General features: G+C 35.5%; 53 protein-coding genes and 1 pseudogene (1 of these 54 cut by a window edge). 34 read left to right on the top strand and 20 right to left on the bottom strand.

Going from position 1 to position 57,671, the window contains the following annotated elements; genetic code table 11:
* Positions 1 to 65: 65 nt before the first annotated feature.
* From AAC601_RS05515 to AAC601_RS05485, 7 genes are read left to right on the top strand one after another with little or no spacing between them, the layout of a single operon-like run.
* Positions 66 to 500 (top strand): Rrf2 family transcriptional regulator, encoded by a 435-nt coding sequence (locus tag AAC601_RS05515; protein WP_303270932.1) that lies wholly within the window; start codon positions 66 to 68, stop codon positions 498 to 500.
* A 52-nt stretch (positions 501 to 552) separates the two neighbouring features.
* Positions 553 to 2,331 (top strand): cbb3-type cytochrome c oxidase subunit I, encoded by a 1,779-nt coding sequence (locus AAC601_RS05510; RefSeq protein ID WP_340152708.1) that lies wholly within the window; start codon positions 553 to 555, stop codon positions 2,329 to 2,331.
* Between the two features lie 12 nt (positions 2,332 to 2,343).
* Positions 2,344 to 3,372, top strand: a complete 1,029-nt coding sequence (locus AAC601_RS05505; RefSeq protein ID WP_303270930.1) for a cbb3-type cytochrome c oxidase subunit II — start codon at positions 2,344 to 2,346, stop codon at positions 3,370 to 3,372.
* Positions 3,369 to 3,650 carry a hypothetical protein gene (locus tag AAC601_RS05500; RefSeq protein WP_303270929.1) on the top strand — a complete coding sequence of 94 codons (282 nt, stop codon included), beginning with the start codon at positions 3,369 to 3,371 and terminating at the stop codon, positions 3,648 to 3,650. The genes AAC601_RS05505 and AAC601_RS05500 overlap by 4 nt, the downstream gene beginning before the upstream one ends.
* 5 nt (positions 3,651 to 3,655) lie before the next feature.
* Entirely contained in the window at positions 3,656 to 4,078 is a 423-nt protein-coding gene (locus AAC601_RS05495) for a cytochrome C (RefSeq protein WP_303270928.1), read from the top strand.
* The gene (locus AAC601_RS05490) at positions 4,078 to 4,473 is read left to right on the top strand and encodes a group III truncated hemoglobin (RefSeq protein WP_340152707.1); all 396 of its coding nucleotides are present in this window, start codon (positions 4,078 to 4,080) and stop codon (positions 4,471 to 4,473) included. The genes AAC601_RS05495 and AAC601_RS05490 overlap by 1 nt, the downstream gene beginning before the upstream one ends.
* 1 nt (position 4,474) lies before the next feature.
* Entirely contained in the window at positions 4,475 to 4,939 is a 465-nt protein-coding gene (locus AAC601_RS05485) for a hemerythrin domain-containing protein (RefSeq protein WP_303270926.1), read from the top strand.
* Positions 4,940 to 5,286: 347 nt separating this feature from the next.
* On the opposite strand, the gene AAC601_RS05480 is transcribed toward AAC601_RS05485, so the two are convergent.
* Positions 5,287 to 5,721, bottom strand: a complete 435-nt coding sequence (locus tag AAC601_RS05480) for an Rrf2 family transcriptional regulator (RefSeq protein ID WP_303270925.1) — start codon at positions 5,719 to 5,721, stop codon at positions 5,287 to 5,289.
* Positions 5,722 to 5,759: 38 nt separating this feature from the next.
* A complete protein-coding gene (queD, locus tag AAC601_RS05475; protein ID WP_303270924.1) occupies positions 5,760 to 6,170 on the bottom strand; it encodes a 6-carboxytetrahydropterin synthase QueD in 411 nt (136 codons plus the stop codon).
* Positions 6,171 to 6,542: 372 nt separating this feature from the next.
* Between queD and AAC601_RS05470 the strand changes: the two are divergent.
* The 6 genes and pseudogenes from AAC601_RS05470 (at position 6,543) to ccsA (ending at position 16,279) form a co-directional block, all read left to right on the top strand.
* A pseudogene (locus tag AAC601_RS05470) lies at positions 6,543 to 8,846 on the top strand (ribonucleoside triphosphate reductase).
* On the top strand, positions 8,839 to 9,528 hold the full coding sequence (locus AAC601_RS05465; RefSeq protein WP_303270923.1) for an anaerobic ribonucleoside-triphosphate reductase activating protein: 690 nt from the start codon (positions 8,839 to 8,841) through the stop codon (positions 9,526 to 9,528). Before AAC601_RS05470 ends, AAC601_RS05465 begins: the two are co-directional and overlap by 8 nt.
* Before the next feature lie 104 nt (positions 9,529 to 9,632).
* Complete coding sequence (gene nrfH / locus AAC601_RS05460) at positions 9,633 to 10,280, top strand: cytochrome c nitrite reductase small subunit (RefSeq protein ID WP_340152706.1); 648 nt, start codon at positions 9,633 to 9,635, stop codon at positions 10,278 to 10,280.
* Positions 10,281 to 10,285: 5 nt separating this feature from the next.
* Positions 10,286 to 11,779, top strand: coding sequence for an ammonia-forming cytochrome c nitrite reductase (gene nrfA / locus AAC601_RS05455; protein WP_303270921.1), 1,494 nt, complete (start codon positions 10,286 to 10,288; stop codon positions 11,777 to 11,779).
* 22 nt (positions 11,780 to 11,801) lie between these two features.
* Positions 11,802 to 13,136 (top strand): alginate export family protein, encoded by a 1,335-nt coding sequence (locus AAC601_RS05450; protein ID WP_303270920.1) that lies wholly within the window; start codon positions 11,802 to 11,804, stop codon positions 13,134 to 13,136.
* Complete coding sequence (gene ccsA / locus AAC601_RS05445) at positions 13,136 to 16,279, top strand: cytochrome c biogenesis protein CcsA (protein ID WP_340152705.1); 3,144 nt, start codon at positions 13,136 to 13,138, stop codon at positions 16,277 to 16,279. Before AAC601_RS05450 ends, ccsA begins: the two co-directional genes overlap by 1 nt.
* Positions 16,280 to 16,764: 485 nt before the next feature.
* On the opposite strand, the gene AAC601_RS05440 is transcribed toward ccsA, so the two are convergent.
* The 7 genes from AAC601_RS05440 to AAC601_RS05410 form a co-directional block, all read right to left on the bottom strand.
* The gene (locus AAC601_RS05440; protein WP_303270918.1) at positions 16,765 to 17,019 is read right to left on the bottom strand and encodes a cytochrome C oxidase subunit IV family protein; all 255 of its coding nucleotides are present in this window, start codon (positions 17,017 to 17,019) and stop codon (positions 16,765 to 16,767) included.
* A gap of 24 nt (positions 17,020 to 17,043) precedes the next feature.
* Positions 17,044 to 17,643 (bottom strand): cytochrome c oxidase subunit 3, encoded by a 600-nt coding sequence (locus AAC601_RS05435; RefSeq protein ID WP_340152704.1) that lies wholly within the window; start codon positions 17,641 to 17,643, stop codon positions 17,044 to 17,046.
* Positions 17,634 to 18,593 carry a PAS domain-containing protein gene (locus AAC601_RS05430; protein WP_340152703.1) on the bottom strand — a complete coding sequence of 320 codons (960 nt, stop codon included), beginning with the start codon at positions 18,591 to 18,593 and terminating at the stop codon, positions 17,634 to 17,636. Before AAC601_RS05430 ends, AAC601_RS05435 begins: the two co-directional genes overlap by 10 nt.
* A gap of 2 nt (positions 18,594 to 18,595) precedes the next feature.
* Positions 18,596 to 20,359 carry a VWA domain-containing protein gene (locus tag AAC601_RS05425; protein ID WP_340152702.1) on the bottom strand — a complete coding sequence of 588 codons (1,764 nt, stop codon included), beginning with the start codon at positions 20,357 to 20,359 and terminating at the stop codon, positions 18,596 to 18,598.
* Between the two features lie 78 nt (positions 20,360 to 20,437).
* Positions 20,438 to 21,214, bottom strand: coding sequence for a CbbQ/NirQ/NorQ/GpvN family protein (locus AAC601_RS05420; protein WP_303270914.1), 777 nt, complete (start codon positions 21,212 to 21,214; stop codon positions 20,438 to 20,440).
* A gap of 106 nt (positions 21,215 to 21,320) precedes the next feature.
* Positions 21,321 to 22,718, bottom strand: a complete 1,398-nt coding sequence (locus AAC601_RS05415; protein WP_340152701.1) for a cbb3-type cytochrome c oxidase subunit I — start codon at positions 22,716 to 22,718, stop codon at positions 21,321 to 21,323.
* A gap of 31 nt (positions 22,719 to 22,749) precedes the next feature.
* Positions 22,750 to 23,202, bottom strand: coding sequence for a c-type cytochrome (locus AAC601_RS05410; RefSeq protein WP_303270912.1), 453 nt, complete (start codon positions 23,200 to 23,202; stop codon positions 22,750 to 22,752).
* 459 nt (positions 23,203 to 23,661) lie between these two features.
* On the opposite strand from AAC601_RS05410, the gene AAC601_RS05405 reads away from it, so the two are divergent.
* The 3 genes from AAC601_RS05405 (at position 23,662) to AAC601_RS05395 (ending at position 28,178) form a co-directional block, all read left to right on the top strand.
* Positions 23,662 to 25,470 (top strand): hypothetical protein, encoded by a 1,809-nt coding sequence (locus AAC601_RS05405; RefSeq protein WP_340152700.1) that lies wholly within the window; start codon positions 23,662 to 23,664, stop codon positions 25,468 to 25,470.
* A gap of 94 nt (positions 25,471 to 25,564) precedes the next feature.
* Entirely contained in the window at positions 25,565 to 26,014 is a 450-nt protein-coding gene (locus AAC601_RS05400; RefSeq protein ID WP_303270910.1) for an OsmC family protein, read from the top strand.
* A 115-nt stretch (positions 26,015 to 26,129) separates the two neighbouring features.
* Entirely contained in the window at positions 26,130 to 28,178 is a 2,049-nt protein-coding gene (locus tag AAC601_RS05395; RefSeq protein ID WP_340152699.1) for an acetate--CoA ligase family protein, read from the top strand.
* A 76-nt stretch (positions 28,179 to 28,254) separates the two neighbouring features.
* Here the strand turns inward: AAC601_RS05395 and AAC601_RS05390 are convergent, their stop codons facing one another.
* The 4 genes from AAC601_RS05390 to AAC601_RS05375 form a co-directional block, all read right to left on the bottom strand.
* The gene (locus AAC601_RS05390) at positions 28,255 to 28,959 is read right to left on the bottom strand and encodes a membrane or secreted protein (RefSeq protein ID WP_340152698.1); all 705 of its coding nucleotides are present in this window, start codon (positions 28,957 to 28,959) and stop codon (positions 28,255 to 28,257) included.
* A gap of 22 nt (positions 28,960 to 28,981) precedes the next feature.
* On the bottom strand, positions 28,982 to 29,413 hold the full coding sequence (locus AAC601_RS05385) for a VOC family protein (RefSeq protein WP_340152697.1): 432 nt from the start codon (positions 29,411 to 29,413) through the stop codon (positions 28,982 to 28,984).
* Positions 29,414 to 29,654: 241 nt separating this feature from the next.
* Positions 29,655 to 30,458: an N-acetylmuramic acid 6-phosphate etherase gene (murQ, locus tag AAC601_RS05380; RefSeq protein WP_340152696.1), complete on the bottom strand. Its 804-nt coding sequence runs from the start codon at positions 30,456 to 30,458 to the stop codon at positions 29,655 to 29,657.
* Entirely contained in the window at positions 30,458 to 31,303 is an 846-nt protein-coding gene (locus tag AAC601_RS05375; RefSeq protein WP_340152695.1) for an N-acetylglucosamine kinase, read from the bottom strand. Before AAC601_RS05375 ends, murQ begins: the two co-directional genes overlap by 1 nt.
* An 82-nt stretch (positions 31,304 to 31,385) precedes the next feature.
* Here AAC601_RS05375 and AAC601_RS05370 point away from each other — a divergent pair, with 82 nt between their 5' ends.
* The 3 genes from AAC601_RS05370 to AAC601_RS05360 are packed head-to-tail and all read left to right on the top strand — an operon-like array spanning position 31,386 to position 32,914.
* On the top strand, positions 31,386 to 31,745 hold the full coding sequence (locus AAC601_RS05370; RefSeq protein ID WP_340152694.1) for a phage holin family protein: 360 nt from the start codon (positions 31,386 to 31,388) through the stop codon (positions 31,743 to 31,745).
* A 25-nt stretch (positions 31,746 to 31,770) separates the two neighbouring features.
* Positions 31,771 to 32,166, top strand: a complete 396-nt coding sequence (locus tag AAC601_RS05365; RefSeq protein ID WP_340152693.1) for a hypothetical protein — start codon at positions 31,771 to 31,773, stop codon at positions 32,164 to 32,166.
* Positions 32,144 to 32,914, top strand: a complete 771-nt coding sequence (locus AAC601_RS05360; RefSeq protein ID WP_303270902.1) for a geranylgeranylglyceryl/heptaprenylglyceryl phosphate synthase — start codon at positions 32,144 to 32,146, stop codon at positions 32,912 to 32,914. Before AAC601_RS05365 ends, AAC601_RS05360 begins: the two co-directional genes overlap by 23 nt.
* Positions 32,915 to 32,948: 34 nt before the next feature.
* Here the strand turns inward: AAC601_RS05360 and AAC601_RS05355 are convergent, their stop codons facing one another.
* The 7 genes from AAC601_RS05355 to panC all read right to left on the bottom strand — a co-directional run bounded on the left by AAC601_RS05355 (position 32,949) and on the right by panC (position 38,814).
* A complete protein-coding gene (locus AAC601_RS05355; RefSeq protein WP_340152692.1) occupies positions 32,949 to 33,872 on the bottom strand; it encodes an AraC family transcriptional regulator in 924 nt (307 codons plus the stop codon).
* Positions 33,873 to 34,083: 211 nt separating this feature from the next.
* On the bottom strand, positions 34,084 to 35,223 hold the full coding sequence (locus AAC601_RS05350; RefSeq protein WP_085516232.1) for an acyl-CoA dehydrogenase: 1,140 nt from the start codon (positions 35,221 to 35,223) through the stop codon (positions 34,084 to 34,086).
* A gap of 79 nt (positions 35,224 to 35,302) precedes the next feature.
* A complete protein-coding gene (locus AAC601_RS05345; RefSeq protein ID WP_340152691.1) occupies positions 35,303 to 35,995 on the bottom strand; it encodes a zinc metallopeptidase in 693 nt (230 codons plus the stop codon).
* A gap of 4 nt (positions 35,996 to 35,999) precedes the next feature.
* The gene (gene rfaE2 / locus AAC601_RS05340) at positions 36,000 to 36,470 is read right to left on the bottom strand and encodes a D-glycero-beta-D-manno-heptose 1-phosphate adenylyltransferase (RefSeq protein WP_303270900.1); all 471 of its coding nucleotides are present in this window, start codon (positions 36,468 to 36,470) and stop codon (positions 36,000 to 36,002) included.
* Positions 36,457 to 37,479, bottom strand: coding sequence for a lysylphosphatidylglycerol synthase transmembrane domain-containing protein (locus tag AAC601_RS05335; protein ID WP_340152690.1), 1,023 nt, complete (start codon positions 37,477 to 37,479; stop codon positions 36,457 to 36,459). Before AAC601_RS05335 ends, rfaE2 begins: the two co-directional genes overlap by 14 nt.
* Before the next feature lie 3 nt (positions 37,480 to 37,482).
* Positions 37,483 to 37,830 (bottom strand): aspartate 1-decarboxylase, encoded by a 348-nt coding sequence (panD, locus tag AAC601_RS05330; RefSeq protein WP_303270898.1) that lies wholly within the window; start codon positions 37,828 to 37,830, stop codon positions 37,483 to 37,485.
* A 135-nt stretch (positions 37,831 to 37,965) separates the two neighbouring features.
* On the bottom strand, positions 37,966 to 38,814 hold the full coding sequence (panC, locus tag AAC601_RS05325) for a pantoate--beta-alanine ligase (protein WP_340152689.1): 849 nt from the start codon (positions 38,812 to 38,814) through the stop codon (positions 37,966 to 37,968).
* A 126-nt stretch (positions 38,815 to 38,940) separates the two neighbouring features.
* On the opposite strand from panC, the gene AAC601_RS05320 reads away from it, so the two are divergent.
* From AAC601_RS05320 to AAC601_RS05250, 15 genes are all read left to right on the top strand, one after another.
* Positions 38,941 to 39,753: a glycogen/starch synthase gene (locus AAC601_RS05320; RefSeq protein WP_303270896.1), complete on the top strand. Its 813-nt coding sequence runs from the start codon at positions 38,941 to 38,943 to the stop codon at positions 39,751 to 39,753.
* Entirely contained in the window at positions 39,710 to 41,143 is a 1,434-nt protein-coding gene (locus tag AAC601_RS05315) for a hypothetical protein (RefSeq protein WP_340152688.1), read from the top strand. Before AAC601_RS05320 ends, AAC601_RS05315 begins: the two co-directional genes overlap by 44 nt.
* A gap of 8 nt (positions 41,144 to 41,151) precedes the next feature.
* On the top strand, positions 41,152 to 42,987 hold the full coding sequence (gene glmS / locus AAC601_RS05310) for a glutamine--fructose-6-phosphate transaminase (isomerizing) (RefSeq protein WP_340152687.1): 1,836 nt from the start codon (positions 41,152 to 41,154) through the stop codon (positions 42,985 to 42,987).
* Positions 42,988 to 43,266: 279 nt separating this feature from the next.
* On the top strand, positions 43,267 to 44,127 hold the full coding sequence (locus tag AAC601_RS05305) for a TnsA endonuclease N-terminal domain-containing protein (RefSeq protein WP_085516239.1): 861 nt from the start codon (positions 43,267 to 43,269) through the stop codon (positions 44,125 to 44,127).
* Entirely contained in the window at positions 44,093 to 46,192 is a 2,100-nt protein-coding gene (locus tag AAC601_RS05300; protein WP_340152686.1) for a hypothetical protein, read from the top strand. The genes AAC601_RS05305 and AAC601_RS05300 overlap by 35 nt, the downstream gene beginning before the upstream one ends.
* Positions 46,185 to 47,708: an AAA family ATPase gene (locus AAC601_RS05295; protein ID WP_340152685.1), complete on the top strand. Its 1,524-nt coding sequence runs from the start codon at positions 46,185 to 46,187 to the stop codon at positions 47,706 to 47,708. The genes AAC601_RS05300 and AAC601_RS05295 overlap by 8 nt, the downstream gene beginning before the upstream one ends.
* Positions 47,709 to 47,711: 3 nt before the next feature.
* Entirely contained in the window at positions 47,712 to 49,544 is a 1,833-nt protein-coding gene (locus AAC601_RS05290) for a TnsD family Tn7-like transposition protein (RefSeq protein WP_340152684.1), read from the top strand.
* 2 nt (positions 49,545 to 49,546) lie between these two features.
* Positions 49,547 to 51,109, top strand: a complete 1,563-nt coding sequence (locus AAC601_RS05285) for a Tn7-like element transposition protein TnsE (protein WP_340152683.1) — start codon at positions 49,547 to 49,549, stop codon at positions 51,107 to 51,109.
* Positions 51,110 to 51,267: 158 nt separating this feature from the next.
* Positions 51,268 to 51,504, top strand: a complete 237-nt coding sequence (locus AAC601_RS05280; RefSeq protein ID WP_340152682.1) for a hypothetical protein — start codon at positions 51,268 to 51,270, stop codon at positions 51,502 to 51,504.
* A gap of 406 nt (positions 51,505 to 51,910) precedes the next feature.
* Positions 51,911 to 52,972, top strand: coding sequence for an MBL fold metallo-hydrolase (locus tag AAC601_RS05275; protein ID WP_340152681.1), 1,062 nt, complete (start codon positions 51,911 to 51,913; stop codon positions 52,970 to 52,972).
* 131 nt (positions 52,973 to 53,103) lie between these two features.
* The gene (locus tag AAC601_RS05270; RefSeq protein WP_340152680.1) at positions 53,104 to 53,295 is read left to right on the top strand and encodes a hypothetical protein; all 192 of its coding nucleotides are present in this window, start codon (positions 53,104 to 53,106) and stop codon (positions 53,293 to 53,295) included.
* A 261-nt stretch (positions 53,296 to 53,556) separates the two neighbouring features.
* Positions 53,557 to 55,872 (top strand): ATP-binding protein, encoded by a 2,316-nt coding sequence (locus AAC601_RS05265; protein WP_340152679.1) that lies wholly within the window; start codon positions 53,557 to 53,559, stop codon positions 55,870 to 55,872.
* Positions 55,862 to 56,932 carry a hypothetical protein gene (locus tag AAC601_RS05260; protein WP_340152678.1) on the top strand — a complete coding sequence of 357 codons (1,071 nt, stop codon included), beginning with the start codon at positions 55,862 to 55,864 and terminating at the stop codon, positions 56,930 to 56,932. The genes AAC601_RS05265 and AAC601_RS05260 overlap by 11 nt, the downstream gene beginning before the upstream one ends.
* Positions 56,898 to 57,638, top strand: coding sequence for a hypothetical protein (locus tag AAC601_RS05255; RefSeq protein WP_340152677.1), 741 nt, complete (start codon positions 56,898 to 56,900; stop codon positions 57,636 to 57,638). Before AAC601_RS05260 ends, AAC601_RS05255 begins: the two co-directional genes overlap by 35 nt.
* Position 57,639: 1 nt before the next feature.
* Positions 57,640 to 57,671 carry the 5' portion of an N-6 DNA methylase gene (locus AAC601_RS05250; protein ID WP_340152676.1) on the top strand. The gene runs 1,855 nt beyond the window's last position, so the window shows 32 of its 1,887 coding nt (coding positions 1–32); the start codon lies at positions 57,640 to 57,642; its stop codon lies off the right edge, out of view.

The following is a 57,671-nucleotide window of genomic DNA, read 5'->3' as shown; positions in this document are numbered from 1 at the left end:
TATTTACGATAAAATTGTCCTAAAATGAAAATATGCTTTACCTTTGCCTCAAATGCAAGAAGGAAATGTTTTCAAAATCATGTGAATACGGCATCAGGGCAGTAATTTTCATAGCAGCGCAATCTAAAAAAACTGATCGTGTGAAGATCAATGATATTGCTGAAAAGATTGATTCGCCAGTGGCCTTTACAGCCAAAATTTTAGGCTCGCTAGTTAGAAATAAGATCGTATCCTCTATTACTGGTCCCAAAGGAGGCTTCTATATCGAGCAAAGTAGATTAGATAAAATATTCTTGAAAGATATTGTTCAAGTAATAGATGGTGACAAGATTTATAGAGGTTGTGGGTTAGGTCTAAACGAATGTTCCGCTAGTCAGCCATGCCCAGTTCACCATAAGTTTGCTAAAGTTCGAGCAGAAATTGATTTCATGTTATCTACTACGACATTGAAAGAATTAACCGAAGGACTACACGAAAAACTAACATTTTTGATGAGGTAAAAAAATTTGAACCTATTTACGATAAAAATATCTGAAATATAAAATTAATATAATGAAGAAAAGTATTTTGCTCTTTTTAAGTTTGATTTTCTCTCCCTTGCTAGCACTGGCTCAACAAGAATCAGTCAGTACGGAGGACTGGTATTTTAGCCCAGGTATTATTGGGACAATATTTTTGATTATAGTAGTGTTGATATTAGCCATTATTATCCTCATTGGTAGGGTTAATGGTTTTGTAAATCGATTTAATAAGAAAGATAAGGCTATCGAGCGAAAGCGGATTCTAAATGAGTTGAAAAATTTAGAGGAGCCTGAAATTGATAAAATTCTTCTTGAACGAAAATCAGCAATGAAAAACATGCTAAAGGGGGATGAATTGGGTTCTGAAATGAGCGTTTCTGACAAACGGGCTCTAATCAAAAGAATTTATGATGATCCTGAAAATTTATTTTTTGAAGAAAAGAAAAAGACTAGTCTCAGCATAGAAACGCCTAAAAGTTTAAAAACAGTAGTGCTCTATTATTTGGGAGCGGGGACATTCTGGTTGATTTTTGGTACACTGATCGGGCAATACCTGGGAATGAAATTCATTTGGCCTGATATGGAATCAGTAGCATGGCTTTCCTTTGGCAGACTACGTCCAGTTCATACCAATACCGTATTTTGGGGTTGGTCTTCTCTTACTATGATAGGGCTGGCCTATTTTGTTATTGCCAGAACATCAAACACAAAAATTCATAGTGTTAAATTGGCATATATAGCTTTCATCCTCATCAATCTATGTGTAATTATTGGCAATATCTTATTGATGGCCGGTATTAACAATGGCGGTGGAGAGTACAGAGAATATGTATGGCCGGTTATGTCGTTATTTGCAATTGGCTTGATTATTACATTTTTCAATTTTTATAAAACAGTTGCCAGTAGGAAAATATCAGAGATTTATATTTCAAACTGGTTTATTTTAGCGGCATTGATTTGGACAACTGTTTTAGCCATTATTGGATATTTACCTTTTTATCAGGATGGTCTAGGCGAAACTATTACCCAAGGCTACTACATGCATCAGGGCGTAGGCATGTGGTTCATGACTTTTACATTGGGGTTGGTTTATTATTATCTACCGGCTGCATTAAATAAACCAATTTATTCCTATTCTTTAGGGGTTCTTGCTTTTTGGACTCAAATGTTGTTCTATACCTTAATCGGGACTCATCATTTTGTATTCAGTCCTTTGCCTTGGTGGTTACAAACAGTTGCGATCGTTTTTAGTGCCGGAATGTTTATTCCTGTCTTGGCAGGTACCACTAACTTTCTATTGACAATGAAAGGTTCCTGGGCACAGATTTCAAAAAGTTATGTACTCCCATTTTTCTTAGTGGGCGTTGTCTTCTATTTTGTAGGCTCAACTCAGGGCAGCTTTCAGGCATTTAGATTCACCAATTTTGTCTGGCATTTTACTGATTTTAATGTGGCTCACTCTCACATGACTATGTATGGGATCATTGCTTTTTTCCTTTGGGCATCAATTTACGCCATAGTGCCTAAAGTAACAGGCAACGAACCTCCTCAAATATTAGTGGGAGCGCATTTTTGGTTTGCGTTCATCGGTTTATTTGCCTACATGATTTCACTAATGGTTGGAGGTACATTAAAAGGCCTAAGTTGGATTGAAGGCGAATCGTTTATTGAGTCTGTCATTCTAATGAAACCATACTGGGTATGGCGAGCAATTGGGGGAACGCTAATGTTTCTTTCTCATATCATATTTGCTTACAACTTTTATATAATGGCTAGAAGTAACAATAGCAGTATAAAATTAAAAGGATAAACTAGACTAAACATGTTTAATTTTCATAAAGATCATAGGAAATTAGTATTGACTGCACTCCTAGTGTTTGTCTTTCTGAGTACTATCATTGCAATAGTACCTTCCTACCAAATGCAAGATGTTGAACCACTGCCTCAACAAGAGCAATTGAGTGAAGAGGCGATCAAAGGACTTCAAATATATATATCGGAAGGTTGTGTAGCTTGTCATACGCAGCAGGTGCGAAACATCGAAATGGATCAAGTTTGGGGCTCGCGCCCATCCATGCCTTCAGATTACTACTACAGCAAGCAAAGAATGAATGCTTGGCAACAATCTCCTTCCCTTTTGGGAAGTGAACGTACTGGGCCAGATTTAACTAGTATCGGGAATAGACAGCCAGGAGCTAGTTGGCATCTTTTGCACTTCTATAATCCTCGTATCGTAGTAAAAGAATCCGTTATGCCTTCTTATTCCTATTTATTTAGCCATAAAGAGGAAGATGAGATGCGTGATGGGGATGAAGCTGTAGATATACCATCGGAATTTTTGAAAGAGAAAGGAAAGGTGGTAGTTGCCACCGAAGAAGTGAATAATCTTATTGCTTATATGCAATCCTTAAAACAAACTGAACTACCATCTGCAAAAGATTTTATTCCAGCTAAAAAACAAGCTTCTAAGTCCTCTACTACCTCAGATGTTGGAGGAAATGAAAATGATACAGGAATAGATGGCAAGCAGTTGTATAGTCAGACATGTTCTGCATGTCACCAACAGAATGGAGAAGGTCTCAAAGGGGCATTTCCTCCTTTAAAAGGGAGTTCTGTAGTGACAAACGAAGATCCAGAATTATTAATAAAAATTATATTACAAGGATACGATGCCAGAAGTGATTATGGGCAAATGCCTGGTTTTGCAACTCAACTTTCGGATGCGGAGATTGCGGCAATAGCTAGTCACGAACGAAGTGCTTGGGGCAATGATGCCCCTAAAGTATCCGAAGAAGAAGTGAAGAAGATTAGAGATATGGTCATGGAAGAAGCAAAAAGTAAAGAGTTATGAAAACGAAAACAAGACTGACCAAATTGCTGGTATTAGTTTTCATTTTTTTTATGAATACTGGTACTGCCTTGGCATGCGATGTTTGCGCTGAAAATCAGCCTGCAGGACTAGAGAATGTAACGCATGGAGAAGGACCTACAGCCGTTTGGGATTACGTTATTAGCTGGGGCGCTGTAATAATTGTTGGGTTTACACTGATCTACAGCTTGAAATATCTGATCAAACCCAAAGAAAACTCAAAATCACACATTAAGAATATTGTCATTGATAACCTATAATTAGGATGGAAGATAAAAGAATAGTGAAAGTTTATTTGGATGATGAAAATGAGCCTTTTGGGTCTTTTAAACCTCCAGTGAAATTTGATTTGGATACAACAAAAATAGCCGATGGTAAGCACAAGCTTAAGATTGTTGCTAAATCATCTAGTGGTGTTGAAGGAATAAAGGAGATTCCATTTGAAGTTAAAAATGGGCCTGAAATATCGGTAATTGGCCTAAAGAATCACGAAATCGTGGATAGTACAACTTCCATTACTATTAATGCTTATGGAAGCGAAACCAATGATGAGTTTGTAATTAAAGGCTCTGAAACACCCAAGGCTATTCCCGCATGGGTTTGGGCTATAGTGATAGCATTTATTGGTTTTGCATTGTTTTATCTCATAATGTACTGGGATTCGGATTTATATAACTCATTTTTCTAATGGACACTTCAGCAAAGATTCAAGATTTAGAAGACATCAAATTGTTGGTCGATACTTTTTATGGAAAAGTCAGACAAGATGAAATGCTTAAAGATATCTTTCACGAAAGAATTAAAGACCAATGGCCTGAACATCTGCAGAAAATGTATCGATTTTGGCAAACAGTTTTACTAGAGGAGCATACTTACCATGGAAGTCCATTTGCACCTCATGCTAATATGCCGGTGGAAACAGCTCATTTTAAACGTTGGATAACACTTTTTACTGCTACTGTAGATGAATTGTTCAGTGGAGATGTTGCAGAAGAAGCAAAATGGAGAGCCGGAAAAATGGCAGAAATGTTTAATTTGAAAATTCAGTATTATAAAGATTCCAACGAAAAACCAATACAGTAAAATGGAGAAAAGAAAGCCACTTAGAAGAAAAGAAGAAATGAAACCAGTGAGCCGAGACCATCACCACTCACTGTTACTTTGCTGGAAAATTAGGACAGCTTTTAAGAATAAGGTCTCAGCCGAAAGGGTGAAAAAGTATGCTGATTGGTTTTATCAGGAACATGTATTACCTCATTTTGAATTGGAGGAGAAGTATATATTTCCTGTGTTGGGTAATGAAGATGAACTCGTGAAACAAGCCTTATCAGAACATAGAAGACTCAAAAGACTTTTTGAAAATGAAGAAGAACCCCTAAAATCATTAAGTCTGCTAGAAGAAGAACTGGAAAAACATATCCGCTTTGAGGAGAGAGTCCTCTTTGAGAAAGTACAAGAAATAGCCACTGCCGGTGAACTCAAAGCCATTGAACTCCACCATGCTTCAGGCGAATTTGAAGAAAATACCGATGATGTTTTTTGGGTTTAAAAGGGTGCACCTATAATTGGGATAAACTGATGAATGAAGTCTATTAAGGCTTTGACACCCCCCTTCGCCCCGCCAGCTGGCGCGGGATACGCACGAATTACATTTTCACAATATTTTGAATTCACATCATTTCTTCAAATATTTTGATTGAAAATTTACAAAATAGTGATAAAACTTATTATTTCCTGCTGATATAAATCTGTGCGACTGTCCCCTTGAGGGGACCACAGGGGTGTTGCTCGAGTGGATTAAAGTGATTTGATCTAGTTATAAAGCAGCAGAAAGAAAGCAAGAAATAAACATAATAGACACGCTATTTATCTCTTTTAGTATTTGAGTACCAAAATTTACAACCTTAAAAAAGTCTCTCCTCTCTCCAATTTTTCAAGCAAAGCCACCATATTGGTGTTTTCCAACATTCGCTTGAGTCTTGTTCTCACTTCTTTAAACTGATAATGAATTGGACATGGTTTTTCTTCTGAGCATTGACTTAAACCTAATCCACAACCGTCATAAGTATGTGATCCGTCAATACAACGGACTACGTCTATTAGATATACCTCCTTTTGCTGCTTTTGGCTGAGGCTAAATCCACCGTTTGGCCCTTTGATAGAAGATACCAAATCATCTTTTACCAATTTTTGTAAAATTTTGGCAGTAAATGCTTCCGGTGAATCAATATTTTTTGATATATCTTTCAAACCAACATTGGTGCCTTCTTTACTTCTATTGGCAATGTAGATAGTTGCCCTTATTGCGTATTCACATGTTTTTGAAAACATTTTTTCTTCCTTAGATTAAATAAGTAATAAAAGTAAATTCATTTTTCCCATTCTCCAAAAGAGCTTGCTGTTTCATGTAACTTCAACTTCTTCAAGAACACCGGTGTGGGTAATGCATCCTGAACTTGTTTTCTTATATAATCTAGCAATCGTTCTACGGTAGGCTCATTTTCCATCCAAAAGATTGTACTCTTGATTTCCCTGGATATTCTGGCATTTTCATCATTCTTCTTTAAGACCAAAGCATGATCGAACGTTTTAAGCACCTTCTCATCGACAATTTGCTTCAATTCTTTAAAATCAATAATCATGTCATCCTCCTGTATTTCTTGAGCTGAAACTGTTACAAACAATCGATAGGAGTGACCATGTATATGCTTGCAAGCTGCCGGGTGATTGCTAAGGCGGTGAGCCGCTTCAAAACTGAATTCTTTAGTGATACTTATCATAAAAATCGAAAATATCAGCAAAGGTATTAATATGATTTAATAAAAGATATGTTTGTCCGAAATATTTGGCTTTCGGATAAAACCGAAGGCTAATAATATTGCGAAATCTGATCATAAACTATTTTTAGACAATGTGGATAACCCCCTGCTTCTCTTCTTTGCTTGCTTATTGTGTTTAATGAAGCAGGTGAAGCAAGCATTTGTAAATAACTGAATAAGAGTGTGTAAAGAGTATTTCATTTCGAAAATTGCTTGCTTTCTTGTGCTTTTTGTGGATAAATAAAGACCAATACATCCTTTGAATTATGCGATTAATGCACTTATATTCGGATATATTTATCCTTAAATAAAACAGCAAAGACGCGAATCAATATGGAAAATTATGTCATCAAAAGAAACGGAGAGTACCAGCCTCTACAGCACTTTAAAATTGAAGATGCGATCAGAAGAGGTTTCAAAAGTATAGGTGCCGAATATGATACTGATATTCTGAAAGCTGTATTAAAGAAGCTAGAAGAAAAGACCACATGGGCAGTAGAAGAAATTCAAGACATTATTGAACTACAACTCTTCGAATTCGGATATTTTGAGGTAATGCGTTCGTTTATGCTATATAGGCATACAAGGAAACTTCAAAGAAACAAAAAAGAGGGAGTAAGCTGTGATACTACATGGGTAGACAGTACTCAAACTATAGATGAATATATTGGCAAAGCTGATTGGAGAATCAATGCCAATGCTAATACCTCCTATTCCAATGCAGGTTTGGTTAACAATGTGGCAGGTAAAGTAATTGCTAATTATTGGTTGGATAAAGTTTATAATAAAGAAGAAGGCTACGCCCATCGAAATGGTGATATCCATATCCATGATCTGGATTGTTTGACCGGCTATTGTGCAGGTTGGAGTTTAAGAGTACTATTAAATGAAGGCTTCAATGGCGTAAGAGCTAGAGTAGAAAGCAAACCACCCAATCATTTTCGGGAAGCGCTTGGTCAAATGGCAAACTTTTTAGGTATTCTCCAAAGTGAATGGGCAGGAGCTCAGGCCTTCAGTTCTTTTGACACTTACCTTGCTCCGTATGTTTTCAAAGATCAGTTGACCTATGAAGAGGTCTTGAAAGGAATTAGAAGTTTCGTTTATAATTTGAACGTTCCTGCTCGCTGGGGACAATCTCCTTTTACCAATATAACACTTGATTGGGTGGTACCTGAAGATTTACGTCAACAAATACCTACTAAACAAGACCAACATCTTTTCTTAAATGTTCAGGATGAAATCTTGAAACAGAAAGCCCAAGCTAGAGGGGCAAAATCAATGGAAGAATTGACCTATCAACATTTCAAAGAAGAAATGGATATGATTAATAAGGCTTATTATACCGTGATGACGGAAGGTGATGCCAATGGGCAGCCTTTTACTTTCCCGATTCCTACGGTGAATATTACTGAGGATTTTGATTGGAATGGTAAAAACACAGATGTCCTTTTTGAAAATACAGCTAAAATTGGCTCTTCTTATTTTCAGAATTTTATTGGTAGTCAGTACACTCATGATGAAGACGGGAACAGAATTGAAAATCCACTAGCCTACAAACCCAATGCAGTAAGAAGCATGTGCTGTCGGTTGCAATTGGATTTGAGAGAGTTATTAAAAAGGGGTAATGGACTCTTTGGCAGTGCGGAAATGACCGGAAGCATTGGAGTAGTAACCATCAATATGGCGAGACTGGGTTATTTGTATAAAGGGAATGAAGCTGCTTTGTATGAGCGGCTTGACTTTCTCTTGAACATCGCTCAATCGACCTTGGAGAAAAAAAGAAGATTTATCCAGGAAATGTATGACCGAGGGCTCTATCCCTATACAAAACGCTATCTAACTCATTTCAGAAATCATTTTTCTACCATTGGGGTCAATGGTATGAATGAAATGATCAGGAATTTCACTGATGATCAGCACGATATCACTTCTCATCAAGGGATGAAAATGTCTGCCGAAATGCTCGATTTTATCAGGGGAAGAATGAAGCAGTATCAAGAAGAAACAGGCAATTTATATAATCTGGAGGCTACACCTGCTGAGGGGACCACTTACCGATTTGCCAAAGAGGATAAGAAGCGTTTCCCTGAGATATTACAAGCTGGTATAGAAGATAATATTTACTATACGAACAGCTCGCAAATACCTGCCAGTCATACAGATGATCCTTTCGAAGCCTTAATGCTACAGGATGATTTGCAATGCATGTATACAGGAGGAACGGTTTTACACTTATATATGCGCGAAAAAATTAGCTCTGCGGAAGTTTGTCGTAATTTGGTTAAGAAAGTGATGACCAATTTCAAACTCCCTTACATTACAGTAACTCCGGTTTTTAGTATTTGTCCAACCCACGGATATTTAACCGGAGAGCATGAATATTGTCCGAAATGCGATGATATTTTAAAAGAGCAATTAGAAACAGAAGAGGCCGAACTTTAATTAGTAATTTTTAAACTTTAAAAGAATAAGAAAATGGAAGCACAAGTAAAAACAGCAGCAAAGTCAGAGATAAGTGATGAATTAAGGACGAAATGTTTAGTCTACACACGGGTAATGGGCTATCATCGCCCGGTAGAGAGCTTTAACATTGGCAAAAAAGGAGAGCACAAGGAACGAAAGCATTTCAATGAGTAAGGCAACACCCATATATGACATCACCCCTTTTACACTTCTGGATTATCCAGATAAAACAGCCTGCATCATTTGGTTTGCAGGCTGTAATATGCGGTGTGGCTATTGCTATAATCCAGATATCGTTTTAGGAAAGGGGGAGATTTTCATAGCAGAAGCACTTCAATTTTTAAGGAATCGAAAAGGACTTTTGGATGGGGTAGTCATGAGTGGAGGAGAATGTACGCTTCATCCATCGCTGATTGATTTGGCTTTGGAGGTAAAAGCTTTGGGGATGAAAGTGAAGATCGACACCAATGGAAGCAGACCTGAAGTATTAAAAAAACTTTATAAAAATGATACGCTTGATTATGTAGCCCTAGATTTTAAGGCTACAGCTGAAAAATTTCAATCGATCACAAAATCAAATTTATTCACGCCATTTGAGCAAAGCTTGTCTTTTCTAGTAGAACATAAAGTGCCTTTTGAAGTGAGAACTACCGTTCATTCTGCCCAACTAAAAGCTGAAGACATTTTAAGTATGAGAAATTACTTGGTACAAAGGGCTTATCGTGGTAATTACTATCTACAGCATTTCACCAATAACAGTGAGATTTTGGAAGTAATGTCAGATTCTAACATAACAGAATTTGACAAAGAATTCTCCAGCCCCGAAGTAAAAGTACAAATGAGAAAAACTATCTGATATCTAAAAATTTGATTTTTTGTATATAAACAGTTAATTTAATGACATATGTCACAATCTCATTTAGATATATTTGATACTTTTGCTTTAGAAGGCAATTAAACATGGATATTCTACAACCAATAAAAAAATTACTCACCAGAATTGGCCTGGAACCTGACCCTAAATGGAAAAAAGTGGCGATAGTTTCTTTTGCTGTTTTGGTTGGCTTAGGTGTTTACTTATTTAAAATAAGTAATGCTGTGTCTTATCTTTCCGATGACCCACAGGCATGTGTTAACTGCCACATTATGACGCCCCAATACATCACATGGAATCATAGCTCTCACCGCGAGGTGGCCCACTGTAATGATTGTCATGTACCACACGATAATATCTTCAATAAATATTTCTTTAAAGCAAAAGATGGACTATATCATGCTTCTGTATTTACTATGAGAGCTGAGCCGGAAGTAATAACAGCTCTAGAGCCTTCTCGTGCCGTTATCCAAAGTAATTGTATCAGATGCCATGAACCTCAAGTGACCGATGCGAAAATGACTGGTTTTGTGGAGAATCATCATTCAAATAGAACAGACAGAACTTGTTGGGAATGTCACAGGGAAGTTCCTCACGGGAGAGTGAAGAGCTTATCTTCTGTAGGACATCAAATCGAGCCTATTAAACTACATACACCAGAAGAGTGGGAAATTATTCCAAGCTGGCTTAAAGAGTCATTGAAAGAACAAAAATCAAAGCAATCTAAACCTTAAATACCATGAAGAACTGGATACTTTTTGGGATCACTGCAATTGCAGTTTTTCTAATCGCAATGTTGGCATATACTGTAATAGACAGAAAAGCGGAAGCTCGTTTTGCCTATCAGCCAAAGGTAGAAATTGAAGGCATTGAGCCTAGAGACTCTGTATGGGGTCTGAATTACCCAAGACAATATCAGTCCTACATGGAGACGGCCGATACCACCTTCAAAAGCATGTATAACACCAGTGGATTTGCAGATATCCTTGATAAGCAATCGGAATTGGTGGTATTATGGGCAGGATACGGATTTGGCAAAGACTACAATCAGCCACGAGGTCATGTTTATGCCGTAACCGACATTTTGAAAACCCTCAGAACTGGAGCACCGATGAAGGAGGGGGACGGGCCAATGCCAAGTACTTGCTGGACTTGTAAAAGTCCTGATGTTCCTCGTTTAATGAGCGAAATTGGTGTTACTGAGTTTTACAGTAAGCAATTCTCTGATTTAGGAAGCCAGGTGATAAATCCGATTGGTTGCGCAGATTGCCACGATCCTAAAACAATGAATTTAACGATCACTCGTCCTGCTTTAATTGAAGCATACGAGGCTATGGGGAAAAATATCAATGATGCTTCACATCAAGAAATGCGCTCGCTAGTTTGTGCACAGTGCCATGTAGAATATTATTTTGATAAGGACAAGCCAGGTAAAGAAAAAGCCAAATATCTAACCTTTCCTTGGAAGGATGGAATGGATGTAGAATCAGCAGAAGCTTATTATGATAAAACAGATTTTGCCGACTGGGTGCATCCGATTAGTAAAACCCGCATGCTTAAAGCGCAACACCCGGACTATGAATTATTTAAACAAGGGGTGCATGCCAAGCGTGGTGTGAGTTGTGCCGATTGCCATATGCCTTACAAATCAGAAGGTGGACAGAAATTCACTGATCACCACATAGGATCTCCTTTGGAAAATGTAGAGAATTCATGCTTTGTCTGCCACAGAGAAAAAGTTTCTGATCTGGTTGATGATGTTTACGAACGTCAAAGAAAAATAAAGGAGGGGACTTCTGAATTGCAGACCTTAATAGCCAAAGCACATATAGAAGCAGGAAAAGCTTGGGAGTTAGGAGCTACTGAAGAGCAAATGAAGGAAATTCAAAAAGGTATTCGACATGCACAATGGAGATGGGATTATTCGGTAGCCTCTCATGGTGCTGCTTTTCATGCCCCTCTGGAAACAAGTAGAATTGTAACTTCAGCCACAAGAATCATCATGGAGTCTAGAATAGAATTAATGCAGTTGCTCAATTCTTTAGGTCATTCTGGAGATGTTGAAATGCCTGATTTTAACAGTAAAGAAGCGCTCCAAAAATATACAGGAATAGATATAGAAAAAGAACGATATAATAAAGAAAAATTTCTAGAGGAGATTGTACCAAAATGGATGAAAGAAGGGAAGGAAAGAGAAGCAAAAATGAATGTAACTGAAGTGGGCTCAAAATAGCCGATCCAAAAAACCATTGATTATGAAAAATATATTAAAATTCGGATTAAGTCTGATTCTGGCTTTTTCCGCACAGCTTTCCTACGCTCAATTTTCAGTTGATGGGCAAATAGTTCAACGAGCAGAGTATCGAAATGGAGAAGGTAGATTAATTGGGGTAGGCCAAGATCCAGCGACTTTTATAGCGCATCGGATGCGATTGCAGACTCGATATGAGATGGATGGGTTTACTTTTTATGCGAGCATACAGGATGTTCGGACCTGGGGCAATACTCCTCAAACCAAAGCCACTGACCCTTTTTTATCCTTGCATGAAGCTTGGGCAGAAACTTCTTTAGGTGATTATTGGAAAATAAAATTAGGAAGGCAAGAACTAAATTATGATAATGCGCGCTTTCTGGGAAATTTAGATTGGGCTTTGCAAGCCCGTGCTCATGATTTTGCTCTCATCAAGTACGAAAAGGAAAAGTTGAAAATCCACTTTGGTGGAGGATTTAACCAAGATGGGCAATCTCTTTCTGGAAATCTGTTCTTTAATCCCAACCAATATAAAGTAGCTCAAATGCTACGATATGAAAACCAGTGGGGTGACTTTAAGCTTTCGGCTCTTTTTTGGAATGATGGACGACAGTTTATTGAATCAGATGCTGCAGGGAACGTGATTAATGATCAGGTCAATTACAGCCAAACCATTGGCTTACCTACCATTAAGTATCAATTGGGTAATACTTTGCTTTCAGGTTTTTACTACCATCAGACGGGAAAGGATGTTTCCGACAGAGATGTTAATGCTTTTGATGTAAGCGCACAAATCACTCAAACTTTGAATTCAAATACTGAAAAAGGCAGCAGCTTCAAAGCAACATTGGGTATTGAAATTATCAGCGGAACCGATAATATTTCTACAGAGCAGAATAATTCCTTTAATCCACTTTACGGAACTAATCATGCGCATAATGGATATATGGATTTGTTTTTTGTGGGCGGAAGATTTGCAAATAGCGTAGGCTTGCAGGATTATTATTTAAAAGGAAGGTATCAGTTCAATCCTAAATTTTTCACGCAGTTGGACGGGCATGTTTTTTATAGCGAGGCGGAGCCTGTACCTATGAATCCAGTGCTTCCAGTTGGAATTCAGCGGTTAAGTAAATATTTAGGCACAGAGATAGATTTATCTTTCGGCTATATCTTAAACCGAGCAGTTTCTATTCAAGGAGGGTATAGCCAAATCTTCGCATCTGATACTTTTGAATTTCTGCAAGGACAAACAGCGTATAAAAATACACAAAACTGGGCTTATGTGATGTTCATATTTAGGCCCACAATGAAAAATAGATTTATAGGAGTTTTATTCTAATGAACAAAATTTTAAAAATAGTATTATCGACTAAAGTCACTTTAGTATTGTTATTGGCTTTTGCCAGTTCAATGGGCGTGGCTACTTTTATTGAAAATGATCATGGAACTGAAACTGCCAGGGCTTTAGTGTACGAAGCCTGGTGGTTTGAGCTTATTATCGTTTGGATGGCTGTTAACTTTCTGGCACACATCAACAAATATAAATTATTCAGCAAAGGAAAGTGGCCGGTGGGTTTATTTCATGTGGCCTTTGTAATTATCGTTCTGGGTGCAGGCATCACGCGCTATTTCGGTAAAGAAGGTATGATTCACATTCGTGAAAAACAGGAAGAAAGTACTTTCTATAGTAATGAAAGATATTTGCAACTGGAAGCGCTCAATCATGAAAAATCGCACTATTTTAATGAACAAGTGGCCTTCACGCCTAAAACGTTTAGCCCTTTTGAAACTAACGTTGAACTGGCGGGCCAAGAATTAAAAGTAAAAATTGCTGATTACATTGCTGCTGGAAAGGAAAGCTTTATTGAAGGAGATAACACCTATATTTCGCTGGCTGTAACCAAGGGCGAAGGCAGAGAGGATTTTTTGCTGAAAGAAGGTCAGAAGATTAAACTTGAGGATTTGGCAATCGCAACCAAAAAAGGAACTCAATCTGATGTAAAGATATTTAAAGAAGAGGGAGAGTGGATGATTGAATCTGCGAAACACTTGACAATTATGGAAATGTCCACTCAAAAAATGGGCACTTTGCATAAAAATGAAAAACGACCTCTAAAGTATATGAGCTTGTACCAGTGGGATGGTGGAGCATTTTTGGTGAAATCTATTAATGAAAACTCAGCCTTGACTTATGAACCTGAAGAGGACGAAAAGAAGGCTGAAAATATGGTGGATGTAGCGCACTTAATTGTGGAGGATAAGCAAGGAAATAAGCTGACCGATGCATTCGTCCATGTTGTTAGTATTGAACCTGACTGGACGAAGTTCGAGTATGAGGGCCAGAATTATGCCATTACTTATGGTCCTAAAGCCTTGAAACTTCCATTTAGTGTTTACCTTTCTGATTTCCAGTTAGAGCGTTATCCGGGTAGCCGAAGTCCTGCCAGCTATGCTAGTGAAGTAGAGGTGAGGGATGGTGAAACAAGTTTCCCTTTCCGAATTTATATGAACAATGTGCTCGACTATGCTGGATATCGATTTTACCAAGCTTCTTATGATACAGATGAGATGGGAACCGTACTTTCCATTAATCGAGATAGGCCGGGTACATATATCACATATTTAGGCTATACATTATTGACTTTAGGAATGCTCTTAACCCTGTTTGCGAAGAGAAGTCGCTTTGCTTTACTCAATAAAAAGCTTAACAAAATGAAAGATACTGGAACGAAAAAAGCAAGTCTGCTTATAGCATTTTTCTGCTTAAGTCTTTTTAGCCTTCATGCGCAAGACCAATCCGCTATTGAACACTCTATAGTGCCGAAAGAAAAGGCTGATGAATATGGGGAATTGATTGTTCAAGATATGGATGGGCGAATGAAACCGCTCAATACGTTGGCTCATGAAATTGTTCGTAAACTGAGCGGAAAAACTTATATGCCAGTACCATTAGAAGATGGAACTATAGAATTGACTCCAGAGCAATTTTTGCTAGCTGTTCAACTTGATCCTGTCACCTATGGAAATTTACCATTGATTAAAATCGATCGAGAGAAATCATTAGAAGCTTTTAACGCCTTGGGAGTGGAGCCAACTGATCGCTTAAGTTTTAGACAGTTTTTAGCAGAAGATGGATCCTACAAACTAAATCATCTGGTAGAAAAAGCCAATAAACTAAAGCCTCCCGAACGAAATGAAGGTCATAAAGAACTCCTAAAAACAGATGAACGATTCAATATCTTTTATGCTTTATTGTCTGGTGATTTCCTAAGACTTTTTCCGCTAGAAAATGATGAAAATAACACCTGGTTTACTAAAAATCAGTTTAATCAGGGGTTTGGAGAAGAGGATGGGCGATTTGTCAAGAATATCATTCCCCTGTATTTACAAAACCTAGATAAAGGCATCAGAGAGCAAGATTGGGAGGGAGCAGATGAGGCACTCAACTACATCAGTCTTTACCAGCAAAAGATTGGTAAAGAGGTTTACCCTTCTGATTTGGAAATTAAAGGGGAGCTCCTTTACACTAAATTAAACTTAGGAAGCCAATTGTTTGGTCCATTCTGGCTCATGGGAATTGTGATGCTCGTATTAGCAATAGTATTACTCTTTCAGGATAATAAAGCGGTTCGAATTAGCTGGAAAATAGGAACAGTTTTAAGCTGGATCGGCTTGTTGGTATTTACTTTTCATTTGGGCTTGCGTTGGTATATCGCCAAGCATCCACCGTGGAGTGATGGTTTTGAAATGCTTATTTTTGTAGCGTGGGGGGTATTATTCTTTGGATTACTATTTTCAAGAAAATCTCGATTTACATTGCCGCTGGGTCTTTTATTTTCCGGAACATTATTGTTTGTAGGCTTCTTAGACTGGCTTAATCCCGAAATTACCAATCTAATGCCTGTTTTGAATTCTTATTGGCTGAAAATTCATGTGGCGATAATCGTAAGTGGTTACGCACCGCTAGCTTTATCGGCTATAATTGGACTGTTAAGTCTCATTCTATTGATTTTTAAACCCAAAGACCCGCAAGCAAAATGGTGGAAAAGCATGGAAGAACTCACCATTGTTAACGAAATGTCGATCACGATTGGCTTATTTCTATTGGCAGTTGGTACTTTCTTAGGAGGTGTTTGGGCTAATGAAAGTTGGGGGAGGTACTGGGCTTGGGATCCAAAGGAAACATGGGCACTGATTTCTGTGATTGTTTATGCCATAGTGCTGCATATCAGACTAATTCCCAATTTAAGAGACTATCTGATTTTCAATTTAGCTACTGTTTGGGCCTTTTCCTCTATCATAATGACATCCTTCGGGGTGAATTACTACTTGTCAGGATTACATTCCTATGCCAAGGGTGACCCAGTTCCTGTACCTAACTGGGTGTATTGGTGTGTTGGTATTCTACTGATAATATCTGTGGGGGCTGTTATCCGACACAGGCAAATGAAATCTCAGGAGAAGTTGAATGTGACTACTTAGATACTCGTAAAAATGAAGTCTATTTTGAAATTCAGAAGAAAGCACGAACTGGAAAGTTCGTGCTTAATGCCATTAAGCAAAGGATTCTATAAATATTCTGTAATAAAATGAATTTGAATTAACTTAATAATCTTTCCCTCGCTTATGGTTGTCCCTAGATATGAGAAGAAAAAATTTAAATTTCCTGCACTTTGACAGCAACTATTCTCAGTATTACATTCCGTGCGTCACCACTTTGAAGAAAGAGATCTATTCTATTGAAACTTCGTTTCAATAATCTACATTCTGACAATTTCTTTAAATAGATTTAATTTCAATACATTAAAACGCATTCTTAATATTTTAACCCTTGGTTAAAATGAATAGATTCCTGCCTGCGCAGGGATGACGTTATTATCTATTTTAGTAGTATACAAAATAATGCAAGGAGAAGAAACAAACTCCCTTGCTAATCCGAACTTTCTAGCCCCTACCATTTTTCTAATCTAAAGCTGAACCCCTCCAAAAATCCCCACTATCATTGCAGAAATTACAGCTAAAAATATTACACCGAATTTCCAGATACCATGTGCTTGACGCATTTCCATATATTCCAAAACCACTAAAATGAATTTAAATACGGCCAACAGCATGACAAGGACTGCAGGAATCCACATTTGGCTTATTTCCATACCGGAAAGGTAGGTGCTTAGGATTGTTAAAATTATCAATGCGATATATACAAAAGTTAATCTTTTCATTTTATACGAGATTTAAAATTTTAATTATTGAAAAACGAGGTAGAGCGCAGGAAACAGTAAAAGCCAGATTAGGTCGCACATATGCCAAAAAGCTGCACCTGCCTTGGTATCTTCTATTATAATATGTCCTTTATTGTTTATCCTCAAGAGTATGAGCACTAAAATGACCAAACCAACTACGACATGGATTAAGTGAAAACCAGTAAGTAACCAATAGAAAGTGAAGAACAAATTTTCTTCTAAGCCTAAACCCATTTCTATCTTTTCGCTGTACTCATACCACTTAACAACTATAAAGGCACAACCAGTTATAATTGTAGCCAACATAAAATTGACTCCGGTCTTAGTATTTTGCTTCTTAAAATAGTGTACACTCGCAGCCATAAAAAAGCCACTTGTTAATAATATAATGGTGTTTGTTCCCCCCAGAACGGTATTAAGGGCCGCTGTGGATTGAGCAAACAGCACTGGGTCTTCCGTACGATAGTAGACCAGGCCAGCCAGAGCCAAACCGAACGTAAATACCTCTAGCAAGATCAAAATCCAAAGAAGTAAGCCTCCAGGCGGTGAGGATATATTTTTATAGTGTACTGTATTTTGCTGAGTTCCGGTTGTTAATTCCATTCCAATAATCTTTTTTCTCCCTTAATATCTTTTATTTCTGTAATGTCTTGAGACATCTCAACCACTCCTTTATAGTTTTTATGCTGATCACGAACTGCAAAATATCTGATGTAGATAGTTTGTCCTTTGAAATTAATCCAAAATGAAGCTTCGTTCTTGCTGCCTTTCCTGAATTCTTCTAGTATTTTAAGGACTGTACCTACACTTTTGGGAGGATGGCAAAATTTAACCTCCCGTCCTATTATGCCAGCACTTCTTGCAAATACCCTATCCTCGCCACGGTTGTAAAAAATCACTTTATCATTCTCATCCACGTATGTGAGGTCGATAGGAATCGTACGAAAGAGAAGGTTTACTTGCTCCACCGTCATATATCCTTCGTCAAAATGATAACTTTCTTTAGGAGCAAAAGATAAGTCTCTTGCAGTGTTGTCTTGCGAAGGGTGTATATACTTCACTGATTTTTCCGGTCCACAATTGGGCATCCAGCCAATTTCTTCTTCACCTGTTTGCATTTCTTTCCAGTCTTGCTCTTCTAATGTGTTTAATGCGTTGGGGAAAAGAACTGTTTGTTCAACCGCCATTAGATTGTTGATTCCATTTAATAGGTAGTGAATATTCTCATCTAGCTTTGCAAATTCTCTCGCTTCATAGTACTTTCTCAAAAGGCGAAATTGGTCACGTAAATTGTCATGGAATGACCACATATTCCGTGACGGGCCATCCCATCCTCGTTTTTCCAAATAGGGAAAAAGCTGGTTTTCCTTGCGCTCGAATCTTTTTTCGATGCTGCTAAGTTGATTAAACAGATTGTAAAATAACTGATGATCTTCAGCAGCCTTCACTTTCCGCATTTCCCAAATAATTTTCTGTAGCAAATCAATCTCTTTCATATAATGAGTAAGAGGATGCCAGTCAGCCAAATTTGCTATATCTTCTGTAATTTGCATGATTACTGATTTTTAATTTTTGTGTAAAGTTTTACTAGTGAGTGGATGAGATCCTCTGGCTTTGATAGTATTTGATAATGGTTTTGCCCGAACATTTGGGGCAGGTAATACTTTGCCTGAGACTCAATGGCGACTGCATAGGAGTTAATATTCATCAGGTCGAATTCTTTTAGGGCCTGCTTCACATCCTTTACTCCATACTTACCTTCATATCGGTCATAATCATTAGGCTTGCCATCACTCAGCAAAATCACCCATTTATTTTGACTTTCCCTGTTTTGTAAGCGAGTGCCAGCATGTCGCAGGGCAGTTCCAATTCGAGTATAGCCGCTTGGAGCAATCGCACCTACCTTGTTCTTAGCATAGGTCCAGTTTTCATCAAAATCTTTTATCGTAAGGTAGCTAGAATGATTTCTCGTTTTAGAATAAAATCCATCAATACAAAAGTCAATTCCAAATTCGTTCAGTATTTCTCCAAAGAGAATCGATACTTCTTTTTCCACATCCAAAACCCTACGGTTATTCACGAAGCTATCACTGGAAAGACTCAAATCTAGTAAAATCATCAAAGAGAGATCTTTCTGTTTCTTCCTGTTCTCAGTATAGATGTTTTCATTGGGCGTCCTTTTGGCATGCATATCCGTATAGAAATCCACTACGGCATCTAAGTCGAAATTGCTGCCATTTGAAAGCCTTCTTTGTTGTTGGGCTTTATTGTTGATAGAAGCGACCATTTTCCGAAGCGAATTCAATACGCTTTTATTTTTACGGATGGTGTTTTGATAATAATTGAAATCAAGTTCCTTTTGGAAATCAGGAAAAAGTTTACAAAAATCCTTTTTATAGCTTTTGCTTTTATAGTCCCATTCATCGTATGAAACATAAAATGCCTTGCTATCTTTTTCAGCACTCTCAGAAATAGTGGTTTGCTCTACGAAATCAGCCTGGTAAACGGAGTGAACCGGTTCATCAACTCGCACGGTCTGCCGCATGCGCAGTTCCTCTAGCGCATCCTGATGCTTTTCCAGTTCATCTGAACCATCAAAATCACGCCATACACCATCATGTTCTTCAGCAGTTTCTACCTTTTCAAAGTTATGAAGCAACACATAATCTTCTTGCTGTTTTTTATCAATGCTAATGCTTTTAATCTCCTCAACAGCTCGGGCTTTTAAAATAGTATCGGCTTTGTCCGCTGGTTTTTGTACTTTTTCATCAAAGTTTTTTAAAGGGTCGTTTTGCTGTTCTGCTTTTTGCTTTTGCATCCATTTACCGTACAGCATACTGAAATCAGCATCCTCACTATTTTCAGCTTGCTGCATGAAATAATCATAGAATTTCTTGTGCAGTTCTGCTGCCACAGGAAACTGTTCGTAAAGGATGGGCAGAATTTCTTCTGCACTTTGCAAAGCCATCTTTCGCGATAAATCCACATCATCTTCTGGATAGCTCCAGTTAATGTCTTTTTCCTGCTGTACACTTAGGTAAAGAAGCCTAAAGAAATAGAAAGAAAGGTTGGTCTCCCAAGTAGGCATTTCCGAAAATTCAATGGGCAGGAAGTAATTATTACCTTTATAACCACCTTCTTCTTCTGCCGGATATATTTCTATTGCTTTACCACTGATGGCACGTGCAAGCAGGATAAGTCTGGGTTTAATCTCTTCCAGGGCCACTTTTTGTGGTAAACTATCATTTGTTTTGTCCTTCTTTTTTTTAAGATATTTGGCTACTTTGCCAAAAATCCATTCGTCCAGATCTAATCCCATGATCTATTTATTTTGTGGTGTTCGATTTGATAAATTCGATGTTAACCTCTTTCTCTTTAGTAGAAAATGAGACGGGATCTAAATCATCAAATCACATAAATCTTTCAAAGAAGTGGTGGTATGCTCGTCATCAGTAAGTGGTTCCACTACTGCAACATGCATACTTTGCCGCTTAGCTAATCCGCTATGGATTAAAACAGAAGCATCAACCAAAAGTCGTGTGGAAACAGTTTCTGCAAGACCCAATTCCGTCAGATTTCTTATTTTATTACCTATGGCCACTATTTTTTTAGCATTGCTATGGTCAATGCCACTTTCTTTTTCCAAAATATTTGTCTCTGTTTTAGCTTCTGGATATTGGAATGACAAGGCGATAAACCTTTGCCTGGTAGATGGCTTCAATTCTTTAAATCCTTTTTGATAACCCGGATTGAAGGAAGCTACTAACATAAAATTCGGATTTGCTTTGATGGTTTCTCCTAATTTATCTATAAAGAGCTCTCGTCTGTGATCCGTCAGTGAGTGAATCGCCACAATTACATCCGGCCGGGCTTCAGCGAGTTCATCAAGGTACAGGATAGCGCCTTCTTTTACGGCCGTTGTCATGGGCCCGTCAACCCAAACAGTTTCTGCCCCCTTGATTATAAATCTACCTATTAAATCGGTGGAGGAGGTTTCTTCATGACAACTGATTGTAACTAATTTTCTATTTAGTTTCCCTGCCATAAATTCTACAAATCGGGACTTACCGCAACCTGTAGGGCCTTTCAGTAGTAGTGGTAGTTTATTACGCCAGGCGTGTTCAAATATTTCCGCCTCATTATTTATTTCCTGGTAAAATGGTAAATTTTCCATCGGTCTCGTGTTATGTTTATTATCGATTTTATGATGAAGAAGTGATGTGGCCGGAAGCTTAACTATAAAACCATAATACAACCAACATTTCTCCCGGCCTTTTACATCACATCCTAACTAATTCTTTATCAGAATTTTCATCTTTTGGTTTTCCTTCAATATCATCATTTCCTGATTTTTCTAGGGCCTCATCTGTAGGTCGGCCGTATTTAATGAATTCATAAATGTAAATTCCTATGCCAGTTGTAAAGAGTGAGGCGCAAATCAACATTACTGCAAAGTGTACCTCTACTTCATCTTGCACTTTCATAAAATCCATTTTCAATTTTCTTTCTAGATAAACCTGCACAACACCAGCTACGCCCATTGCGGTTACCATTCCTAGCATTCCGATATTAGAAAGCCAGAAAGCCAAATGGCCAGCGGTATTATTATGCCTCTTGCGACCTGTCATATTCGGCATGCTGTAACTTATAATTGCCAATACAATCATAGCATAAGCGCCCCAGAAGGCATAATGCCCATGCATGGCGGTAACCAGAGTTCCGTGTGTATAAATATTGGTTTGTGGTAAAGTATGCGCAAATCCTAACAATCCAGCTCCGATAAATGAAACGATTGAGGCTCCAATGGTCCAAAATAAAGCGATTTTATTAGGGTGATTTTTTTCGCCTTTTCTATACATATAAACTGCAAAAAGTGCCATAGCAAGAAATGCCAATGGTTCCAAAGCGGAGAAGATCCCACCCACAATCAGCCAAATTTTATTCACTCCTATATAGTAGTAGTGGTGTCCTGTTCCTAAGATACCTGAGAGGAAAGTTAAACCAACGATCACGTAAAGCCATTTCTCAATAACTTCTCTATCTACTCCCGTTAATTTTATCAACAGAAATGCTAAAATACCACCCATGATCAATTCCCAAACTCCTTCTACCCATAAGTGAACTACCCACCATCGGAAGAACGAATCAGTAACCTGACTGTCAAACCAGATCATGCCAGGGATGTATAGTAAAGCAGCAAAAAACAGTCCCATCACTAATACCATCGCTGTAGTGGTCTTTCTTTTTCCTTTGTATAAGGTGGTAATGATGATGCCCAAGAAAAGCAGTACATTAATAACGACCAGAAAATCTAGCTCTCTAGGGATTTCCAGAAATTTCCTACCTTCCCAAATATTAAAATGATAGCCCGTTATAGCTGCAACTCCTACCAAAGCAAGCGATATTAATTGAACGTAGGCAAGTTTTACACTCACCAGTTCTCGTTGAGCTTCTTCAGGAATGATATAATAAGCTGCCCCCATAAAACCACTCAGCAACCAAACAACCAGCAGATTAGTATGAACAGCTCTTGCTGCATTAAAAGGTATAAAATCGTGGAAAACGTCAAATCCAATCCGTGCAAAGCCCATAATAAAGCCATACACTATTTGCAGTGAAAACAGTAGCATACATAATGCAAAGAACCAGTAGGCTACTTTTTGAGATTTATATTTCATCTTTTTATAGTTAAAGTTTTAGATTTTGCTTTTACTCCTCATTCATCTTTTCCATTCTATCTTTCGCCAAAGGGGACACCATTCTATCAAATCCATTCAGATCCAATTCCCCAATCCATTTAAAATACTCGATCATGGCTTCTGCCTCTTCCTCGCTCATTTCATAAGCCACCATTTTTCTACCATTTGGAGCCCATGGAACAGGAGACATTAAAATAGCCTTGATGATTGGTTCGCCTTTTCTATCCACCACTTTGGTGAGTTCTGGGGCATAATAGCCGCCTTCTCCCATTATGGAGTGACAGCCCATGCAGTTGTTGGTTTCCCATAAATGTTTTCCTTTTATTACTTCTGCAGTAATATTTTCGTGATTAGTCTGATCGTTGGATGGCATCATGGAATAGATGGTTAAGCCGATAAAAATCAGGAAGGTGACCAGTGTTCCTCCCAGAAAAAAAGCCTGTGCTTGCGATTTTGATAACATGACTATTTGCTTTTAGTGGATACTCATTAATAAAGGATAAAAAGATCCTTTAATATTCAAAGATATATCCAGATTTCATATTTTTCAATAGGGGATTAAAAAAAATGAGGGAAAGGTCAGACTGAATTCTTTATGAAAACTCTTTTAAATCGTTTAAATTGACATTTTACGTAAATAGAGCTTCGTTTATATGCCAAAAAACAGCTTCATCCTTGATTTATATCATAGTTTTTGAATGCTGCTAGAAGACGCACTTAATTATATTTTGATAAAAGATAAGCATAAGGTGCTGTATGAATTTGATTATTAATTGATTTTCAAAAACTTTGACCCTTCTCATTTTTTTGACTGACTTAAAGCAGGATTAGTCTGAAAACAAGCCTATACCTTTGATATTTTCAAATAAGTTCAATGGATTCGTATACAATGTATATGTCCTTATAATATCAAAGTTATTCTATGACATTTTCAACTCATCAGCACACTTTCCATATTCCTGTAATGGGCTTAGCCTATACTATTGACACTCCTATCCGTCTAGCCCATTTAGGCATTAATTCAGTGGTTTCTCTAGGAGATGATATATTAATAGAAAGGGTAAGGAAATTCTATTCTCAAAAATTTGATTTTGAATTTATTCCCATACTAAGCTCCGAAATTGATGCCAGAGCCAGAAGGATTACTTCTTATCTTAATCTGATGCACAAAATTGTGGTGCAAAAGTTTGAAGAGCATAAGGTGAAACTTGCCACGGACGAAAATTACCTGGATAATTTTCTTGATTTACTACCGAACTATTCTCGAGCAAAAAAAAGAATAATAGAATTTGCTCAGAAACTTAATCAAACTGAGCTTTTAGATTCTTTACATAAAACATTGAGCCCAGGGAGAATTGATGTGAATATTATGACAAAGTTGGATAAAACCAATTATTATGAAAATAGAGAACTGCCTGTTAAGTATAACGATGCCCATTCTTCTTTGAGGGCATTTGCTAATAGTAATCTATCTTCATCCTTGGTTTTGTCAGCAGGAATGAATCCTAAATTATTTAGTTATTTGACCGAATTCGATGATTTCCTTCCTGATCCAAAAGCTAACTTTAAGAAAGAAGTAATCATTAAAGTAAGCGATTACCGCTCTGCACTAATTCAAGGGAAATTACTTGCCAATAAAGGGATCTGGGTTTCCGAATTCAGGATAGAATCGGGCTTAAATTGTGGAGGTCATGCATTTGCTACCCAGGGCAAACTTATGGGACCTATCCTTGAAGAATTTAAGAGCAATCAGGAAAGCTTAGTCAGCAGTTTATTAGCCATTTATGAAAAGGCTGTAGCTGAAAAGAATATCATTCTAGAAAAGAAACCTACTGTGCGCATTACTGCTCAAGGTGGCGTTGGCACTGGCGATGAACACGAATTTTTATTGAAACATTATAATCTGTCTTCGGTAGGATGGGGAAGTCCGTTCTTACTGGTTCCTGAAGCAGTTTCTATTGATGAACCCACTCGCAAGCAGTTATCTGAAGCTGGTGAAAAGGATTTCTATTTAAGCAATGCTTCTCCTTTAGGTGTCCCCTTCAATAATTTAAGGAAATCCTCTAGGCAAATTGAGATGGATAAGAAATTGCAAAAAGGGAAGAGTGGCAGTCCTTGCACCAAAAAATTTCTGATGTTAAATACTGAATTTACCGACAAGCCAATATGCAGTGCTTCGACTAAATATCACAAGCTTAAATTAAAGCAGTTAGCAAGTGAAAATTTGAGTAAAGAAAAATATGAAGTTGAATATTCGAAACTGATGGAAAAAGAATGCTTATGTGGAGGACTATCAACTGCATTTTTCTATGAGAATAGTATGGATACCAAAGTAGAAGGAGCTGGAGTCACAATCTGTCCAGGTCCAAATCTTGCTTATTTTAGTGGTAAAATAAAACTCTCGGATATGATAAAGCATATTTATGGGATAAAGGACGTATTAAATCAGATCGATCGACCCAATGTATTTATAAAAGAACTGGAACTCTACGTTAATTTTTTCTTGAAGGAGATTGAAAAATACAAAGCAGAACCAAGCAATAAATTAGCGAAGTATTTAATGGGTTTTCAAGCTAGTCTGTATGAGGGTATTGAATATTACAAATCGCTCTTTCGGCAAAATGAGAATTTGCTTTCTCATGGATTCACCAGCTCCATTGAACAGCTACATCATTTTGAAAACATAATTAAAACAACTCTGACAGAAGATAAAGAACTTATCTCGACATAAATATTTTCAAATGCAATCGCTTCTGTAACAAATATTACAATACATCTTTACTAAAAAAGGATATATTTGTCCTTTAATTTAAATTAATAAAAATATGAACACAAAACACACGTATAATCTCGATCTTGGATGGCAAGAAGGTAGAATTGGTTTAATGAGCTCCCCAGAGCTTCATAAAAAAATAACAGTTGCAACACCTCCTGAATTTCCTGGAGGGGTAGAAGGCATATGGTCACCAGAGCACCTTTTTACAAGTGCAGTCTTGTCTTGTTTTATGACTACCTTTTTAGCCATAGCCGAATACTCGAAGTTAGAATTTTCAAAATTTGACTGTAAATCTGAAGGTGTTCTAGAGAAAGTGGACGGAAAATTCAAGATGTCAGCTATTACATTAAAACCATTTATCGAATTGCCAGAAGGTGGCAAAATGGATAAAGCAATTCGACTTATGGAAAAAGCAGAAGCGGCTTGTCTAATTAGTAATTCAATTACAACAACTGTAAAGTTGGATTTTTCTGCAATTCAAGTTTCCGAGCCAGTTTAATAGATAGTTCTGTAGCTAAAGGAGGTCAGAGGAAATAGACCTCCTTTTTTTTGTGCAGAAATAAATCTATTTTGAAATAGATTAGAAAAAATCATCAAACTTAATTAATATCAAAATGCTCCAAAATTCACTCCTAAACCCAGAAAATATAGCGATCATAGGTGCGTCTGAAAATCAATCGAAGCCAGGAGGCAAAGTGATTTTTAATTTGATTTCAGGAGGATTTAAGGGAAAAATATATGGGGTAAATCCTAAAGTGATTTCAATTGAAGGAGTAGAACATATAGCCAAAGTAGACCTACTGCCAAAAGTAGATTTAGCCATTCTTAGTATTCCGGCTGCTTTATGTGTTGAAACGGTGAACACTTTGGCACAAGCTGGAACCAAAGGGTTTATTATTTATTCTGCAGGATTTGCAGAAGCTGGAGAGACAGGGATCAAACTGGAAAACCAGCTGATAGCAATTGCTGAAAAATATAATGCGCAGATAATCGGGCCAAACTGCATTGGAATAATAAACGGAAATTATAAAGGAGTATTCACGACACCAGTTCCTGATTACAACGCAGATGGGTGTGAACTAATTTCAAGTTCAGGAGCTACAGCCGTTTTCATAATGGAAGCAGCCCATGCAGTGGGCTTAAACTTTTCCAATATCTATTCCATAGGAAATGCTGGACAAACGGGTGTAGAGGAAATATTAGAACATATGGATACTACTTATGACCCTGAGAGAAGTCCTAAAGTAAAATTACTCTATTTAGAAAACATTAAGAATCCATTCAAATTCTTAAAACATGCCTCTTCTTTGGTTCGCAAAGGCTGTCATCTCGCAGCTATCAAATCTGGCTATTCTGAAGCTGGAAGCAGGGCAGCCTCTTCTCATACGGGTGCCATTGCGACTTCTGACACCTTAATTCGTGCATTGTTTAAAAAAGCGGCCATTGTATATTGTAATAGTAGGGAGGAATTAATAAATGTTGCTGCAGTATGGCAAGAAAATAAGGCCACAGGGAAAAATATTGCTATTATAACTCATGCGGGCGGCTCTGCCGTAATGCTTACTGATGTGTTAAGTAGTAATGGAGTCAATGTGCCACCCATAGATGAGGATAAAGGTAAAGGCTTGTTGGAAAAGCTTCATCCTGGGTCTTCTGTATCAAACCCCATTGATTTTTTAGCGACTGGAACAGCAGATCAGTTAGCTGAAATTATTGATTTCTGCGATGAGTTGGAAGAAATTGATGCAATGGTAGTGGTCTTTGGCAGCCCAGGTCTTTTTAATGTTCGAGATGTATATGAAGTTTTACATCAAAAATTACAGAGCTGTAAAAAGGCTATTTTCCCTGTTTTGCCTTCCTTGGTTAATGCAGGTAAGGAAATTCAAGAATTTATAGATAAGGGTCATGTAAACTTTCCAGATGAGGTGGTTTTAGGTAAGGCTTTAGCGAGTGCTGCAAATCTTGATGTTCCGGCTTATGGAAAATATGACTTGGCTGAAATGGATTACAGTAAAATCCGAGATATTATAGTGGAGTCAAAATCAGGATATTTGGATACTAATATTGTTCGTGAACTATTAACGGCAGCTGGGATTGAGATGGTTAAAGAACGGGAATTTTACGATGAAAAAAGTTTAGCAGCAGTCAATAAATCCATGGAGTTTCCATTGGTGATGAAAGTTTTAGGACCAATTCATAAAACAGATGTTGGAGGAGTTAGCTTGAATATCAATTCTCAGGAATTTCTGAAAAAGGAATTTAAAAGAATGATGAAAATAGCTGGTGCCAAAGGAGTGCTCATTCAGGAAATGAAAAAAGGGGAAGAGTTTTTTGCAGGCGCTGTTAAGAAAGGAAATTTTGGGCACTTGATTCTTTGTGGAATGGGTGGAATATTTGTAGAAATCATTAAAGATGTAGCCAACGGACTAGCTCCGCTTAGCAAGAAGGAAGCTGAAAAAATGATTCAATCTTTAAAGACCTATCCTATTATACAAGGATATAGAGGTAGAGCAGGAATAAATGAAGCAGCCTTTGCAGATGTTATCGTCCGACTAGCTTCATTGGTGCATTTGGCTCCTGAAATCGAAGAAATAGATATGAATCCGTTGATTGGAAATGAAAGAGAGCTCGTAGTCGTAGATGCTCGAATCAGACTTTCGTAAAATATAATTGAACAGCAGCCCTGCTATGAACTGAATTATTTCTTACTAGGGCTGTTGTCTTTTATAGCGTTAAATCTTAAATCCCTAAATCCACTCTATCACTCCAAATTTCGTAGATAGGATCACCTTTGCTACTTTTTCCGCTGTGGTGCCATTCTCCATCTTTCAATTCATAATTAAAAACTAGCTCAGCACCTACTCTATTGCTGTCTCTGGAAAAGAATTTTATGATTTCAGTGTATTGACCATCATTCGTTGTGTAGTTTCCGCCTCCAGTCCCCCGAAAATCTCCAGTTTCACTATTATAAGCTATCCATTGAAAATATGTACCAGACAAGATCTTCATAGTTTTTCTCGCCCCAGGTGTCATAGTATTCATTTCTCCGTTACGTTCTCTTCCGGTAATGACCCAAGCACCTGCTAAATCTCCTGGTTTATTGTTATCTGTTCTTTTCCAAGTTAGACCTCCAATTTCTAGCTTTTTCCCTTTTAAAGCATACTCCAATTTTTCTGTTTGACCTACTTTGTCTTTGTTATCAGTATGAAATTCGTAATGAAGTTGGATTTGATTATTATCGGTGAGATTCCAACTTCCTCCATAAGTGTATTTGAATTCATTTCCTTTATAAAAGGTAACGGCAAAATGCTTTTCTGCCATTATCCATTGGCCTGTTAAACCATCTTCTGTAGTGATGTGCCAACCACCACTTAAATTCACCGAATCTTGCGAGTTGAAAGCAGTCATTAAAAAGACTGAAATTCCTAGTATTAAAGTTTTCATAGCTACAAATATTTACTTTTTTTTAAAAATCATTGTTCACTTCTATCCAATAACCATTAGGGTCTTGAAAGTAGATTTGTTGAACTCCATCTACTCTATTAGTAATTTTCCCACTTTCACCAGGCCAATTTTCAAAAGGCACTTTTTCAGCTTTTAAATTTTCTATAAAACCCTCCATGTCTTCTATGCTAAAACACAAATGGTTGTTTTTATTGATGGTGGGTTCTTCCCATTCTCCTTCAATTAAGTGCAATTGTGAACTGCCAAGTTTATACCAAACATGTAACCCATCTTTAAATGGCTCTTCAATTTCTTCGAGTCCAATAATGTCCGAATAGAAGGATTTACTGTCAGCCAAATCTTCCACATAAACTGCTATGTGGTTTAATTTTACTTGCGCTTGAGATCCGTGGAAAGTGACAAGAAAAAATGCGCCTAGAATAAATGATTTCATTTTGATTTATTTTTTAATTTTCACCTTAATACAATTATACCTTTTCAGGTAGATTTCCATGGTAAAATCACATTTATCGCATTATTTTTATGTAGCGCATAAATGCAAAAATAAAGTAGATCTATCAAATTTAGCATTTTTAAACGTATAGTAAAACTCATTCAAGACGGTTGCCTATCGGATGTCTTTACAATTTAGGAAAATGAAAGGCCTATGTCCAAATTAAAAAAAATAAAATAATTCAAGCCTTAGCGCTTGCTACTGCTTTTCTAACTGAACCATATTTTAATAATAGCTTTTTTGCAGTATCAAATTCAATATCAAGCTCTTGCATGATCATCTTCGTTCCTCTTTCTACTAATTTGTCATTGCTTAGTTGCATATCCACCATTTTATTGCCTTTCACATGTCCTAATTGGATCATGGCAGTAGTAGAGATCATATTTAGCACCATTTTCTGGGCAGTGCCAGCCTTCATTCTGGTGCTTCCTGTAATAAACTCTGGGCCAACAGGAACTTCAATTGGGAAATCAGATCCTTCGACAATTTCCGAGTTGGGATTACAAGTAATGCAGGCAGTTGTAATGCCATTTAAAAGGGCTTTTTTCAATCCGCCAATTACGTAGGGAGTCCTTCCAGAAGCCGCTATACCGATCAGGAAATCCTTTTCAGAGATATTAAATTCTTGCAGATCTCTCCAAGCCTGGTCTGTGTCGTCTTCAGCAAATTCTACGGCCTTACGAATAGCATTATCCCCACCAGCAATAATACCGATCACTTTATCATGATTGACACCAAAGGTAGGCGGGCATTCAGAGGCATCTAAAATCCCTAATCTACCACTAGTCCCAGCCCCAATATAAAATAATCTACCCCCAGCTTTCATTTTTTGGACAATTACTTCCAATGCTTTTTGAATCTGAGGTAGCGCTTTTTGCACTGATAAAGCTACCGTTTGATCTTCTTGGTTTATGCCTTGTAGCAGTTCTTTAATAGAAAGCTTTTCTAGACTATTAAAATTGGATTCTGATTCTGTAATACTCATTAATGCTGATTTTTATGATAAAGTGTTAAGCCAGCGATTGGATTTTCCATGAAATTCCCTGCTTGTAAATTATTGCTCGATAGTACCATTCTCATGATGGAATTAGCATTAAAAGCTACTCCGCCAATGAAATGAATGGGCAATTTTTCATAGTTCTTAAATTTCAAAACTGATTTCTCTAAAAATAATTGAAAAGCATTGGATATCAACTCAAAAAAGAAACGCTCCCTTTGATGGGCCAATGCAAACTGAAAAAATTGAGCTAAAAACCTGTTTGGGTAGGGCTTATGATAAATTTGTTCTAAAGTAAACTCCATATTGATATCAGGATATGTGATTTTGAATTTCTTCGCCAGTTCATGTGGCATTTCATCCTCTAAATACGCCTTAAGCGTTGTTTTTCCAATGTAATTGCCGCTACCCTCATCTCCTAAAACATAGCCAAATGATACCATTCTATCTTGAATATCAATTCCATCAAAATGGCATGCGTTTGCTCCAGTGCCTAATATACAGGAGATACCGGGATCTTTTCCACAACTTGCCCTGGCGGCAGCCAACATATCATCTTCCACATATATTGAGTCACAGTTGAAAAAGTCTGAGAAAACTGAATTTATTTTTTCTTTATTTTCAGCGTTCCCGCAACCGGCTCCGTAGAAATAGATGTCTTTTATGGTTGGAAAATCAATTCCGTCAAAATCCTCCTTTAAACATTTCAGAAGCTCTTTTCCACTGATTAAATAAGGATTAATACCGCGTGTTTTCAACTGTTCGATGGAATTATCTTCATATAATAGACGCCAATCTGTCTTGCTTGAACCACTATCTGCTATCAGCTTCATTAATCTTTATAATTATTTTACCGTGTAAATTTAAGTTGAACTGAAATTTATATAACTTAGGAATCAATTAATAGGTAAAGTTGTGAAAAAAAGTAAACTGTTAGAGCTTTTGGGACTAGATAAAATTATAGAATCATTACAAAAATTGCTAGAAGTACGAATAGCAATGATAAGAGAGGAGATTGAAGAAACGGTGGCGGAAAAATTAGCCAAAATTTTACCAATTTTACTTGTGGTTTCTACCATGACTTTGTTAGTCCTATTTGCAAGTTTGACCTTGGCATTTTATTTAGCAGAGATTTTGGATAGTTATGTGGCCGGCTTCGGTATCGTAGCATTATTTTACTTCTTGTTAACCTTAGTATTCTATTTTCTTAAGGATAGCAAAGCAGTACAAGAAAGATTTAGAAAAGAAGTCAATAGACCCGTTAAAGAAGATTAGTTTTAATTTATTAAATTCAAGATTCATGAGTAATCAAGAAAAGCTTTTAGAGAAAAGTAAAAAATACGAACAAGACTTATCAGCGCAATTAAGTGAGTATTCAGGAAAGGCCCAAAAATTCGGTAAGAATGCTTTAATGATTGCTGGGGGAGTATTTTTGGCTTATCAGGCAGTAAAATTGATAACAGGTAGTAAGAGAAGTCGAGACTCAAAAGTTTATAAAGAAGTCCACGAAGATGAAACGGACTATGAAGATTCTCCACGTATTATTATCAGAAGAGAGGAAAGCCAAAGTGGAATATTAGATGCACTAAAAGCAGAAGTAGGAGGGATATTAGTTGCCATAGCAAGAGACAAAATTTTAGAATTCTTAAGTCAGTTGGAAAATAAAAAAGCTAATGATCAAGAAAGAGAAGCTTAATAGACTGATTAATCATGAAGTAAACGGACAAAAGTGCTTTGCTTTATTAATTGACCCAGATAAAGTAAGTGATCGAGCCTCTTTACAACGATTGGTCAACATGGCGATAGAAAATGAAGTGGATTTTTTCTTCGTAGGAGGAAGCTTAATCGTATCTGATTCTTTAAGCAGTTGTATTTCTGATATTAAATCTGCTACCGATATACCTGTAATTCTATTCCCAGGCAATAATCAATACATTGATTTACAATCGGATGCGATTCTGTATTTGTCTTTGATATCAGGTCGAAATCCAGATCTATTAATTGGGCAGCATGTTTTATCAGCGCCAATTCTGAAAAGAAGTAATATGGAAGTTTGGCCAACAGGCTATATGCTAATTGATGGTGGCAATAGAACTTCTGTATCGTACATGAGCAATACTAATCCAATTCCTTATGACAAGCATGATATTGCAGTAAGCACTGCCATAGCAGGGGAATTGCTAGGGCTTCAACTGATTTATATGGACGCTGGAAGCGGAGCCGATAAGATGATTAGCGAAAAGATGATCGCTTCCGTAAAACGATCAATTGAAGTCCCATTAATTATTGGTGGTGGTATTAATTCCGTATCTAAAGCAAAAAACGCCTGGAAGTCTGGCGCTGATGTTGTAGTTGTGGGTAATGCCATAGAGCAAAACCCACAATTATTAATAGAAATGACTGAAGCCAAACTTTTGCTAAATAGGCAATTACATAGAATCTAAAAAGGCGCTATGTTTTGCCTATGAGGCTCTCTAGTTAAACATTCATTAGAGATTCTCTTCTTCTCATTTTTCCTGCTGGAATTCCGAACATCATTTTGAATCTTCGGCAGAAGTACGCAGTATCTTTATAGCCCACTTCATGTCCGATGTCCCTTATACTCTTTTTAGAAGTTCGTAATAAGGTAACTGCTTCTTCCATTCGTTGGTACTCAATATAGTCTTGTGGATTAATTCCGGTCAACATTTTGAAATATTGTCCTACGTAATCTTCAGATACGTTAGCCACCTCGGCTAATTTTTTATTGGATAAATCACCACCCAAATGCTCGTTTATATAATTAAATATATCAATTAAACGAGGGTCCTTGAAGTATGTACTGTTTGTTGCAAGCTGCTCAACAAATAATTTATTACGAACAATATGTCTAAATAATTCGACCAATAAGTGTTCTGTCAAGACCTTTACCATTCGGTCAGCTCCAGGCTCTTCGGTGTTTAATTCCTTAAAAACACTGTCATGCAAAGACTTAATTGTATCGTTGCTAAAGATGAATGGAGGTATATCAAGAGAGGCAAAAAAGTTTACAGAATCAAAAACTTTAGCTTCAAATGAAATGTAGCTAAAACTATCGCCACCTTCAACTTTCAATTCATCATAAGTTATTGGAGTAAAATATTCTGATTTGCCTGTAATGAACTTATCGTTAGTAATCGATTCGATTTGGCTCCCCCTGCCATAAGTGATTTGATGTACTTTTCCACCGGGAATAAAAGCAAAATCACCTTCCTTTGCCAATAATTTCTCTTCTCCTAACAGCACTTCTCCTTTGTTGACCCAAACAACTTTATTCTCTACTTCATAGAGGTTGTTAACGGTTACAGGCTTTTGAATTTTAATATTCTTTGCTTTAACGAATTTAACGCCTAAAGACTCAATGATTTTGTTGTAATCTTCCATTTTCTTGTTTTATGAATGGATTAACTATAAAAAGTAAAAGTATCTAAATGATTAATTGTATAAATCTAATGAATAATAGCTTTATATCAAAACAAATAAAAAACGCACAACCTAGTTTCTGATGTAAGGTTGTGCGTATTAACGAGTAAATTATTGAATTATTTTAAGATTAAGCCTCAAATAGAAGACTTACCTCAATATAAACTTTCCTTTATTTCAATATATTTCTTGAAATCACGATTTTCTGAATTTCAGATGTACCTTCATAGATTTGAGTGATTTTAGCATCTCTCATTAATCGCTCTACATGATATTCTTTCACGAAACCATAACCACCATGCACCTGAACAGCTTCTACTGTGGTATCCATAGCCACCTGTGAAGCATATAACTTAGCCATAGCACTTGCCTGAGAAAAATCTTGCTTTTGATCTTTCAACCATGCTGCTTTTAAGCATAGCAAACGTGCAGTCTCTATTTGAGTAGCCATATCAGCTAGCTTGAAAGCAATTGCTTGGTGTTGGCTGATTTCTTTACCAAAAGCTTTTCTTTCTTTAGAGTATTTCAGAGCCAATTCATACGCTCCTGAAGCAATCCCCAAGGCTTGAGCAGCAATCCCAATTCTTCCTCCATTCAAAGTAGCCATAGCAAAGTTAAATCCAAAACCATCTTCACCAATCCTATTTTCTTTTGGCACTTTCATGTCTTGGAACATCAAAGAGTGTGTATCAGAACCTCTAATACCCAATTTCTCTTCTTTCTTCCCAACTACAAAACCTTCAGTTTCTCTTTCAACGATTAGAGCATTGATTCCTTTATGACCTTTCTCTTTATCAGTTTGAGCAATTACCAAGTAAACTGAAGCGCTGTTTCCGTTGGTAATCCAGTTTTTAGTTCCATTTACCAGATAATGATCACCTTTATCTTCTGCAGTAGTTCTTTGGGAAGTTGCATCAGAACCTGCTTCTGGTTCTGAAAGACAAAAAGCTCCAATAATTTCGCCAGTAGCTAATCTTTTTAGATACTTTTCTTTTTGTTCCTCGGTACCGAATTTTTCTATGCCCCAACATACCAACGAATTGTTGACCGACATGGCCACTGAAGCAGAGCTATCAATTTTAGAAATTTCTTCCATGGCTAGCACATAGGATACAGTATCCATTCCGCCGCCATTGTATTTAGGATCCACCATCATTCCCATGAATCCTAATTCTCCCATTTTTTTAATCTGCTCTGCAGGGAATTTTTCGTGAGTATCCCTTTCGATTACTCCAGGTAATAAGTCGTTTTGTGCAAAATCTCTTGCAGCTGCTTGAACGGCTAACTGCTCTTCCGTGAGTTGAAAATCCATCTATAAATTATTTTTTAGTCGTTTCTGTGCAAAAACAGAATGTTCATGCAAAAGTTTTGCAAATATAGGAAAAATCCATTTAATCTCGGCTACCTAGAAACATCATCACATAGTAAAGCAATGTAACTAATGAAGCAATTGCTGCTACCAAATAAGTTCTTGCTGCCCATTTCAATGAATCTTTGGCCATATCATGCTCCTGTGGGGTGGTCACGCCTGAAGTTGTCATCCAAGCTAAACCTCTTTTACTTGCATCATACTCTACTGGTAAAGTGATAAATGCGAAAAGGGTGAATACCGTATAACATCCGATTATTACCAGTAAAGCTAACTGAGGATTTATTAATTGAGGCAAAGCAAAAGCACCAAACAGCATAGCCATAAAGACAAAATTAATGATTTTGGCACTGACATTTTGGATAGGAACCAAAGCAGACCGCATTTCCAAGAATGAATATGCTTTGGCATGCTGAACAGCATGGCCAACTTCGTGAGCGGCTACTGCCACTGCCGCAGCCGAACGATTGTTATATACTTCAGAGCTTAAATTTACTGTTTTATTGGCTGGATTATAATGGTCAGTTAGTTGTCCTTCTACTGACATTACCTTCACATCATATATTCCATTGTCTTTCAACATTTTTTCTGCGGCTTCCCTGCCAGAAATACCTGAACTTAAAGCTATCTTAGAGTATTTTTTAAATTTACTCTTCAAGCGAGATTGCACAGCATAACTGATGATGGCAAATCCGATTATTATTATAATGATCATTTTATTATTGGTTTATTTTATTGATAATATTGGTGGTTGAATATCCTTCCACCAAGTCGATAGTTTCTACGTTTCCACCGTTTTCCATTACGATATTGGCTCCTACAATGTTGCTTAAATTATAGTCGCTACCTTTTACTAAAACATCGGGTATAAGCAGTTTTATCAAGGATAAAGGGGTGTCATCAGAAAAAAATGTAACGGCATCTACGAAAGATAGAGCAGCAATTAATCTTGCCCTTGCTTTTTCATTATTGATTGGTCTATTTGGACCTTTGATTTTACTAACTGAAGTATCTGTATTTAAAGCCACAATCAATTTATCTCCCTTTGCTGCTGCTTTCTCTAAATAATCAACATGTCCTAAATGCAAAATATCAAAACAGCCATTAGTGAAAACTACTTTTTGATCTTTCCACTCTTTCCTTTTATTGGTTAAGGCGTCTAATGAATATATTTTATCAGCTGTCGGCATATTCTTGCTTTGAATTTCTTTTTGGTATGATCATACTAATAAATATTGATAAAGATCCTACCGTCATGATGGCAATTGAATTGGTAGTATGTAGCAAAAATGCAAAAATTATTCCATCCTTTTCCGCTACACCATATAATAACAAGCCAGCACTAATCAAATAATGAAAAGCTCCAATTCCTCCTTGCACTGGAGTTGCCATTCCAATTCCACCTAGGACAAGCAGAATTAAACCTGCTGAAAGGCCCAGATGAGCCGTGGACTCCACACTAAAAAAGACAACATAGGTCATTAAGAAATAACAAATCCAAATTCCCAAAGTAGCTACCCAAAATAAAGTAGGACTTTTTAATCTTCTTACTGAGGTTATCCCTTCTACTAATTGTCTTAAAAAAGCAGTTAATTTATTGAAGTATTTATTCTTTCTGAGAGATGCTTGATTTCTTTTTAAAAGGATAAAAATAGTACTGGCTCCTATTAAAAAAAATATGCCTACCGCTAAGAGTGTCAGGAAGTTTTTTTCTAATCCATCGGCTTTATCCAAAAACAAATTTAAAAAGAAGTCATTTAATCTGCGGAACTCTATAGCTAATGTCAAGCCCATAATAATTAATAGGCAAATCATATCAAAAATCCTTTCAGTAACTACACTTCCAAAACCCTGACTCATAGACACATTGTCTGTTTTCTTGAGAACCCCGCATCGTGATACTTCTCCCATTCTAGGGACAACGAAATTGGCAAGGTAGCCCACCATAACGGCAACAAAAGTTCTTGAAGATTTTAGTTGATAACCCAAAGGCTCTAAAAGCATATTCCAGCGCCATGCTCTTAAAAAATGACTAAGCATTGCCAAACCTATAGAAGCATATATCCAATTAAGATTGGCTTTTCTAAAGCTAGCCATCATTTCACTGAAATCTACGTCTTTATAGAGATACCAAAATAAAGTAATGGCGACAGCTAAAGATATCGTATATTTAAGAAATGATTGAAGTCCTTTTCTCAATGCTTAGGTAAGTTTATTATTCGCGTCAGGAAAGATTAAGGAAGGCTTGAAAGACTTTGCTTCTTCAAATTCCATCTGCGCGTACCCAATGATAATAATGATATCACCCACTTGCACTTTTCTTGCAGCAGGCCCATTTAAGCAGACCATACCAGAACCCCGCTCTCCCTTAATCACGTAAGTCTCCAATCGTTCACCATTGTTTATGTTCACAATTTGGACTTTTTCATTTTCAATAAGGTTAGAAGCTTCCATCAAATCCTCATCGATAGTGATGCTTCCGACATAATGCAATTCTGCTTGAGTAACCTTTACTCTGTGAATTTTTGATTTACAAACTTCAATTAACATACTATACTCTTCAAATTGGCTGCAAAGTTATGAAATTAAATAGAGCCTTATAGGAAATTACACAAGATATATTTGTTATGTTTAATAGCGAGATTGATAATCAGTGTCAATTAGTAAATTTTTGTAACAACCTGATTAGTCCCCAAACAGATAGATGTTATCTATTAATCTCACATTTCCTACAAAGCCTGCAATGCAAAGAACGGTATCTGCGGCTAAGTAGTTCTCTGATTTAGGAAGTAGGTCCTTGTCACTGACAATTTGAAAGTATTCCAATTGGGCTGTGTGGTTATGGAAAAGTGTTTCAACTTTTAATTTTGCTTCTTCTGCTGATTGATTATTTGTTAAAATACACTTGGCTTCGGTCAAGGCATTGAAGAATATTTTGGCTTCCTCTCTCTCTTGTTTACTTAATCTCTCATTTCTTGAGGACATGGCCAGTCCGTGAGGCTCTCGTTTAATAGGGACAGTAACAATTTCCAGATTGAAAAACAGTTCCTCAACCAGTTTTTTGATGATTGTCAATTGTTGTAAATCTTTTTGCCCAAAAAAAGCAAAGTTAGGCAATACTATATTAAAGAGTTTTGAAACAATTAGTGCGACTCCGCTAAAATGGTTAGGACGAAATTTTCCCTCCATCACTTTGTCTAATTTGCCAAAATCAAAATTAATGGTATTTTTCCCAGCATACATCACTTGATCAGAAGGGAGGAACAGAATATCGCAGCCATTTTGATCTAATAAATCTTTATCCGATTCAATATTTCTAGGGTATTTTTCTAAGTCGTCTGGATTATTGAATTGTGTGGGGTTTACATAAATACTACAAACTACTATATCAGCTCTTTTTTTTGCTTCAGCAACTAGGCTCAAATGTCCCTGGTGCAAGGCCCCCATAGTGGGAACAAATCCAACTGTTTTGTCTTCAGCCTTAAATTTTGATATAATAGCTTGAATTTCAGCAACTGAGCCCGTTGTTATCATAAAAAATGCGCTAAATTAGAAAGTTTTGGAACAAATCTAGCTGATTAATCAAAAAAAATAATGGAAAGTGAGTATTTTTTTGTATTTTTGTGCTTCGTTTATGAATTAATCAAATCCAATAAGCATATGTCAAAGCTTCGAATTCTTTACGTAGCCAATGAAATCAATCCATTTTTAAAAACATCAGAAGTAGCAGAATTTGTACGAAAACTCCCTCAAGCCATGCAGGAAAGAGGCATGGAGATTCGTATTTTAGTGCCCCGCTTCGGACTAATTAACGAGCGGAAGAACAGATTACATGAGGTAGTACGCCTTTCAGGTATTAATATCTCAGTAGGAGAAGAAGAAAAGCCTTTAATTATTAAGGTTGCTTCAATTCCCAATGCTAAACTTCAGGTGTACTTTATAGATAATGAAGATTACTTCCAACGTAAATTTGTTTTTCATGATAAGGAGAATAAATTCTATCCAGACAATGATGAAAGAGCAATATTTTTCTGCAAGGGAGCGTTGGAAACAGTTAAGAAACTAGGCTGGGCGCCTGATATAGTGCATTGTAACGATTGGATGACCAGTTTGATTCCAATGTACTTAAAAACCACTTACAAAAATGATCCAATATTTAAGGATGCAAAATCTGTATTTACTGTGTATAATACAGAATTCTCTCATAAATTTGGGACAGATTTAGTGGACAAGGTAAAAATGCTCGATATAGACGACAGCATGTTGTCCAATCTAGAATCAGCCGATTATGAAGGGTTCATAAAAATCGGTGCAGAATATGCAGATGCAGTTATTAAAGCAGGTGATGAGTTTAAAGAAAACCTTGATGAATTATTTTCAACATTCGAAAAAGAAAAGAAAGTTGACACCATTGAAAAAGGAGAGGATTTTGAAGAATCCTATTTCAACCTATATACAGAATTGGCAGGTTAATCCTGTTGTCAGTTTATTATCAGGGCCAGCATTCCTGCTGGCCTTTTTTTTCGCCTCATGTGAAGAGCCTATAGAAGTAGAAGGGGATTTAGTGCCTGGAGGAAACAATACTGAAATACGGTTTGTGGAAATTCCTTTAGACTTGAATCATGCTGCTTTTGATTCTCTGATTATCAGCACTAACGGAGTTACAGGCTCAAGAGGGCAGATTTTTGTTGGTCATCAAAGCAGTCCTGAAATCGGTGATTTTACAGCTGAGGCTTACTTCGGGGCGTTGCTGGACAATGATTTTATTCGGGATAGTTTGCCGGCTAATGCAACAGCTGTAGAGACTAGGCTCAAGTTAGGGTTCAATTATTTTTATGGGGATGAATTTAATCAAGCTCAAAATTTCATTGTATCTCAACTGAGAGACACTTTGATTGTCAGTGGAGAGTTGTACTCTATTTATGATGAAATCTCCATTGAAAATAAGGTTTCCTTAGATCAGGAAATAATTGTAAATCCAATAGACACTATTCCAGATTATGTTCAGTTAAGCAATACTTTGGGAAATGATATCCTGAATAGAGTTAGAGATGAGGATCTGAACTCGGTTGGTATTTACAATGCCTTAAGAGGATTTAAGATTGAAGTTGAAGGTGGAGTAAATAATTTACAAGCGATTAGTTTGGCAAGTGGAGAATCATTTATTGAGGTAATATACAGTGCTCCTAGTTTGGATACATTAAAAAGTGTAAAATTTGATATATCCGGTTCTAGTTTTACTCATGTTGATTTCGATCCTGGATCATTAATTCCATCAACTTATTCAGGAAATAAATCCTTTGATTTGCTGGATCCGTCAAAAGCCTATTTTAACAATTTAATGGGGATATCACCAAGAGTAAAGTTAAATGGCTACTTAAATTTTATCGATACGGTAGAGTTTCTGCAAATTAATAAGGCAGAATTGGTGATAAATAGTAATGACTTTAGTACCGCTGATGATGAATCCTCGCAAATTAGGCCTGCTGGAAATATCATTCCATATATATTGGATAGAGATGGCAACATAGTAAAAAAGGGGGAAGATTTTTGGGCGCTCCAATCAAATTTTACAACCAACGGTGCTCCCGCTGATCCCAATCAAGCTAGCTCGCCAGTAGTTCTGACATATGATGATAATAAGAAAGAAATTAAAGCAGATTTAAGTTTTTTTCTACAAGAAATTTATAATAACCCTGATTTATGGAATGAAGAGTATGATTTTCTGTTTACTGGACAATTTATCAGAAGAAATCAAACACCATTTAATGAGGTGCCAAAAATCAATCTTGGCAACTTTGATAATTTCTTAGTTGACAAGGAAAATATAAAATTGAAGATATATTATACCACTTTTAAATAGATTACAATATGTGTGGAATTGTAGCATATGTAGGTCATCAGAATGCATCTGAGATTATCATTAAAGGATTAAAAAGATTAGAATATAGAGGCTATGACAGTGCTGGCATTGCACTTATGAATGATGGCCTGAAAGTTTATAAAAAACAGGGTAAAGTATCTGAATTAGAATCTTTCTTGAAAGATAAAGATACAAAAAGCACTATTGGAATGGGCCACACCAGGTGGGCTACTCATGGGGCTCCCAATGATGAAAATGCACATCCTCACTACTCTGAAAGTGGTGATTTAGCAATTATCCATAATGGGATTATTGAAAACTATTCTTCCTTAAGAAAGGAATTAGAGAATAAGGGCTACACTTTTAAAAGTGAAACTGATTCGGAGGTTTTTATTAATTTTATTGAGGATATTTATAAGAACAACGATGGTACATTAGAGGAAGCTGTTCGATTGGCTTTAACAAAAGTAATTGGCGCTTATGCCATAGTTATAATGTCCACCAATCATCCTGATCAATTAATTGCAGCTCGAAAAGGAAGTCCATTAGTAATTGGAGTAGGCAAAGACGAGTTTTTCCTAGCTTCAGATGCAACGCCCATAGTTGAATATACTAATGAAGTAATCTATGTGAATGATTATGAAATTGCCGTGATTAAGGATAATAAAATAAGCATTCGTGACACCAAGGACGTAAAAATGACTCCATATATACAAAAAGTAGATATGGAATTAGAAGCTATCGAAAAGGGTGGTTTTGAACATTTTATGCTCAAGGAGATTTTTGAGCAGCCTAAATCAATTAAAGATTGTTTCAGAGGCCGATTAATTGCCAATGAAGCTAAATTGGTCTTAGGTGGTATCAGGGATTACTCAAATGCACTTATTAATGCAGAGAGAATTGTTATTGTAGCATGCGGGACTTCTTGGCACGCTGGCTTGGTAGCGGAATACATATTCGAAGAGTTCTGTAGAATTCCGGTGGAAGTAGAGTATGCCTCTGAATTCAGATATAGAAACCCAGTAATCCGTGAGGGGGATATTGTATTTGCAATTTCCCAATCTGGTGAAACAGCTGATACTTTGGCAGCCATGGAATTGGCAAAATCAAAAGGCGCTATTGTTTTGGGAGTTTGTAATGTTGTAGGTTCTTCAATCTCCAGAGTGTCACATGAAGGAGTTTATACTCATGCTGGACCTGAAATCGGTGTTGCTAGTACAAAAGCCTTTACTGCACAGCTTACAGTTTTAACAATGATTGCATTGAAAACAGCCCTGCTAAAAGGAACGATTGCTGAACAACGGTATAGAGAAGTATTGGTCGACCTTGAAAATATTCCAAATAAAGTAGAGAAAGCACTTAAAACTGACAAGCAAGTAGAGAAAATTGCCGGGATTTATAAGGATGCTCGCAATTTCCTATATCTAGGAAGAGGCTATAATTTCCCTGTTGCCTTGGAAGGGGCACTGAAACTGAAAGAGATTTCATACATTCATGCAGAGGGATACCCAGCTGCAGAAATGAAGCATGGGCCTATTGCTTTGATTGATGAAGAAATGCCAGTTGTTGTTATCGCAACTAGAGATAGTTCATACGATAAAATTGTATCCAATATTCAAGAAGTAAAAGCCAGAAAAGGAAAAGTTATAGCTGTTGTTTCTGAAGGTGACTCTTTAATTCCTGGTATGGTGGATCACACTATCGAAGTACCAGGAACCCATGAGGTATTAATGCCTATGGTTTCTACAATTCCGTTACAATTACTTTCTTACCATATTGCAGTTATGAGAGGATGTAATGTTGATCAGCCAAGGAACCTAGCTAAATCAGTGACTGTAGAGTAATAATTGCAGTAGATTATTTTAGATATGGGGTTCGATATTAAAGTTTGAACAAGTTTAATAAACTTTGAACATTTTTGTTAAAGTTTGAACAATGATTTTAGATAAAAGAGGCCTTAAATGGCCTTTTTTTATGTCCTCTTTAAATGGATGAGTTTTTTGAATCAAAAGTTTGAAATCAGCATCTTTTCAAGATACTTTTTGTTTAAAATAGTTTGATATTTTGTTTAATATAGTTTGAACATCAGTACAAAATGTTAACTTTAAAAAAAAATTATCAAAATGGGAGCTCCTAAAAAATATAAAACTAAAATTAAAGACGGACAAGGTGTTGGTGAAGGTATTGATTATAAGCCGTGGTATGAAGCCACAGAATATGTTCCAAAAACTGGCATCTACACTTCTCCAGGAGAGCGAAATAAGAAACTAGGAAACAATACTAGAAAAAAGGGGATAACTATACCTCGAATTCACCATCTACTTTCCAGTTATGAAATCTTCCTATTTACAGTTTTTGATTTAAACCCTAATATTATTGACATAAGGGAGCAATTTCCTTTATTGAAATTAGACGAAGTGAGTGATATTTTTAAGTATTTTAATATAAAGCAAATACAGTCAGACGAGCCACATGTATTAACCACTGATTTTTTAATTAGGTTAAAGGACAAGTCGGAACTTGCAGTGACTTTTAAGCCTACTGAATTCCTTAGTAAAAGGCAAATGCAATTATTTCAAGTAGAAAAAGAATACTGGCAAAGAAATGGTGTTGAATGGAAATTGTGCACTGAAAAGGAATTACCTCAATCAAAAACGTATTTAAAAAATATTAATGAACTACATAATAACTTGAAGACCTTTAAAGATGAATCCATTTCATTCTATACTGTTAATGCCATTTATTCATTTGTAAACGAATGTTCAAATAACTTAAAAAATCATTCCTTATTAGAAGTGGCGCAAATAATTGATGAAGATTTATCCATCGATACAGGTACATCAATTACGGTTTTTAAAGTCTTGATTGCGAAAGGAATTTTTCAATTAGATTTAAACCAAAATTTCTTTTCAGAAAATATTCACATCAGTCAAATCAAAATCTTAAAAAATGGAGCTCTTAGTAAATCAGATATTGCAGCATAATTCCAATTTCTATAGAGTTCTATACTTAAATGTCAAATTAGATATTTGCGTATTAATCAATTTAAGTGAAGAACAAAATCAACTGGAACATCTGGATATAGATTCGCTTACAAAACACAATTATATAGATCCAACTAACCCACCCTCAAATTTTAATACAACCATCCTAAATGAAGTAATTTTAGAATTAAAAGATAAAACCTTGGAAAGGTGGGAAAAATCATGGGAGCAAATAAAAGATCTTGTCATAGATGAACCTAATATTTTTGAAATTTCCTATTTGAATAAAAAGTGCAAAGAGGTTTCAGAGAAGTATGATGTTTCTAGGCATACTGTTAAGAGAAACATTTTCAATTATTGGAGAAATGGCAAGACGAAGTATGCAATTTTACCGAAGTACTACCTTTCTGGTGGAAAAGGAAAAGAGAGACAATTAGAACAAAATAACGCATTTACAATAACAGATAAGATAAAGGAGGAAATTCAAGCTGCCTATAAAGCAAATCGACCAGAAGGTAAAGATGGTACCTTGAGAGGAGCTTATATAAACTACATTAGATTAAAATATAAAAAAGAGTTTGATAATAAGGAGACTAAAAAATACCCAAGTTTAACTCAGTTCTATTATTGGGGTACCAAAAATTTATCAAGCAGTGATAAATTGGCAATAAAAAAAGGGGTTTTATCAAGGGATAAAGACCATAGATTGGTACCTGGATCTTCTTATAACAGCGTTTTCGGACCTGGTATTTTTCAGATAGACTCCACCCCCTCTGACGTGGAAATTATATCCGAAATTGACTTAAGTGAACCAATTGGATGCCCTACAGTATATTTCGTTGCAGATATATTTAGTGGATTATGTACTGGAATTTATGTCACTTTAGAAAATCCATCTTACCACGAAGCTAGCACTGCTTTGTATTACAGTTTTAAAGGATTTTCAATGTTTGCTAATGATATGCTACTCGGTACTTTAAACAAGTTTAATGTTGATGCAACTAGTGCGTTTTATCCTAGTACTTTTCTTCCACATCAAATTGTTACAGATAATGGAAAAGAATTAGTTAGCCGTAATTCTAATAATATCATAACTGATTTGGGTATTGACATTGAGAACAAAGAAGCTTACCGAGCCGATTTAAAAGGTTTAGTTGAAAATTTTTTTAAAATTTATCACAAAGATTTAAAATGTTTCCCAAAGGAAATTGGGTATAAAAATGCTTCTGAGGGTAGAAGAGGTACTCAAAAGGCTAGAAAAAAAGCTACTTACACTTTAAAGCAATATACTGCAATGATTGCAGTAGCAATGGCTAATTACAATCATAAGTGTTCATTGAAAAAATATCCGTTAGCTCCTGAAATGATAAAGGATGGGCTAGTAGATCCATCGCCAATTGAAGTTTGGAATTGGGGAATGAAAAATAGAACAGGATTACTTAGGTCAAGTGAGATTTCAAATCTCAAAGAGTTAATGCTACCAAGAGCTGTAGGGAAACTAAATAAGCATGATCTTGAGTTTGAAAAAATCAAGTATGAAACGCCTCTTCATAAAGATTTGCGAAATATACAGCAACAAACAGGAGAAGTCAAATTAAAATATGATATTTCATATAATCCGAATAATATGAATACCATTAATCTTTTCTTCAATAATGAAATTATAAAATGTAGCATTAATGAACAGAAAAACCCGGGACTAATTAATAAAAGTTTAAAAGAAATAAGGGCCTTTAACAAAGTTCGAAAGAATGTAAAAAAAGAAAAAGAGCATGATAGAGATTCTGGAACTATGGATATTTTAGATATGGCCGATTCATTTAAAAAAGAAAATGATAAGAAAAGAAAATCTAAAGGACAAAAAAGTACTAATAAGGCCAAGGTGAGCTACAACAGGGAAAGAGAAAAAGAATACGAAAGACAACAAAAAGAATTTAAATCCACAGAAGAGCCTAATTCAGATACAAAAATCATTGATATCAATACATCAAAAGAGAACAAAAGAATAGAAGGTGATATAGGTGATATCTTAGATGATATCTATAAAAATATGGACAATGAATAAATTACATGAAGCAGTTTATGTAAAGTCAGATAACCCTGATCATGAGGGTAATCCTGTGATTGAAGCCTTACCTAGGTTGAATAACATTAAAGATTACTTCCGATATTGTGCAACAAACTCCATACACACCAGAGAGGAAGCAATTGAAAAGCCTTATCATATACGAAGGGATTATTTAAACCAGTTACAAAGAGATTTTGTATTGCCCAATTATGGAATTTGGGACGTATACCAGATGATTGTCAATGCACTTTTCACAAGCTACTCTTCTCGAAACCCTATTAAGGAAAACACCACAGAAAAAGTAATCAAGGATTATAGAGATTTATTACAAATAAGGGATCTGACAACAAAAGTTGCAGTAAGCAACAGTTGTTCTTTGTTCGGAATAAGTGGAATAGGAAAAACAACTGCAGTAAATCTGGCCACTAGCACTTTTCCTAAAGCAATATTGCATAAGAATTTAGACTGTGAAAATTTTATTCAGATTCCGATTGTGAAGGTAGAATGTCCAAAGGATGGTAGTATAAAAGACCTATGTCGATTTTTTTTTATAGAGCTTGATAAAATTTTGGGCGATTCCACATATGAAGAAGATTACTGCAAAAAAAAAGATTCTGAAAGTGATCGAGTTAACGCTTTATCTAAATTAGTTCTCAAACATCATATAGGAATTATTATAGTAGATGAAATACAACATTTGGATGCACAAAAAAGTGGTGGTGAAAAAAGAATGCTTCGCTTCTTTTTAAATTTAGATAATACATTAGGTATCCCTATCATGCTTGTAGGGACTAGAGACGGTATCGCAATATTTAAAGATGATGACAAACTAATTAGGAGATTTACTGCATCTGGTTTCTTGGAATGGAACCCTAAGCCAGAAGATGGGGAGTGGAAAAGATTTATTCAACGCCTCTTTATTTATCAGTACACAAATGAGAAAGCTGATGAGAATATCGACTGGCCGCGATTGTTTTATCATTATTCTCAAGGTATCTACTCACGCGCATTCCAAATCTTTAAAATTGCGCATCATTTGGCCTTTGATTATAATAAGGAGAAAATTACCGTTTCCTTAATCAATCAAGTAATTAAGGAAAGACTTTACATCGATGAGCCTTTATTTGAAATAAAACGGAAAGATAAAATTAATGAACGTAATTATAATTTCCCACTAGAAGAAATTGACTACACTGATTACAGATCAATAGAAGTAAAAAATAAATTAGTCGAAAAAAAGATTTCATCAAATATTTTCAAAGGCAAAGTAACAAAAACGCTAGAAAGAAATAATGAATTAAATGCACAAGAAATAGCAGATAAAATAATCTTAGATCTCACATCAAAACCTGAAAAAACTAAAACTGTAAGTAAAGAGAAGGATATTAATGAGGAAGAGGAAGTACTGGCTGCAAATACCTTTGCTAATCTATTTTGTGAAGATAAAGACGAGACCTATCAAAAGGTAAAGGAATTTGGGGATATTTTCGAATTCGAAAAATTTAGATTGTAAAACATGCTTTATTATTGGCCTCATACATATCCTGATGAAATTCTATACAGTGTGATTGCCAGATATTTAAAAATTTCCGGAAGCCGAGGCCCCAAGCATTTATTAAATAATCTTTTTGACAGAAAAACTATTAGTGCAACGCTTGATCTTCCTAGCGGATTAAAACATTTAATACACAACCTAGAAATGTTTGATAAGGATGTTGAAATGATTTTGGCCGATAACACCCTCTTCCCGTATTATCAGTCATTTTTAACTCCAACAAAAGCTGAGAAAGTTAGACATTCAATGTTAAGTAAATCAGGAGATATTCATACGCTGATCGGAATTAACGCTGGGATTTTCCCCGCTGGCAAATCACCGAAATATTGCCCCTTGTGCGTTAAAGAAGATAAATCTGAAAATATATCGCCCTACTTGAGAAGAACCCATCAAATCCCATCAATACAAATTTGTACTCAACACAATATATATTTATTAGAATTAAATAAGAGTAGAGTTAATTTTAACAAACATGAGTTTTTATTTCTTGAAGATCACTTAGATCAATTTAGCTTAATTGAACAAAATGAATCTACTGAATACCTCAATATTTGTAAGGATATTGAAAAACTGTTGAAAGGAAGGCAAAATCCTTTTGATGCTGATGACCCCTTCTTCTATCGGAAGGAATTATTTAAACATGGCTTAGTTAAAAACGCAAATCAACTAAGTACTCAGGGGTTATATGAAAACTTTACTGACTTATATAACGACACTCTATTGGCTAAATTTAAGTCATCAGTAAATTTGGATAACCCTTCTTGTTGGTTAAAAGGAATATTTAGAAAACACAGAAAAGGCTTCGACCCCTGTCGGCATGTTATAATAGACAATTTTTTGAAATATTTAGAAACAAAAAATGAAAGCCTAGAAGTCATTGAAATTGAAAATATAAAGTATCCTTGTTTAAATAAAGTGTGTGAGCATTACAATCAGTCAATCCAAACTACATTTTCAAGACACATTGACCATAAATCCAAACGGCAAATTACTTTGGTTGAATGTAATTGCGGACATAAATATACTCATAGCTATATAACTAGTAAGCAAAACTATTTTACTAGAATAAAAGAATATGGACCCGTATGGCATTCTAAACTAAATCAACTTCTAGTAGAGGAAAAAATGAGTATAAGAGCTATTGCCCGAATATTAGGATGTGACTCCAAGACAGTCAATAAATTTAAATCTATTATAGTGGAAGGCGATTCCACTCCTAAAACTGAACTGGAGACGAAGCAGGAAATTTGGCAACAGCATATGAGGAAAAACCCAAAATCTGGTATTACTGAACTAAGAAAAAAGAAGCCTGCCCTTTTTGCTTTTTTATATCGGAATTGTAAAGAATGGTTACAAAAACAAAAATATTATAAATCTAACCCAACTTCGAAATTAAGAATTAATTGGAAAGCAAGGGATCTGGAAATTCTTCAAGAATTAAGGATAGCAAGGTCAAATGCATTGACAGAAAATCCTAAAAAAAGAATAACAAAAAGCTTACTTCTCATAATGGTGAAAAAAGAAAAAATGTTTTATAATAATCAAGAGAAGCTTGAAAATTGTGACGAATACTTATCTAAAATTCATGAGTCAAAATATTTTCATAGGAAAAAAAGACTTGTTCTATCTGCTTTAGAAATGAAAGACGGGAAAGCAGAAATCTCTTACTGGACACTCTTAAGAAAAGCAGGCATAAGAAAAGAATACCTTAACTATGAATTAATTCAACTTGCTAAAGGGATTGTAAATGGGACTTTTGAATTATCAAGACAAACTTTCATTAAAACTGCATAATTATGGCATTTGAAGTTATCTCAGTACCAAATGCAGTCTTTTCAGATGATCAATGGCAGTTGGAAACCGAAGTTAAAAAAATAGGTATAAAGCCTTATTATCAAAAAGAATACTTTCCAGTTGACAGGACGCCTAACATTTTAATTGGAGGGGAAATTGAAAATTTTGAACAATTAAACCCTAATGCCTTTCCAAAAGCAGATTTACATTTTCAAGAATTTGGAAAAGGTGACTGCATTAATTTCAAGGATTTAAAGACTGGAGATTTTGATTTTTATAACCCTAGAATATTATATGATGAATCAATGATATATCGAATAGAGCATAATGGGGAATATTATGTTTTCTTCTGTTACGATCTATTTAGGGTATTACTATTTATCACCAGTGAAATAGGTTCGTTCATTTTTAAAAATGAATTTTTAGACATTGCCTTGGATCACCGCGAAATAATAAAAGAGGATTCTAAAAAAAAATTAATATTGCAGTTCAATGAATTTCTTCCTAAAAATTTATTGAAAAATCAAACCTTTATTTTCAATGTTGCTTACCTTCTATTTTGTAAACCAATAAAAAAATATTGGGATGATATTAAATTCAATCCAAATATATCAAAAAGAGACTTTTCGTTCAGCCAATTAAATCTAAAAGAAGTAAAGATGAATGTGTGCGTTAAAAAATACACAAATTTCAATTTAGTGCTTCAAATAAATGATATTGACATAAATGAGACATTACCATTTGAAGTAATAAAAGTAATTATCCCCGAATTGACCGAGACTCAATCTACCAAAGATGCTTCTGATAAAAAGAAAAACCCATTGGAAAAGGAATTCCCTATCGTCCCAGATATAAGTCAAAAAGGTCATAATCAGCAAAAAAGAAGTTCTAAAATACCTATAAGTATTGGTAATAACTTTGTGAAAAAACGACCAGAAATTGTTTATAAAAGAAGCACAAGTAATAATAGGAAGATAAGGAAATCAAATACATACAATAAAGACATTCCTAATAAAGAATTGAGATTTAGTTTTGGAGGAAAATCATTTGATGTTAACAATATTAAAGCCAAGCTTGAATCAAACTTGAAGTTTAAAGAGTTTGATTACTCTAAAATCCCTAATGGATTATTCACCTTTTGTAAGGCTTTTGAAATTACTGCAAATGGCTTTGGTCTATCTTTCGAGTATGTCATAAGAGATGTTCCTGAACACCTTGTATTTTCTAACATGAATGGACAGAAACGAAAAATTTTAATTATTGAAGTAACGGATCCTGATCCATTTTTCTTGTTAGAAGTCGATTCCTCAGATGGTAAATATATCTCAACTTTGGTTTTTGAAGATGTTGAATACATTGAGAAGGAAGAGTTTTTAGAACAAATCATTTTAAAAATGAGTGCAAATGGAGGCGTTTGGCCAGTTCAATACTTGGTAGAGTACAGTAGGCATTGGAGAATAAGACATCCAAGAGGTCTTAAATCAACAAAACCGGAGGATCAGGAAATGTACGAGAAAGTACAGAATAAATTAGTTGATAATTTAATAGAATTTTTTGCTGCATAGCTTTCTACTTAAGGAATAATATGACTGATGATCTTAAGGTATCAAATTTGACTAATGTCAAAATCTTCATCAGATTCATCGAATAATACGGTCATCCTATGTGATTCTAGGAAATTTTGCCTTAATTTAAGTCATTATTATATCAATTTAATCCATAAATGACTGCAACAGCCAACCAAAACCCTGAGCAAATTGCCAGAGACCGCATTGATCAAATGCTGGTGGATGCTGGGTGGTTGGTGCAAGATAAATCCAAAGTAAATTTATCAGCAGGATTGGGAATAGCAGTTCGGGAATACCAAACTGACATTGGTCCCGCTGATTATGTGCTGTTTGTAAATCATAAACAAATTGGCGAATCGAAGCTTAAATTAAAGAGGAATATGAAAAGCTAACAAAATTGAAGCTCATGGAGCAAACTACAATAAGTATATTTTTTTAAACCTGTAAACTTATCGTGTGTCCATAAAGGGCATTCCTGTGAAACGCCATTGCTTTGACAGCTAAACCCGTATTGATATATTTATACGAAGAGCAAATACCTAATTACTCACTCTTTTTCTTTCTGTCATCTGAAAATCCTCTTTTTTCGATGAATAGATCGATTTTTATGCTGAATTTTAGAACGGTATTTCTATATTTACAACTCATCAGCAACCAAAACCTTTAGAATCCCCCTTTCAAGCCTCATGCTTGGGAGTAAAGAAATTTCAAAGAGCTTTCTGGGAGTTGAAAATTAAATAGATGCATTACATAATTAAATGTTGTGTGGCATTGCATTTAACTTAACAGTATTAAATTATGAACGGAATAATAAAAATACTTAACGTTGGTGACGGGGATGCAATTATCGTACATCTCAACAAGGACAATAAGGATTTGGTCATGGTAGTAGATGGCGGCCAGCCTTGGCACTACGAAAAGGTAATGAAGCCAGCTCTAGTGGAGTTGCTCAGTAAACTTGACAAATCATCACCTGACATAGTCGTTGCAACGCATTATGATAGCGATCACATTGGTGGACTTATTCCGCTGGTTCAAGATTATATTGAAGGAATAAAAGAAGTTTGGGTTCATAGATCACCTGAGTTATCTCAGGATGAAAAGGCGATTCTTGAATCATTTGACAAAAAGAAAGATTTCCAATCTTTCAGCCAATTCGTTTTCGAAAGCAGAATTATAAATAAGAATTCATCAATAAAAGAAGAAGCAATCAGAGAGAAATCTTCTTTTGTAATAGAGTCTTTAAGACAATTAGAAACGTTCCTAGGACTACTTCCGCCAAGTAAAGTTAGAGAAGTGTTTTATGGAGATTCAGTAGATGGCTGGCCTGAAATTAAGGTGCTAGGTCCTCTACAGAATTTTTATGATGAATTATTCCCACAGGATAAAAGTCTGGATGATATAATAGTAGGTGAGACTATTGATTATCTAAATGAAAGTCTTGTCTTTTGGAGGAAAAGAAAAATTGAATTAATCAATCATGGGGAGGCTCCTTGCCAATTTCTTAAGAATGATTCAACCGTAAGATTAACACCAACCAATAAAGCTAGTATTATATTTGCCATTGATAAGGATGATAAACGATTCTTGTTTACAGGTGATGCTGGAATTTCCTCCTTTAAAGCAATCCCGAATTGGGAAGAGGAGCTTAGAAATATTCATTGGTTGAAAATTCCGCATCATGGAAGTAACAATAATATTTCGAAGGAAATAATTGACGTTATGAAACCGAGCTACTCCGATAACTCTGGAGATAGACATCAAGATAAACCAGTACTTGACTGTATTTCTAAGAATTCCAGATCTAAACGAGATGTTAGATCAACAAAGACTTTAGGCTCTATAGAATTTGAAATATGAACCACATACACAACTGTAGCTGAAAACGAAGATGTATTAAAACCATTATGATATACTAATGGAATTGTAAAAGAATCAACTTCCTAGCAAATGATAGAAAATGAAATTTTTAACTTATAAATAGATAAAATATGAAAGTAAAGGAATTCACCAGATTTGGCCATGCACCTGAAGTTGCGATTAAGCAGCTTTCAGATGAAATACACCAGTTTCTAAAAAAAGATAAAAGTATAGAAGTAATAAATTTAAGCCACTCACTTCTTGAAAGTAGAATAATTGAGGGTGAAAAGTTTGTCGCTTCAGCTCTACTATGTTATAAATAGAGCTTTCTTATTCCAAGACCAGAGCATTTGAGATTCATTAGTATTTTAGACGAGAACCTTTAATTGCTTTCATGATCCCCTGAGCACAAGGTATTTTAATAAACGATCGTTAAGACATTTTAAATGTAATGATAACAAATTCGTTATATTTGAAATTGTAACTTGAACTAAGAAAGATATAGTTGTAATGTTTGTTATTTGTATCAATTATATCTAATCTTTTTACAAAACAATATTCAGCGGACTTCTGGAAAATAAGGTATGAACGAACAAGAAATTAGGGAGGAATTAGAAAAGGTGCTAGCAAGTGACTCTAGTAATTACAGTAAGATATTAGAGCTCTCTACAAAATTAGCCAGTTTTGATAATGACAACGTTCGTTTTAGTGTTGATGCAGGAGTAATTGACAGATTAGGAACAGAATTAGTTGCCAGACAAGAAACTGCAGTATCAGAATTGGTGAAAAACTCTTACGATGCAGATGCAAAGAAGGTAATACTTCGGTTTGAAAATTCTGATGTAAGAGGAGGAACCTTGTTTATTGAAGATGACGGTTTAGGAATGACTAGGGATCAGTTAATTAAAGGTTTCATGAGAATATCCTCTACAGATAAGTTGCGTAATCCTTTTTCTGAAAGATATAATCGCAAACGAGCTGGTCAAAAAGGTATAGGGAGATTTGCTGTTCAAAGATTAGGTGAGAAATTGACGATTACAACTCAAACAGTTGACGATGATTTTTCACTTGTAGTTACAATTAATTGGGCCAATTATCAAGGAGATATAGACATTTCAAACATCACAAACAAAATTCATACTATTCCTAAAAGGAAAGAAGAAGGGACAACATTAAAGATTGAAGGATTAAAAGATAAATGGACACAAGCAGCTATCAAACGGATTTATAGATATGTAAGTGCAATAATTCAGCCATTTCCGCTTTCGGAAGAAAAAATCAATGGTAATAAAAAACAAATCGACTTTTTAGATCCTGGTTTTAAAACAATTTTCAAAAAAATTGAAAGTGACAAAACGTTAGTAATAGCAGATGAATCTAAAATGATTTACGATCATGCCGTTGCTGAAATTGAAGGTTGGATTGATGAAAAAGGATTAGGTGTTTATTCTATTACTAGTAACAAACTTGATATCGAAGAATATGGAGAAATAGGAAGTGATCCTGACGATAATAGTACACCATTCACAGAAATAAAAAAAGTCCGTTTTAAAGCTTACTATTTTATATATAATGCGGGGTTTATTCCAAAAATGCACGAAGCCACAATTAGAAAAGCAGCTAGTACATCTGGGGGTATCAGATTATATAGAAATGGATTTAGAGTTTTACCATATGGTGAACCAGGAAATGATTGGCTAAAATTAGACCAGTCTGTAACACGTAGATCTATACTTCCTGTACATGGAAATAATAACTTTTTTGGCTTCGTTGAATTAACTGATTACAAAGGGGATTTTAATGAAACTTCTAGTAGAGAGGGATTAATGGAAAATGAATCTCTTGTTGAATTGCAAAATTTTGTTTATCGTACAATTCTTACTGGTGTCATTAAAATAGCAGAAGTTAGAAATGTTAAGATCGTATCTGGCCAACAAAAGGACGGTAAATTATATGAAAAAATTGAAGTCCGTATTAAGGATATTGTTCATACTCTTGAGGCATTAGATTTTGAGTTAGAAAAGGAAGAAGGTAATATTCAGGTCAAAAAAAGAAGAAAAAACAGACTAAAAAGACTTCAAAAAGACCTTAAAGAAGTTGCGGAGTTACAAAAAGAAGAGACCAATAAAATGCTCAAAGAAAAATCAATGCTCCGGGTCTTAAGTAGTGTCGGAATTACTATTGGTCAGTTTATACATGAGGTAAGAGATTATTTAATTAATATGGAATCTGATGTAAAATTTTTACTAGAAAAATTAAGATCAGATACGGTATTGACTGAAAGACTTTTAATTTTAGACAAAAATCTTACAACATTTAGAAGTTACACTTCATATTTTGACAATGTCATTTCTCTAAATGTAATTAGGGAATTAAGACCTATCGAAATTCAAAATAGAGTTGAATATTTTTGGAAATCAATCAATAGTGACTCCGCTAAAAGTAAAATTAAGTTTTATGAGCCATTAAGAAATGGAGTTTATTTATACACTGTTCCTATGCATCCGTCTGAATGGTCTTCTATTTTGTTTAACCTATATACAAACTCTAAAAAGGCAATAAAACGAACTGAGAAACCAGGAGAAATTAAAATTGAATGTGGATTAGAAGATAATAAAATATACTTAGAGTTTTCAGATAGTGGTGATGGGATTTCTGAAGAAAACGAAGAAAGAATATTTGAGGAATTCTTTACCACAACTTCACCTAATTCCTTTGAAGATATAGAAACAAGTACCGAAATAACTGGGACTGGATTAGGGTTAAAAATTGTAAAAGATATTGTATCTAGCTATAGAGGAAATATCAAAGTAGTTTCACCAAAACAAGGTTTTAATACCTGTATAAGAATAGAAGTACCGAAAGCGACAGATAAAGAATTAGACGATTATGGCTTATAAAGTATTATATATTGATGACTTAGAAACAGAAAGTCGATTAAAAGAAATTGAAAACTTAAATTTTAATGTAAAACTATACAATCCGACCTCAGATATAAGTGATTTATATGGTTCCTTAGAAGAAAACACTAAAGCCTGCATCTTAGACTATAGATTGACTAAAGGGAAGAACAATGCTTGCTTTGATGCTCCAACTATTGCACAAACTTTAAGAACCAAACATAAAAATGATTTAAAGGATTTTCCTCTAATCTTGATGTCAAATGAGAAAATAAAGGTTAGAGAATTTGATAAAGACTTAACCAGTCAGGATTTGTTTGATTTTGTTTTAACAAAGGAAGAATTTTCTGAAAATAAAGAAAATTTTAAAAAGAAATTAAACTCCTTTATTAAATCATACGAAACTATCAAACAGCATAAATTCGATCTTGATAAAATCCTTGACTTTGATGGGAATTTTATTTTGCACTCCCGAGTTAAATCTGACGCAAAAGCTATTGGAAAAAATCTATTTGGTTTAAGCAGCTTCATTTATTATGATATTATTAGGCCCGTAGGTATTATGATTGGTGAAGATGTTTTGTCTGCAAGGCTTGGTGTCACAAAGGAATCTGAAGATTGGCAAAAGTTATTAGGCAAAATTAATGATTCGTTATACACTGGCGTCTTTTCGGATTATTTGGATCGATGGTGGATGGATAAAATTGATAAATGGTGGACTGAAACAATAAGCTCAGACTTCTCATTAAGAAGTTTGGATTCTGAAGAACGAGTAAAATTGCTAAAGGCGAAATTAGGGTTAAAAAGATTGACACCCTTAACCAAAACTAAACATGCAATAAGTTCTAACTTTTGGACAATTTGCAAAGATTCAAGGCGACCTTTAGATCCATTTGATGGTATTGAATTATTAAAAGACTATTTACCTTGGCAGGAAAAGGAATATTTATCTATGGAATCAGCTCTAGCAGGTAAAATGGATGAATACAAAAATTTAGTAAGTGAAATTGATAAAAAAGCTGTTCGTGAACTGGTTAAAAGGGAAAGAGCAAATGGATAATTGGAGTTTAAGAAATTTTAGACAAGATTTAAGCAAATTTTTAGAGCTAATAAGAGATTATCAAATTGGAGATTTTGATTCTTTATATAGTCTTCAAGGAAAAATAGATTCATTAGACTCATTTAAATATGAGATCAAAGATATTGTTTTTAATCTAAACAAGAGAATTTCTGGCACAATGCCAGAAACCTTGAATAAATATAAAATATCTTTAGCTAACACTATTTCTCTGGTTAATAAAGATTACACAAAAAACGATATAGTTGATAAAGATTATTTATTTGAATTAAATATTGATTCTTTTGTCAGTACTGGTGAAAGTGATAGTAAACCATACAAAAATTGTTGGCACCTAGATAAACATATCGATAGTTCTGAGCCAAAATATACTCACCCCACATATCATTTCCATTTTGGAGGTGACTATTTGGAAGGTCTAGACACAGGCGACATTTCAATTTTTTCTAGCCCTAGATTACCACATCCCCCTATGGATTTTTTTTTAGGTTTTCATTTTATTATCTCAAATTTTTATAGCGCAAGAGATTTTCCATTTGTAAATGAGCTAAAAGAAAAATATGAATACCGGCAGATTATAAGACGTGCCCAAGAAAGGTTATGGACTCCGTATTTCAAAGCTTTTGATTCAGCAAATACTCACCAAGATTTTACGATTAATAAAATTTTTCCTTTGTATTTAGATTAAAATGAATCAAAACATTCTTAAATATTTAAAGGA

This window comes from uncultured Marivirga sp. (assembly GCF_963974845.1).
Classification (GTDB): domain Bacteria; phylum Bacteroidota; class Bacteroidia; order Cytophagales; family Cyclobacteriaceae; genus Marivirga; species Marivirga harenae.
The sequence above is the reverse complement of the archived record's forward strand: the minus strand, read 5'-3'. Positions and strand labels throughout refer to the sequence as shown.

Coding starts and splice junctions, on each gene's coding strand:
- AAC601_RS05400 (WP_303270910.1), top strand. CDS start 25,565: ATGAACACAAAACACACGTATAATCTCGATCTTGGATGGCAAGAAGGT.
- AAC601_RS05495 (WP_303270928.1), top strand. CDS start 3,656: ATGGAAGATAAAAGAATAGTGAAAGTTTATTTGGATGATGAAAATGAG.
- AAC601_RS05305 (WP_085516239.1), top strand. CDS start 43,267: ATGGGAGCTCCTAAAAAATATAAAACTAAAATTAAAGACGGACAAGGT.
- glmS (WP_340152687.1), top strand. CDS start 41,152: ATGTGTGGAATTGTAGCATATGTAGGTCATCAGAATGCATCTGAGATT.
- AAC601_RS05290 (WP_340152684.1), top strand. CDS start 47,712: ATGCTTTATTATTGGCCTCATACATATCCTGATGAAATTCTATACAGT.
- AAC601_RS05375 (WP_340152695.1), bottom strand. CDS start 31,303: ATGAAGCTGATAGCAGATAGTGGTTCAAGCAAGACAGATTGGCGTCTA.
- AAC601_RS05480 (WP_303270925.1), bottom strand. CDS start 5,721: ATGTTTTCAAAAACATGTGAATACGCAATAAGGGCAACTATCTACATT.
- AAC601_RS05270 (WP_340152680.1), top strand. CDS start 53,104: ATGAAAGTAAAGGAATTCACCAGATTTGGCCATGCACCTGAAGTTGCG.
- murQ (WP_340152696.1), bottom strand. CDS start 30,458: ATGAGTATTACAGAATCAGAATCCAATTTTAATAGTCTAGAAAAGCTT.
- AAC601_RS05440 (WP_303270918.1), bottom strand. CDS start 17,019: ATGAAAAGATTAACTTTTGTATATATCGCATTGATAATTTTAACAATC.
- AAC601_RS05515 (WP_303270932.1), top strand. CDS start 66: ATGTTTTCAAAATCATGTGAATACGGCATCAGGGCAGTAATTTTCATA.
- AAC601_RS05490 (WP_340152707.1), top strand. CDS start 4,078: ATGGACACTTCAGCAAAGATTCAAGATTTAGAAGACATCAAATTGTTG.
- nrfH (WP_340152706.1), top strand. CDS start 9,633: ATGGATATTCTACAACCAATAAAAAAATTACTCACCAGAATTGGCCTG.
- AAC601_RS05300 (WP_340152686.1), top strand. CDS start 44,093: ATGGAGCTCTTAGTAAATCAGATATTGCAGCATAATTCCAATTTCTAT.
- AAC601_RS05295 (WP_340152685.1), top strand. CDS start 46,185: ATGAATAAATTACATGAAGCAGTTTATGTAAAGTCAGATAACCCTGAT.
- AAC601_RS05345 (WP_340152691.1), bottom strand. CDS start 35,995: ATGATCATTATAATAATAATCGGATTTGCCATCATCAGTTATGCTGTG.
- AAC601_RS05320 (WP_303270896.1), top strand. CDS start 38,941: ATGTCAAAGCTTCGAATTCTTTACGTAGCCAATGAAATCAATCCATTT.
- AAC601_RS05360 (WP_303270902.1), top strand. CDS start 32,144: ATGATCAAGAAAGAGAAGCTTAATAGACTGATTAATCATGAAGTAAAC.
- AAC601_RS05350 (WP_085516232.1), bottom strand. CDS start 35,223: ATGGATTTTCAACTCACGGAAGAGCAGTTAGCCGTTCAAGCAGCTGCA.
- AAC601_RS05275 (WP_340152681.1), top strand. CDS start 51,911: ATGAACGGAATAATAAAAATACTTAACGTTGGTGACGGGGATGCAATT.
- ccsA (WP_340152705.1), top strand. CDS start 13,136: ATGAACAAAATTTTAAAAATAGTATTATCGACTAAAGTCACTTTAGTA.
- panC (WP_340152689.1), bottom strand. CDS start 38,814: ATGATAACAACGGGCTCAGTTGCTGAAATTCAAGCTATTATATCAAAA.
- queD (WP_303270924.1), bottom strand. CDS start 6,170: ATGATAAGTATCACTAAAGAATTCAGTTTTGAAGCGGCTCACCGCCTT.
- AAC601_RS05265 (WP_340152679.1), top strand. CDS start 53,557: ATGAACGAACAAGAAATTAGGGAGGAATTAGAAAAGGTGCTAGCAAGT.
- AAC601_RS05485 (WP_303270926.1), top strand. CDS start 4,475: ATGGAGAAAAGAAAGCCACTTAGAAGAAAAGAAGAAATGAAACCAGTG.
- AAC601_RS05390 (WP_340152698.1), bottom strand. CDS start 28,959: ATGAAAACTTTAATACTAGGAATTTCAGTCTTTTTAATGACTGCTTTC.
- AAC601_RS05280 (WP_340152682.1), top strand. CDS start 51,268: ATGACTGCAACAGCCAACCAAAACCCTGAGCAAATTGCCAGAGACCGC.
- AAC601_RS05430 (WP_340152703.1), bottom strand. CDS start 18,593: ATGCAAATTACAGAAGATATAGCAAATTTGGCTGACTGGCATCCTCTT.
- AAC601_RS05505 (WP_303270930.1), top strand. CDS start 2,344: ATGTTTAATTTTCATAAAGATCATAGGAAATTAGTATTGACTGCACTC.
- AAC601_RS05395 (WP_340152699.1), top strand. CDS start 26,130: ATGCTCCAAAATTCACTCCTAAACCCAGAAAATATAGCGATCATAGGT.
- AAC601_RS05420 (WP_303270914.1), bottom strand. CDS start 21,214: ATGGAAAATTTACCATTTTACCAGGAAATAAATAATGAGGCGGAAATA.
- AAC601_RS05465 (WP_303270923.1), top strand. CDS start 8,839: ATGAGTAAGGCAACACCCATATATGACATCACCCCTTTTACACTTCTG.
- AAC601_RS05260 (WP_340152678.1), top strand. CDS start 55,862: ATGGCTTATAAAGTATTATATATTGATGACTTAGAAACAGAAAGTCGA.
- AAC601_RS05365 (WP_340152693.1), top strand. CDS start 31,771: ATGAGTAATCAAGAAAAGCTTTTAGAGAAAAGTAAAAAATACGAACAA.
- AAC601_RS05405 (WP_340152700.1), top strand. CDS start 23,662: ATGACATTTTCAACTCATCAGCACACTTTCCATATTCCTGTAATGGGC.
- AAC601_RS05385 (WP_340152697.1), bottom strand. CDS start 29,413: ATGAAATCATTTATTCTAGGCGCATTTTTTCTTGTCACTTTCCACGGA.
- AAC601_RS05425 (WP_340152702.1), bottom strand. CDS start 20,359: ATGGGATTAGATCTGGACGAATGGATTTTTGGCAAAGTAGCCAAATAT.
- AAC601_RS05435 (WP_340152704.1), bottom strand. CDS start 17,643: ATGGAATTAACAACCGGAACTCAGCAAAATACAGTACACTATAAAAAT.
- AAC601_RS05500 (WP_303270929.1), top strand. CDS start 3,369: ATGAAAACGAAAACAAGACTGACCAAATTGCTGGTATTAGTTTTCATT.
- rfaE2 (WP_303270900.1), bottom strand. CDS start 36,470: ATGCCGACAGCTGATAAAATATATTCATTAGACGCCTTAACCAATAAA.
- AAC601_RS05285 (WP_340152683.1), top strand. CDS start 49,547: ATGGCATTTGAAGTTATCTCAGTACCAAATGCAGTCTTTTCAGATGAT.
- panD (WP_303270898.1), bottom strand. CDS start 37,830: ATGTTAATTGAAGTTTGTAAATCAAAAATTCACAGAGTAAAGGTTACT.
- nrfA (WP_303270921.1), top strand. CDS start 10,286: ATGAAGAACTGGATACTTTTTGGGATCACTGCAATTGCAGTTTTTCTA.
- AAC601_RS05450 (WP_303270920.1), top strand. CDS start 11,802: ATGAAAAATATATTAAAATTCGGATTAAGTCTGATTCTGGCTTTTTCC.
- AAC601_RS05510 (WP_340152708.1), top strand. CDS start 553: ATGAAGAAAAGTATTTTGCTCTTTTTAAGTTTGATTTTCTCTCCCTTG.
- AAC601_RS05415 (WP_340152701.1), bottom strand. CDS start 22,718: ATGAAATATAAATCTCAAAAAGTAGCCTACTGGTTCTTTGCATTATGT.
- AAC601_RS05355 (WP_340152692.1), bottom strand. CDS start 33,872: ATGGAAGATTACAACAAAATCATTGAGTCTTTAGGCGTTAAATTCGTT.
- AAC601_RS05410 (WP_303270912.1), bottom strand. CDS start 23,202: ATGTTATCAAAATCGCAAGCACAGGCTTTTTTTCTGGGAGGAACACTG.